This is a genomic window from Vibrio ziniensis, from assembly GCF_011064285.1.
In the GTDB taxonomy this organism is placed as follows: Bacteria; Pseudomonadota; Gammaproteobacteria; order Enterobacterales; family Vibrionaceae; genus Vibrio; species Vibrio ziniensis.
Map to the genome: position 1 here is coordinate 806,738 of NZ_CP049332.1, position 57,671 is coordinate 864,408.

At 41.2% G+C, this 57,671-nt stretch carries 54 protein-coding genes (1 of these 54 cut by a window edge); 35 read left to right on the forward strand and 19 right to left on the reverse strand.

The genetic code is table 11. The features are described 5' to 3' along the window. Positions 1–123: 123 nt before the first annotated feature. The 4 genes from G5S32_RS18610 (at position 124) to G5S32_RS18625 (ending at position 3,443) form a co-directional block, all read left to right on the forward strand. Complete coding sequence (locus G5S32_RS18610) at positions 124–357, forward strand: hypothetical protein (RefSeq protein ID WP_165313652.1); 234 nt, start codon at positions 124–126, stop codon at positions 355–357. A gap of 101 nt (positions 358–458) precedes the next feature. Further along, positions 459–1,463: a response regulator gene (locus tag G5S32_RS18615; protein ID WP_165313653.1), complete on the forward strand. Its 1,005-nt coding sequence runs from the start codon at positions 459–461 to the stop codon at positions 1,461–1,463. Then, a complete protein-coding gene (locus G5S32_RS18620) occupies positions 1,463–1,909 on the forward strand; it encodes a PAS domain-containing protein (RefSeq protein WP_165313654.1) in 447 nt (148 codons plus the stop codon). Before G5S32_RS18615 ends, G5S32_RS18620 begins: the two co-directional genes overlap by 1 nt. A gap of 61 nt (positions 1,910–1,970) precedes the next feature. Then, on the forward strand, positions 1,971–3,443 hold the full coding sequence (locus G5S32_RS18625) for an NAD(P)H-hydrate dehydratase (protein WP_165313655.1): 1,473 nt from the start codon (positions 1,971–1,973) through the stop codon (positions 3,441–3,443). 18 nt (positions 3,444–3,461) lie between these two features. On the opposite strand, the gene G5S32_RS18630 is transcribed toward G5S32_RS18625, so the two are convergent. Next, positions 3,462–4,016: a porin family protein gene (locus G5S32_RS18630; protein ID WP_165313656.1), complete on the reverse strand. Its 555-nt coding sequence runs from the start codon at positions 4,014–4,016 to the stop codon at positions 3,462–3,464. 595 nt (positions 4,017–4,611) lie between these two features. Here G5S32_RS18630 and G5S32_RS18635 point away from each other — a divergent pair. From G5S32_RS18635 to G5S32_RS18660, 6 genes are all read left to right on the forward strand, one after another. Beyond that, positions 4,612–5,655: a GMP reductase gene (locus tag G5S32_RS18635; RefSeq protein WP_165313657.1), complete on the forward strand. Its 1,044-nt coding sequence runs from the start codon at positions 4,612–4,614 to the stop codon at positions 5,653–5,655. Positions 5,656–6,202: 547 nt separating this feature from the next. Continuing rightward, a complete protein-coding gene (locus tag G5S32_RS18640) occupies positions 6,203–7,549 on the forward strand; it encodes a PTS sugar transporter subunit IIC (protein WP_207621635.1) in 1,347 nt (448 codons plus the stop codon). A gap of 5 nt (positions 7,550–7,554) precedes the next feature. Next, positions 7,555–10,212 (forward strand): family 78 glycoside hydrolase catalytic domain, encoded by a 2,658-nt coding sequence (locus tag G5S32_RS18645; RefSeq protein WP_165313658.1) that lies wholly within the window; start codon positions 7,555–7,557, stop codon positions 10,210–10,212. Between the two features lie 13 nt (positions 10,213–10,225). After that, positions 10,226–11,197 carry an AraC family transcriptional regulator gene (locus G5S32_RS18650; protein WP_165313659.1) on the forward strand — a complete coding sequence of 324 codons (972 nt, stop codon included), beginning with the start codon at positions 10,226–10,228 and terminating at the stop codon, positions 11,195–11,197. A 334-nt stretch (positions 11,198–11,531) separates the two neighbouring features. Then, the gene (locus G5S32_RS18655; RefSeq protein WP_165313660.1) at positions 11,532–12,806 is read left to right on the forward strand and encodes a carbohydrate porin; all 1,275 of its coding nucleotides are present in this window, start codon (positions 11,532–11,534) and stop codon (positions 12,804–12,806) included. Between the two features lie 71 nt (positions 12,807–12,877). Continuing rightward, entirely contained in the window at positions 12,878–13,834 is a 957-nt protein-coding gene (locus G5S32_RS18660; RefSeq protein ID WP_165313661.1) for an alpha/beta hydrolase, read from the forward strand. Positions 13,835–13,998: 164 nt separating this feature from the next. On the opposite strand, the gene G5S32_RS18665 is transcribed toward G5S32_RS18660, so the two are convergent. Continuing rightward, positions 13,999–14,292 (reverse strand): hypothetical protein, encoded by a 294-nt coding sequence (locus tag G5S32_RS18665; protein ID WP_165313662.1) that lies wholly within the window; start codon positions 14,290–14,292, stop codon positions 13,999–14,001. Positions 14,293–14,639: 347 nt separating this feature from the next. On the opposite strand from G5S32_RS18665, the gene G5S32_RS18670 reads away from it, so the two are divergent. From G5S32_RS18670 to G5S32_RS18695, 6 genes are all read left to right on the forward strand, one after another. Continuing rightward, positions 14,640–14,945, forward strand: a complete 306-nt coding sequence (locus G5S32_RS18670; protein ID WP_165313663.1) for a PTS sugar transporter subunit IIB — start codon at positions 14,640–14,642, stop codon at positions 14,943–14,945. 91 nt (positions 14,946–15,036) lie between these two features. After that, the gene (locus tag G5S32_RS18675; RefSeq protein ID WP_139046770.1) at positions 15,037–15,345 is read left to right on the forward strand and encodes a PTS lactose/cellobiose transporter subunit IIA; all 309 of its coding nucleotides are present in this window, start codon (positions 15,037–15,039) and stop codon (positions 15,343–15,345) included. A 74-nt stretch (positions 15,346–15,419) separates the two neighbouring features. Next, on the forward strand, positions 15,420–16,853 hold the full coding sequence (locus G5S32_RS18680; RefSeq protein ID WP_165313664.1) for a 6-phospho-beta-glucosidase: 1,434 nt from the start codon (positions 15,420–15,422) through the stop codon (positions 16,851–16,853). A gap of 115 nt (positions 16,854–16,968) precedes the next feature. Beyond that, complete coding sequence (locus G5S32_RS18685; RefSeq protein ID WP_165313665.1) at positions 16,969–17,796, forward strand: helix-turn-helix domain-containing protein; 828 nt, start codon at positions 16,969–16,971, stop codon at positions 17,794–17,796. A gap of 1 nt (position 17,797) precedes the next feature. After that, positions 17,798–19,348: a sialate O-acetylesterase gene (locus G5S32_RS18690; RefSeq protein WP_165313666.1), complete on the forward strand. Its 1,551-nt coding sequence runs from the start codon at positions 17,798–17,800 to the stop codon at positions 19,346–19,348. Between the two features lie 299 nt (positions 19,349–19,647). Further along, the gene (locus G5S32_RS18695) at positions 19,648–19,917 is read left to right on the forward strand and encodes a hypothetical protein (RefSeq protein ID WP_165312825.1); all 270 of its coding nucleotides are present in this window, start codon (positions 19,648–19,650) and stop codon (positions 19,915–19,917) included. Between the two features lie 94 nt (positions 19,918–20,011). On the opposite strand, the gene G5S32_RS18700 is transcribed toward G5S32_RS18695, so the two are convergent. The 4 genes from G5S32_RS18700 to G5S32_RS18710 form a co-directional block, all read right to left on the reverse strand. Next, positions 20,012–20,593 (reverse strand): DapH/DapD/GlmU-related protein, encoded by a 582-nt coding sequence (locus tag G5S32_RS18700; RefSeq protein WP_207621636.1) that lies wholly within the window; start codon positions 20,591–20,593, stop codon positions 20,012–20,014. Between the two features lie 104 nt (positions 20,594–20,697). Beyond that, complete coding sequence (locus G5S32_RS21475; protein WP_207621637.1) at positions 20,698–21,072, reverse strand: LLM class oxidoreductase; 375 nt, start codon at positions 21,070–21,072, stop codon at positions 20,698–20,700. Positions 21,073–21,119: 47 nt separating this feature from the next. Continuing rightward, on the reverse strand, positions 21,120–21,653 hold the full coding sequence (locus G5S32_RS21480) for an LLM class flavin-dependent oxidoreductase (RefSeq protein ID WP_207621638.1): 534 nt from the start codon (positions 21,651–21,653) through the stop codon (positions 21,120–21,122). Positions 21,654–21,682: 29 nt separating this feature from the next. Continuing rightward, positions 21,683–22,135 carry a nuclear transport factor 2 family protein gene (locus tag G5S32_RS18710; RefSeq protein ID WP_165313667.1) on the reverse strand — a complete coding sequence of 151 codons (453 nt, stop codon included), beginning with the start codon at positions 22,133–22,135 and terminating at the stop codon, positions 21,683–21,685. Positions 22,136–22,255: 120 nt separating this feature from the next. Here G5S32_RS18710 and G5S32_RS18715 point away from each other — a divergent pair, with 120 nt between their 5' ends. Next, on the forward strand, positions 22,256–23,179 hold the full coding sequence (locus G5S32_RS18715) for a LysR family transcriptional regulator (protein WP_165313668.1): 924 nt from the start codon (positions 22,256–22,258) through the stop codon (positions 23,177–23,179). A 321-nt stretch (positions 23,180–23,500) separates the two neighbouring features. Here G5S32_RS18715 and G5S32_RS18720 read toward each other — a convergent pair whose 3' ends face one another. After that, positions 23,501–25,921 (reverse strand): flavocytochrome c, encoded by a 2,421-nt coding sequence (locus G5S32_RS18720; RefSeq protein WP_165313669.1) that lies wholly within the window; start codon positions 25,919–25,921, stop codon positions 23,501–23,503. 5 nt (positions 25,922–25,926) lie between these two features. Further along, positions 25,927–26,535, reverse strand: coding sequence for an NADPH-dependent FMN reductase (locus G5S32_RS18725; protein ID WP_165313670.1), 609 nt, complete (start codon positions 26,533–26,535; stop codon positions 25,927–25,929). 161 nt (positions 26,536–26,696) lie between these two features. Here G5S32_RS18725 and G5S32_RS18730 point away from each other — a divergent pair, with 161 nt between their 5' ends. From G5S32_RS18730 to G5S32_RS18745, 4 genes are all read left to right on the forward strand, one after another. Further along, positions 26,697–27,626: a LysR family transcriptional regulator gene (locus tag G5S32_RS18730; protein WP_165313671.1), complete on the forward strand. Its 930-nt coding sequence runs from the start codon at positions 26,697–26,699 to the stop codon at positions 27,624–27,626. 38 nt (positions 27,627–27,664) lie between these two features. Continuing rightward, a complete protein-coding gene (locus G5S32_RS18735) occupies positions 27,665–28,597 on the forward strand; it encodes an FAD:protein FMN transferase (RefSeq protein ID WP_165313672.1) in 933 nt (310 codons plus the stop codon). 363 nt (positions 28,598–28,960) lie between these two features. Continuing rightward, on the forward strand, positions 28,961–29,830 hold the full coding sequence (locus G5S32_RS18740) for an aldo/keto reductase (RefSeq protein ID WP_165313673.1): 870 nt from the start codon (positions 28,961–28,963) through the stop codon (positions 29,828–29,830). Positions 29,831–30,234: 404 nt separating this feature from the next. After that, positions 30,235–31,344, forward strand: coding sequence for an NAD(P)-dependent alcohol dehydrogenase (locus tag G5S32_RS18745; protein ID WP_165313674.1), 1,110 nt, complete (start codon positions 30,235–30,237; stop codon positions 31,342–31,344). 287 nt (positions 31,345–31,631) lie between these two features. Here G5S32_RS18745 and G5S32_RS18750 read toward each other — a convergent pair whose 3' ends face one another. Beyond that, positions 31,632–32,684 (reverse strand): MBL fold metallo-hydrolase, encoded by a 1,053-nt coding sequence (locus G5S32_RS18750; RefSeq protein WP_165313675.1) that lies wholly within the window; start codon positions 32,682–32,684, stop codon positions 31,632–31,634. Positions 32,685–32,791: 107 nt separating this feature from the next. Between G5S32_RS18750 and G5S32_RS18755 the strand changes: the two genes are divergently transcribed. Together G5S32_RS18755 and G5S32_RS18760 are read left to right on the forward strand one after the other, a co-directional pair. Further along, positions 32,792–33,709, forward strand: coding sequence for a LysR family transcriptional regulator (locus G5S32_RS18755; protein WP_165313676.1), 918 nt, complete (start codon positions 32,792–32,794; stop codon positions 33,707–33,709). A gap of 340 nt (positions 33,710–34,049) precedes the next feature. After that, positions 34,050–35,159, forward strand: coding sequence for an alpha/beta hydrolase (locus G5S32_RS18760; protein WP_165313677.1), 1,110 nt, complete (start codon positions 34,050–34,052; stop codon positions 35,157–35,159). Between the two features lie 308 nt (positions 35,160–35,467). Here the strand turns inward: G5S32_RS18760 and G5S32_RS18765 are convergent, their stop codons facing one another. Further along, positions 35,468–36,553, reverse strand: coding sequence for a Gfo/Idh/MocA family protein (locus G5S32_RS18765; RefSeq protein WP_165313678.1), 1,086 nt, complete (start codon positions 36,551–36,553; stop codon positions 35,468–35,470). Positions 36,554–36,724: 171 nt separating this feature from the next. On the opposite strand from G5S32_RS18765, the gene G5S32_RS18770 reads away from it, so the two are divergent. Then, positions 36,725–37,639: an AraC family transcriptional regulator gene (locus G5S32_RS18770; protein WP_165313679.1), complete on the forward strand. Its 915-nt coding sequence runs from the start codon at positions 36,725–36,727 to the stop codon at positions 37,637–37,639. A gap of 216 nt (positions 37,640–37,855) precedes the next feature. Here G5S32_RS18770 and G5S32_RS18775 read toward each other — a convergent pair whose 3' ends face one another. From G5S32_RS18775 to G5S32_RS18795, 5 genes are all read right to left on the reverse strand, one after another. Further along, positions 37,856–38,953, reverse strand: coding sequence for an MBL fold metallo-hydrolase (locus G5S32_RS18775; protein ID WP_165313680.1), 1,098 nt, complete (start codon positions 38,951–38,953; stop codon positions 37,856–37,858). A gap of 244 nt (positions 38,954–39,197) precedes the next feature. Beyond that, positions 39,198–40,850 carry a tannase/feruloyl esterase family alpha/beta hydrolase gene (locus G5S32_RS18780; protein ID WP_165313681.1) on the reverse strand — a complete coding sequence of 551 codons (1,653 nt, stop codon included), beginning with the start codon at positions 40,848–40,850 and terminating at the stop codon, positions 39,198–39,200. Positions 40,851–41,057: 207 nt separating this feature from the next. Then, entirely contained in the window at positions 41,058–42,110 is a 1,053-nt protein-coding gene (locus G5S32_RS18785) for a sugar phosphate isomerase/epimerase family protein (RefSeq protein ID WP_165313682.1), read from the reverse strand. Positions 42,111–42,137: 27 nt separating this feature from the next. Next, positions 42,138–43,382 (reverse strand): MFS transporter, encoded by a 1,245-nt coding sequence (locus tag G5S32_RS18790; protein WP_165313683.1) that lies wholly within the window; start codon positions 43,380–43,382, stop codon positions 42,138–42,140. Between the two features lie 67 nt (positions 43,383–43,449). Then, positions 43,450–44,586 carry a Gfo/Idh/MocA family protein gene (locus G5S32_RS18795; RefSeq protein ID WP_165313684.1) on the reverse strand — a complete coding sequence of 379 codons (1,137 nt, stop codon included), beginning with the start codon at positions 44,584–44,586 and terminating at the stop codon, positions 43,450–43,452. Between the two features lie 259 nt (positions 44,587–44,845). Here G5S32_RS18795 and G5S32_RS18800 point away from each other — a divergent pair, with 259 nt between their 5' ends. Further along, entirely contained in the window at positions 44,846–45,832 is a 987-nt protein-coding gene (locus G5S32_RS18800) for a LacI family DNA-binding transcriptional regulator (RefSeq protein ID WP_165313685.1), read from the forward strand. 76 nt (positions 45,833–45,908) lie between these two features. Here the strand turns inward: G5S32_RS18800 and G5S32_RS18805 are convergent, their stop codons facing one another. After that, positions 45,909–46,661, reverse strand: a complete 753-nt coding sequence (locus G5S32_RS18805) for a DeoR/GlpR family DNA-binding transcription regulator (RefSeq protein WP_165313686.1) — start codon at positions 46,659–46,661, stop codon at positions 45,909–45,911. Between the two features lie 180 nt (positions 46,662–46,841). On the opposite strand from G5S32_RS18805, the gene G5S32_RS18810 reads away from it, so the two are divergent. The 3 genes from G5S32_RS18810 (at position 46,842) to G5S32_RS18820 (ending at position 49,238) form a co-directional block, all read left to right on the forward strand. Next, entirely contained in the window at positions 46,842–47,816 is a 975-nt protein-coding gene (locus tag G5S32_RS18810; protein WP_165313687.1) for a Gfo/Idh/MocA family protein, read from the forward strand. A gap of 163 nt (positions 47,817–47,979) precedes the next feature. Next, entirely contained in the window at positions 47,980–48,432 is a 453-nt protein-coding gene (locus tag G5S32_RS18815) for a MarR family winged helix-turn-helix transcriptional regulator (protein WP_165313688.1), read from the forward strand. 62 nt (positions 48,433–48,494) lie between these two features. After that, on the forward strand, positions 48,495–49,238 hold the full coding sequence (locus tag G5S32_RS18820; protein WP_165313689.1) for an SDR family NAD(P)-dependent oxidoreductase: 744 nt from the start codon (positions 48,495–48,497) through the stop codon (positions 49,236–49,238). A 66-nt stretch (positions 49,239–49,304) separates the two neighbouring features. Here the strand turns inward: G5S32_RS18820 and G5S32_RS18825 are convergent, their stop codons facing one another. Then, on the reverse strand, positions 49,305–50,216 hold the full coding sequence (locus G5S32_RS18825) for an AraC family transcriptional regulator (RefSeq protein WP_165313690.1): 912 nt from the start codon (positions 50,214–50,216) through the stop codon (positions 49,305–49,307). A 427-nt stretch (positions 50,217–50,643) separates the two neighbouring features. Between G5S32_RS18825 and G5S32_RS18830 the strand changes: the two genes are divergently transcribed. The 4 genes from G5S32_RS18830 to G5S32_RS18845 all read left to right on the forward strand — a co-directional run bounded on the left by G5S32_RS18830 (position 50,644) and on the right by G5S32_RS18845 (position 54,038). Continuing rightward, complete coding sequence (locus G5S32_RS18830; protein ID WP_165313691.1) at positions 50,644–51,288, forward strand: carboxymuconolactone decarboxylase family protein; 645 nt, start codon at positions 50,644–50,646, stop codon at positions 51,286–51,288. A 190-nt stretch (positions 51,289–51,478) separates the two neighbouring features. Beyond that, positions 51,479–52,372 carry a DUF3737 family protein gene (locus G5S32_RS18835; protein ID WP_165313692.1) on the forward strand — a complete coding sequence of 298 codons (894 nt, stop codon included), beginning with the start codon at positions 51,479–51,481 and terminating at the stop codon, positions 52,370–52,372. Continuing rightward, the gene (locus tag G5S32_RS18840) at positions 52,372–53,538 is read left to right on the forward strand and encodes a MalY/PatB family protein (RefSeq protein WP_165313693.1); all 1,167 of its coding nucleotides are present in this window, start codon (positions 52,372–52,374) and stop codon (positions 53,536–53,538) included. The genes G5S32_RS18835 and G5S32_RS18840 overlap by 1 nt, the downstream gene beginning before the upstream one ends. A 23-nt stretch (positions 53,539–53,561) precedes the next feature. Beyond that, positions 53,562–54,038 (forward strand): cyclophilin-like fold protein, encoded by a 477-nt coding sequence (locus G5S32_RS18845; RefSeq protein ID WP_246201120.1) that lies wholly within the window; start codon positions 53,562–53,564, stop codon positions 54,036–54,038. Positions 54,039–54,124: 86 nt separating this feature from the next. Here G5S32_RS18845 and G5S32_RS21575 read toward each other — a convergent pair whose 3' ends face one another. Together G5S32_RS21575 and G5S32_RS21580 are read right to left on the reverse strand one after the other, a co-directional pair. Next, positions 54,125–54,610, reverse strand: coding sequence for an MFS transporter (locus G5S32_RS21575; RefSeq protein ID WP_343033178.1), 486 nt, complete (start codon positions 54,608–54,610; stop codon positions 54,125–54,127). 109 nt (positions 54,611–54,719) lie between these two features. After that, positions 54,720–55,301 carry an MFS transporter gene (locus G5S32_RS21580; protein WP_246201121.1) on the reverse strand — a complete coding sequence of 194 codons (582 nt, stop codon included), beginning with the start codon at positions 55,299–55,301 and terminating at the stop codon, positions 54,720–54,722. A 489-nt stretch (positions 55,302–55,790) separates the two neighbouring features. Here G5S32_RS21580 and G5S32_RS18855 point away from each other — a divergent pair, with 489 nt between their 5' ends. The 3 genes from G5S32_RS18855 to G5S32_RS18865 all read left to right on the forward strand — a co-directional run. After that, entirely contained in the window at positions 55,791–56,507 is a 717-nt protein-coding gene (locus G5S32_RS18855; RefSeq protein ID WP_165313694.1) for a carboxymuconolactone decarboxylase family protein, read from the forward strand. Between the two features lie 12 nt (positions 56,508–56,519). Beyond that, positions 56,520–57,017: a (R)-mandelonitrile lyase gene (locus G5S32_RS18860; protein ID WP_165313695.1), complete on the forward strand. Its 498-nt coding sequence runs from the start codon at positions 56,520–56,522 to the stop codon at positions 57,015–57,017. Positions 57,018–57,101: 84 nt separating this feature from the next. After that, positions 57,102–57,671, forward strand: partial view of an NAD(P)H-dependent oxidoreductase gene (locus tag G5S32_RS18865; RefSeq protein ID WP_165313696.1) — the 5' portion only. The gene runs 42 nt beyond the window's last position; 570 of the gene's 612 nt are visible here — the first part of the coding sequence; it begins with the start codon at positions 57,102–57,104; its stop codon lies beyond the right edge, outside the window.

The window sequence follows — 57,671 nt, forward strand, 5'->3', positions numbered from 1 at the left end:
ATAAGACATATAGAAAGGGGCCCTAAGGCCCCTTTTTGCTGCCTGACGTACGACTATAGTCCTAAAGTAGCGGGCATCATTTACTTATATACTTAATTGTAAATGACGTACAAAGGGACTGTTATGGACATTGCATTGTTTTGGATAGAAAAAAGCATCTTAGTGGCTGGAATCATCTTTGTTTTGACCAGTGTTACGCAATATGGTCGCCGTAGCCATGATTGGAAGGGCGTCATCACTATGTTTTATAAGCGTGTTCCTATGTCCATTTCCGAATACAAGTGGTATAGATTGGGCATAGCCCTACTAGTCTGTGCGGTTCTATTACGTATTATAGTGCTTACTCTTTGGCCGTAATCTCTAAAGTAATCAATAACTAGTTATCTACTTTTATCCCAAATTAGATATTTGGGTATACACTTTAGAGAGTCCTAACAAATTAAAGGGAAGGTGATGATATGTCGTTTCCTGTACTCATCTGTGATGACTCAGCGCTTGCACGAAAACAGATGGCGCGTTCCCTCCCTGCGACTCTAAATGCAAACATAACATTTGCAGAGCATGGACTAGAAGCACTGCAAATTTTGCAACAGCAAACATTTAAGCTCATGTTTTTAGATCTAACTATGCCGGAGCTAGATGGTTTCGGAACGTTAGAAGAAATAAAGAGCAGAGGTATCTCAACACCTGTTGTTGTTGTATCTGGTGATATTCAGCCTAAAGCGAAAGAACGTGTAATGGCTTTGGGTGCTAAGGCATTCATTCAAAAACCTATTGATGTCAATGTACTCAAAGAAGTGTTGAGAACGCTTATTGAGCCTGCTTCGTTACCCAAAATCGTCACACCTGTTTCGTTTGAACTACCAGCACTTCGCCGACGCGATATATATATGGAAGTTGCGAACGTGGCTATTGGTCGAGCCGCGGATGCCCTCGCAAGACACTTTGATGTTTTTGTTCATCTTCCATTACCAAATGTGAACATTTTTGAAGTTACCGAGCTTCATATGGCACTTCGTGACCTTGCTGATAACGTACACGTTTCCGGGGTATGTCAAGGATTCAGTGGTGAGGGTATTGCTGGTGAAGCTTTAGTACTGCTTAGTGATACCAGTGTTTCCGATCTAAAAAAACTAATGAAAGTACCTGCGGAAAGTGAGGACCTTGAGGAGTTGGAGCTACTGATGGATGTCTCCAATATTTTGGTGGGTTCATTTCTCAATGGTTTAGGTGCACAAGCTGAAGTTCGCTTTTTCCAAAGTTCTCCAGTACTTCTAGGCCAACATATCACCATCGATTCCGTGATTGACTCAACAGCTGGTTCGTTTAGTAAAACGATGACCTTTGAAGTTAGCTATACAATTGAAGACACTTCGATTCGCTGTGACCTATTATTTATGTTTGTGGACGAGTCATTACCATTACTCGATAGCAAACTAGCATACTTGATGGAGGATTTTTAATGTTGTCTCTTCCTGCAGAATTTGAACAGTTTCATTGGATGGTCGACATGGTACAAAATGTCGATATGGGATTGATCGTGATCGATCGTGATTTCAATGTCCAAGTCTGGAACGGTTTCATGACCCACCACAGCGGAAAAATGGCTCAGGAAGTGATTGGAAAATCTTTGTTTGACGTTTTTCCAGAAATACCACAAGAGTGGTTTCGTCTTAAAACCAAACCAGTGTACGACTTAGGCTGCCGAAGTTTTATTACTTGGCAGCAACGTCCATACTTGTTTAAATGTCGCAACGTTCGTCCTGTGACACAGCAAGCTGATTTTATGTATCAAAACATAACATTAAACCCGATGCGTACGCCAACAGGTGCTGTTAATTCATTGTTTCTTTCTATCCAAGATTCAACTGCAGAAGCCCTAGTGGTTTTGAAAGCAAATAAAGCTTAGAACAAGTTTAAATTGTCTAGATTGAGATATTTCAGATTTGGGTTAGCAAAGAGGAATTACTATGCCTTTACCCAGCGTTTTTTATACAGCACAACAAGTAAAACAAGGTGAGCTTTTAGCTGCAAAATCAACTGGGCTAGAAATGTTCAGTTTGATGGAAAGAGCTGGCCAAGCGGCTTTCACCATAGCCTTCGCTCAGTACCCAGGTACACATCATTGGCTAGTTTGTTGCGGTGGCGGTAATAACGGTGGGGACGGTTATATTGTCGCTTGTTTAGCGAAATCTATGGGGGTTCAGGTTACAGTTTGGCAACATGGTGATCCTGAAAACCTAAAGGGCGATGCACTGTCAGCTTATTATCATTGGTTGGATCATGGAGGTGAGGTTTATCCTTTCGATGATGCTATTCCAGACGATATAGACCTCATAATCGATGGCTTGCTTGGTACAGGGCTAACGGGAACTGTTCGTGAACGTATTCAGGACATGATCCAATTGATTAACACTAGTAATGTACCAGTTGTAGCTATCGATGTCCCTTCTGGGTTATGTGCTAATACAGGTGCAGTGCTTGGTGTAGCCGTTAAAGCAAATCATACAATAAGCTTTATTGGACTAAAGCAAGGACTAGTGACAGGACAAGCTCGAAATTATGTCGGTCAACTGCATTTTGCAGGATTAGGTATTGAAGAAAGTTTCGAGCAGCAAAATGAGCCGACTCTAAGGTCTATCTCTCCTAAAACCATAAAGTCGATGCTCTCCCAGAGAGAAGCCTGTGCTCATAAAGGTATGTACGGTAAAGCACTCTTAGTAGGTGGTAATGAAGGCATGGGGGGGGCCGTAATACTTGCCGCCCAAGCGTGTGCTCGAGTTGGATGTGGTTTAACTGCTTCACTGCTACACCCATCTAATGTTTCATCCATCTTGGTATCGATACCTGAAGTGATGAGTGCCAGTTGGGATGATGAACAGCGAATTAAGCAAAGACTAGATTGGAGCAGCGTAGTCGCTATTGGGCCTGGGCTTGGTAGAGATTCAAAAGCAGAACGGATTTTCTGTCACATTCAAGATCTTCCAGTAAAGAAAGTTGTTGATGCTGATGCCTTATATTTTCTCGCACGAAACCCAAATACAGATGATTATCGAATTATCACACCGCATCCAGCAGAGGCGGCAAGGCTACTCGGTGTGGATGTTAGCGCTATTGAATCAGACCGATTCAAAGCTATAAAAGAGCTTCAGAATAAGTACGGTGGTATTGTGGTATTAAAAGGTGCAGGAACGTTAGTCAGTGATGGCAAAGAAACTTATGTATGCTTGGCTGGTAATCCAGGCATGGCAACTGGTGGAATGGGAGATGTGTTGACAGGTGTCATTACCTCAATTCTTGCGCAAGGTTTAAGCTGCTTTGACGCTGCTAAATTGGGAGTCATCATTCACAGTAAAGCAGCTGATTTGAATGCAAAAGAAAAGGGTGAACGGGGAATGTTAGCCAGCGATTTGCTTTGTCACTTGCGCAGTTTGGTTAATTAGCTTGTTTGGTTACTTAGTTCACAAGCTAAATCGAGCTCCTAAAGTAAAAGAAGTCGCCGAATATTCGTTCTGCAAATCCTGAAATTTGAGCTCAACACTTAATTCTAGTTTTTCAACGTACATAGGTTGCATTGTTGCACCAATACCGATGTATGGATTGATACCTGAGTAATCTTGGCTTAGCTCGGGGCTAAAACTGGTATTGCTTTCCTCTAAATTGGTCTGTCCAAGACCGCCTTTAGCATACACGCTAGTATAACTATTGATTGGCTGTTCAATTCGAGCTCCTGCAAAGAAACTGCGATATTTGACCAGCAGTGGTTCGCCATCATTATCAAAAAATGTAGCGCCGTTAGAAATAGTGTCGGTATAACCGAAGTCAACGCCCACATAAGGAGATAAATAATAACTGTAACCGAGAGTAGTAGTCCATGCGCTCTCAGTCGAGTTGCTATTTTCTATATTGTTATAACCACTATTGGCATAAAATTGATGTCGAGATATTGCTGCTAGAGTAGGTAAAGCTAAAAATAAAAGGAATAAACCAACACTAGTCTGCCCTAAATATTTCATCTTTTTCTCCACTGCACTCAGTAACAAAAGCTCTTGTGTCTCTATGGGGTCAGATACTCTATTATGATTTTGATTGAATATTGTTGTCTGTTTGTTTCCCAAAAGTTCAAATACAAAACTTTATAAAATATTAGCAATTTGTTTTTATCTTTACTCGCAGCAAAAAGCTGTGATCTAAATTTGATCGGGTGAAAAATGAACGAAAGTTAAGATTGAAGTGTCCTGGTTTTAAGTGAACTAATTCACATAGTTTCAATTCAATGTTGTAGTTCAACGATGGCACAAACGTTTGCCAAAAGAAGAAGATTTGTTGATGGTTAAGCTAATTTATTGATATGTAAGATTTTGAAGAGGTTTAACTTGATAAGGAAGGAAATGTCTATCCGAAGGATATGAAATCTTCGCTAGGATAACATAAAAAAAATACAAATATCAGACTTGTAGGAAAGAAATCACAACCTATAATGCTGAAAACCGGAGCGTCTGCCAACGCTCCGGTTTTTTTGTGTCCGAAAAGTGATTACGTCTGCCAACGTGCTCACTACACACTCTGTAAAAAGAGACACAAACTGTGAATTAATCAAGGAATTACACAATGCGTATCGAACAAGAACTTAAGTTAGGTTTCAAAGATGTACTGTTTCGCCCGAAACGTTCAACTCTTAAAAGTCGATCTCAAGTAAATTTAACCCGCGAGTTTACCTTCAAGCACAGTGGTCGTCAATGGTCTGGAGTACCTGTCATCGCTGCAAACATGGACTCTGTAGGCAGCTTTAAAATGGCCGAGGCTTTAGCAAAACACAATGTCATGACTGCTATTCATAAACACTATAGTGTCGAGCAGTGGGCTGAGTTTGTGCAAAGCGCGGCCGCTGATACGTTGAAAAACGTTATGGTATCTACAGGGACCTCTGATAATGACTTTCAAAAGACTAAAGACATTATGGCGATGAGCGAAGAGATAATTTTCATCTGTATAGATATTGCTAACGGTTATTCAGAGCACCTAGTCGATTACGTACAAAAAGTACGAGTTGCTTTCCCAAATAAAGTGATTGTTGCTGGTAATGTTGTAACTGGTGATATGGTGGAAGAGCTGATTCTCGCGGGTGCAGATATCGTGAAAGTCGGTATTGGTCCGGGTTCTGTTTGTACAACACGAGTGAAAACAGGTGTTGGCTACCCACAGCTTTCTGCCATTATTGAGTGTGCAGATGCTGCCCACGGCCTTGGTGGTCGTATTATCGGCGACGGTGGATGTACTTGTCCGGGTGATGTAGCTAAAGCTTTCGGTGGCGGTGCTGATTTCGTTATGCTTGGCGGCATGTTAGCTGGTCACGAAGAAGCTGGTGGTGAGCTAGTCGAGAAGAACGGAGAGACCTTCATGAAATTCTATGGCATGTCATCTAAGAGCGCCATGGACAAGCACTCTGGTGGTGTTGCTGGTTACCGCGCAGCTGAAGGAAAAACCGTATTAATTCCATTCCGTGGTCCTGTTGAAAATACCATTCAAGATGTTCTTGGTGGCGTGCGTTCAACGTGTACATATGTAGGTGCAGCCTCGCTTAAAGAGCTAACGAAGCGCACTACGTTCATCCGCGTACAAGAGCAAGAGAACAACGTTTACGGTAAAGAGTAAAATTCCAACTCTTCGGGAAATGTTGTTGAAACAACCAGATATTTACAACCATATATTGATATTTGGTACAACCATAATTTGATATTGCCTCTTCATAGTCTAGACTTATGTAAGTTTACGACAAAATCGTGAAGAGGCAATATTATGTCTGCTCTGCCTTCCCCTTCTATTTCCACTCTAATTGCACTTGAAAGTGCATTTGTTACTCCTGCTCGAAACTGACTACTACGACAATATGCTGTGGTGATATTTCTAAGTGTATTGAGCGTTTAACTATCGCCTAGAAGCTATAACTGTGCTTTAGGTCACTTACAAATCCAACTGAAAACCTCTTCCATTATTGTGATCAACCTATCTATTACGACCTATGTTCTAGGGCATTTAAACTGTTAGCCCACAGTTTGCAAGGTTGGTCATTTAGAGATGCAACATCCGTTATTACGGTATTTAGTTGATGTTTTTATGATTTGGCAGACGAGATTACTACCGAGTCTTTCGATTCGGTAACAATAAACAGTTATAACAACTTAGTGAAACGGTCGAAATTATGAACATTGATACAACTAAAATGCAGGATAGCTTAATGGCTATTATGCAGAAAATTGGGCAAAACAGATATTTGCAATCCATTATGAGAGGCATGATGATGGTGTTGCCTGCAACCATCATGAGTTCTTTCGCAACCCTGCTAAAAGTACTACCAATACAGGCTTACCAAGATTTTATCTTGAAACATAATCTGGCTCAGTTCTTTGATATCCCGATTAACTTCACCAACAACTTCCTAGCGGTTCTTGTCGCCTTTTCTGTTGCTTACACTCTTGCAAAAAGCTTCGATGTTGATGGATTCACCGCAGGTCTGATATCTATGATATCGTTCTTCATTCTTACACCTTACGAACTGGGTGAGATGGGACCACTGGGGCAAGCGTACTCCATTCCGAACACATGGCTGGGTGCTATGGGCTTGTTTACCGGTATCATGGTGGCGTTTATTTCCGCGCGGACGTTCGTTTGGATCACCAAGAAAGGGTTGATTATTCGTATGCCAGACGGTGTACCTGAATTTATCTCTAAATCGTTCTCAGCTCTTGTTCCTGGTTTAGTTATCTTAACTTCTTTCACAGTACTGTCTGCGACTATCACCATCAATGAGCTGGGGAGTGTACACCAAATTATATACGGTATTATTCAGGCTCCACTAACGGATCTTGGTGCTGGTATCGGCTCGGTAATTATCGTTTCACTTGTTGCACAAACGCTGTGGTTCTTCGGTTTACACGGTCATGCAATCACTCTGGGTATTGTTGCTCCAATTTGGTTTGCAATGGATGCAGCTCAGCTAGCAGCATTTTCAGCGGGTGCACCAACACCAAACATTACTGGTTTTGCGTTCTTTATGACTTATACCGCGGGTGACTTGCTACCTCTTGCATTCATGCTTGCGTTTATGGCTAGAAGCCAGCGTTACAAAACATTGGGTCGCATCTCACTACCGCCAGCAGTGTTTACCATTGGTGAACCAATGGCATACGGTGTGCCACTAGTAATGAACTTTGCGCTTGCTATACCGTACATTCTGCTTAACTCAGTTCTTCTTGCTGCCGCTTACTACTTAACGTTGGCCGGTGTTCTTCCTGCTGTTGCGGGTGTGATGACCCCTGCTGGTATGCCAGTTATTGTATCGGGCTTTATGCAGGGTAGTTGGAAGATTGCAGCATTCCAGTTCGTTGCTCTGTTTATCCGCTTTGCTGGCTGGTACTTCTTCTTCAAGATTGCAGATCGCATTGCTTTTGCTGAAGAGACAGAAGAGGAGCGACAAGCTCTGATTGCAGAACAGAAACGTGCTCGTGAGCAATTAGAATCAGAACCATCATCAGAAGTGAGCGCATAAGCTTTATGATGATGAACAGCCTAACAGTTAACGGGAAGCTTGGAACTGTAACTATCGACACACTGCCAATTCAGTGTCGCTGGTTGGTGGATTTCAAACAGTCACACTTTACCTTCAAGCTTTCCAGTAATGGTCAAACGGCTCACATCACGGAAGAGTATAGCAACGAGAGTTGCTATACCTTGTCTGATATAGAGCTAACCGCAAGTCGCTACTACGATATTGAAGTCACCGTGTATGGTACAAATAGTGAGGTTGAAGTTCTTAACGCTTCTTTAATCAGTGGTAATAAAGGGGAGTTCCAAGGTCGCTGGATTACGAGTCATTCAGAGCCAGTCTCGGATGAACACTACTATCAGGATTGCCCTAACTCTATATTTAGAAAGCAGTTCACAGCAGGTAAACCAACTTATGAAGCGCTTATTCATATCGTGGGCTTGGGGTATTACACTCTTTTTGTTAATGGTCAGAAGGTTTCAAACTATGAGTTGAATAATGACTGGACCAATTACTCGGAGCTTGTGTATTACGATACCTTTGATATTTCAAGCTATCTTCAACAAGGCGAGAATGAGATTGTTGTAGAACTTGCAAATGGTTGGTACAACCCTGCACCTTTAACTCTGTTTGGCAAATATAACTTACGACGTAATCTCACGACGGGTCAGCCGACGTTGCTTGCTGATGTTGTGCTTAAAGATCACGATAATCAACGTGTAATATCAACAGACGTGAGTTGGGAACGTACTGCAGGCCCATATCTTTTCAATAACCTATACCTAGGTGAAGTGATTGATTTTCGATTGCTTGAACAAATTGAAAATCGCTTAGTTAATCCAGAATGGAAACCTGCCCTTGTTAGTGAAGGGCCAACCGGTACACTGAAGCCTAGCTATCTTGACAAGATATGTCGCGGAGAGGAAGTGGCTCCTAAGCATATTCACTCGCTTTCTGCTACTGATCATATAGTTGATTTCGGTACTATGATCAGTGGTTTTATCTATGCAGAGTTCACAGCACAAGAAGGTGATGAAGTCGAGTTTCTGTATAGCGAGCAGCTTGCACAAAACGGTACTCTGGATACGGACTCAACGTTGGCAGGTTTTGTTGGTAAAGACGTGGAACCTGATGTGATCGTGCCAGGAGGTGCGGGAGCACCAAAGCGTGGAGAGCAAAGAGATCGCTGTATCTGTCGCACAGGTAAAATGCACTTTATTAACCGTTACACCTACCACTCATTTCGCTTCGTTCAGGTGACAGGTATAACGCTTGAGCAATTGCATCAAATTAAGGCTGTGTACGCGAATACGCTGTTGTCTCCAACAGGTCGTTTTACCAGTTCAGATGAACATATTAATCGCCTATACCATGCTGCCGAAATCACGAAGCAAAATAACATTCACTCTGTTATTGAAGATTGTGCTCGTGAAAGGCTTGCCTACGGCGGCGATATGGTCGCACTCGCCCATTCGCAAGCAATGATGTTTAACTCAGCACAGCTTTATGAAAAAACCATTAAAGACTTTATTGCTGAACAGAGAGTTAATGGCGGTTTCCCTGAAACGGCTCCTTTTATGGGGATTCAAACAAAAGGGACCGGAGAGGGTGCAGGTCCGCTTGGCTGGCAATTAGCTGTTCCTTATTTGCTTAAAACTCATTATCAATATTATGGTCAGCAAGCTCTGGTGATTGAATTGCTACCAGCTTTAGAGCGCCAAATGAAGCATTTGGATTCGCTTGACCAAGACCAGCTTGAGCAATTCTGCTTAGGCGATTGGGGCAGTAAAGTCGCGGATAAGAACAATATCAAGAACGGTTCGCCAGCACTCTCTTTTACCGCTGCGTGTTTTTACTATTACCACCTCACGCTACTGGTTGAACTTTGTAAGGTTGCGGGTTGGGATGATAAGTATGGCAAATACAATCAACAGGCTTTGGACTATAAGCAAAAGTTGATTAACCGGTATCGTAATAATGATGGTAGCTATGCAGATAGAAGCCAAACCAGCTATGTATTCGCGCTCTATTTTGACTTAGAGGCAGATCCTCGCCATCTGATTTTGGATCTCAAAGGCTTAATTCAAAACGCTGGGTTTGATATCGAATGTGGCATATTTGGTCAAAGTTTCTTGTACCAAATTGCAAACCGTTGCGACCTGAATCAACTTATTTACCCTTGGTTGAGTAACTCAATTGGCATTCCAAGTATGTTGCAGGATGGTAGTGGCTCATTGAATGAATTTTTTGGAGAGAACTACAATGGTTCGTGTAACCATGCCATGTTTAGTTCGTATGTCTCATGGTTATATAGTGGGCTAGGTGGTATCTCAGTAGATAGTAATGCCTGTGCGGCAGACCGAATCACTATTCAGCCATTTTTTGAACCCAATATTGATGGTGTCAATTGTGCTTTCCAATCTGTCCGTGGGGAAATCAGTTGCGCTTGGCAGCGTGAGAAAAGCGGTAATATCACCTTGACCGTTCGTGTTCCGAAAGGGCTTAAATCAGCGCGTTTGATACTCCCTAAAGAGTGGCAAGAAACCATTCACCAATTACCAGTGAAAATAGTGAATGAAAACCTTGTGCAGTTCAACATATCTGAAACGCCAAAGTTGCAACTTACAATGAAGACTGGTTTATTAGCCGTCAACGAAAACTGCTAATAAAAGGCTCATTATGCTTGATGCAAAAGTACATGAACAATTGCTTGTACATACTGACAAAGAGTTAGAGGTCCTTGAGAACAAGCCTGACTTTAGTCCGGTGTTTTTTAAACGTTTAGAGGGTGACTTCTATCGTGACCGGCATATGTTTATTGAGAAGCATACTCGTTTTATAGCAGTTCCCATGCACTCTCATGACTTTATAGAGTTAGTCTATGTTTATAGCGGTAAAATGCGTCAAGTTGTTAACGGCAAGAGTGTTGAATTAAAAGCGGGCGAATTATTGCTGCTTAATCAATACGCTCAGCACGAAATAGAAGTTACAGGTGAAGACGATATAATAATCAACTTCATTATTGAAGCTGATTATATTGCCAGATTAATATCACTTTTTGATGATGAAAACTTGATTACTAAATTTATTTTATCTTCTATTAACGGGAGAAATAAATCTGGTGAGCATGTTCACTTTAAAGTGAGTCATGATAATGATATTCAAAAAGCAGCCTGCAAAATTATCAATGAGATATACAGTGATAAAGTTTTAAAGCAAATGAGGGTACATTTTCTCGTTGGTTTACTTATTACTAATTTATTATCAAATGTCGATAATAGTGACTATTACATTAGCTCTAACTATATTGATTCTTTAGCTTTATCCGTGTTGAAGTATATTGATGAAAATTATCAAGACGCTAGCTTGAAAGTGATAGCAGATAAAATTAATCAGCCGAATTACAAGGTAAGCCGTCTTCTCAAGAGCTATACAGGTAAAACATTCAGTGAGTTAGTGATAGAAAAGCGTATCGAAAGAGCTATCTACCTATTGACGTATACTGATTACTCTATTATTGATGTGATAAATATGACAGGGTATGAAAACGCATCACATTTTTATCGTGTATTTAAAGATAAATATAATGTGAGTGTAAAAGAATATCGTGATTCTATAAAAGCTAAAGACGATGTATCATTTGATTGTTAATTTGTCATGTTAGTTAAAAATAAAAGCCAGCTTAATGCTGGCTTTTATTTTTTTAGATTGAAAACAACCTATTCATGTTAATAAATGTGAGCTTACTCAACACTTATCACTTCTTACTCTATACGATTTGCTTACTAAATCACACTGTGCACCAACCGACAAACACAAGTGCAACATCAGTTATAACAATACTACCTCCTATTAATTCATAATGAATTTATTGATTAATGACTAACTGTAAAGGCTACAGATTAGGTCTGTTCAATAAATATGAGATGAGCAAATAAATAAGTAAAAGTACATCTCAGATTATAAAAATAACGGAGTGAAATTAATGAAAAAGTTGAATTTAGTAGTGGCTATTTCAGCGGCACTTACTGCAACTGCATCCCTACCAACAATTGCTGATGATTCTGTACAGTTCCATGGTTTTGCTATGGCTGCTGGTGATTTTCAAAGCGAACTAGATAGACCAAAAAACCTTGCTTTACATACAGATATTACCGGTCCAAACCAAGATCCACGCGGTAAGATGGGTGACCTTGGCAACACATACTGGCATGACTACTTTACTGCACTCTCACTAAACAAACGCTTTGATGGTGTTGAGGAAGGTGAGTGGGCTGATTTTACTTTTGAATTGCTAGGCTATGGTGATAAATCTGTTGAAGCTTCACAAATGTACGTTCAATACGGTGGTTTGGATTTCCTACCGGAGAATGCTCGTGTTTGGGCGGGTCGTAAGTATGCTGGTGAGCGTATCCGCAATCTGGCTTACAATATTCGTGAAATCAATGTGGATTCCGGTATTGGCTATAACAGTGACAATTTGGATGTAACTATTGGCTACAACCAAATTGACTGGGCAGACCTAAACGATAATCAGATGGGATTGATTCAAGCTGTAGAAGGTTCACGAGTAGTATTTGATTTTGCTTATCGCTTTGGTAACGCCGAAGTGGGTGCAAACTACATGCAAGAGAAAGACGATCCGATTTTCCAACAAGAGCGTGAAGCATACAGTGCGTTTGCTAAATACAAATTCGGTTCATTCTTGGGGCTTGCTGGTAATTCAAGTGCGATGATTCAAGGTGGTAAAGGTCTGATTGCTCAGTATCTAAGTACTGCTCGCATTAGTGGTTTAAGTGAAGAAGACGACAAATCTATGCGTTTTTCTTACTACGGTATGATTCACCAGTTTGAAGGTTTCACTATTGAACCATCATTTGTTTATGAATATACCGATCGTGCAGAACAGCGCCGAGCGACTAGTGTTCCAAATACTCAAGCTGGTGGTACTTATGAGTTTGGCAATGCTGAGGAGCAAGGGTTATTCGCTGCACTGAGTGTACATCAAGCACTAACCAACAATATTTCTATGCAGTACGAAGCTGTTTACGCAAACAAAACTAACCGTGATGGTGTCGAAGGCGTAGATGGCAGCATGTACAAATTGGCAATGGGTCCATCACTTCAGTTGAAGAGTGTTCCATGGGCAGTGCCTGTAACTAATATCAGCGTTGCATACGTTGGTGGTGATGAAGAAATAACGGATCTTCCTGTTGAGTCTGAGTGGCGCTTCGGTTACCGCTTTGAAGTCTTTTTCTAATAATTCGTTGTTAATCTATGTGTAGTAAGTTCGATCCCATTTGGGAGTGAACATATTCAAGGGATAAGTATATGAAAGCGATAAAAAAAGTATTGTTTGTTGCAACATTAGTAGCTACATCAACCATAGTAGGTGCTGCTACTAAAGAGAGCCAAGAACTATCAGTTGAAATGACCGTTCCACCGATTCGTTTGAACTCTGATTTTGTCTATTCAGAAACATTTAACAACATGGGGCGTCCAATCAAATTATCAATGGACGTGATTCAACCATTTTCTCCTGAGCCTTTACCAGCAGTACTATTTGTGACTGGTGGTGGCTTTATGGATGCGCCAAAGACTAAGTTTATTGGTCAACGTGTAGACATGGCTCGAGCGGGTTATGTCGTTGCAAGCATCGACTACCGTGTTGTTCCAATGGTTAAATTTAACGGTATGGTTGAAGATATTAAATCAGCTGTTCGTTACATGCGTGCTAATGCTCAAAAATTTGGTATCGATCCTACTCGTATTGCGGTAATGGGCGAGTCTGCGGGGGGGTACTTGGCAGCAATTACTGCAACAACTAATGGTATGAAGGAGTTTGATAAAGGTGCCAACCTAGATCAAAGTAGTGATGTTCAAGCGGCGATTGATTTGTACGGTTTATCAGATTTAACTCGCGTTGCTATGGATTATGACAAAGAGAGACAAAAGAAACACGAGTCTCCAGCAGTGCCAGAAGCAATGTTGGTTAATGGTGTTCCATTTATGGAAGGCGGCTCAATCCAAAGTGATCTAGAGAAAGCGGCTTATGCTAACCCTATTACTCATATCTCTAAAAAGACACCGCCATTTTTGTTGATGCACGGTGACAAAGACCCAGTTGTTTCTCCAGGTCAAACCAAGATTTTGCATGAAGCTTTAGTAGAAAAAGGTATCGATTCTACTCGCTACGTTGTGAAAGGCGCAGACCATGCTGGTTTCCTTTGGTATCAACCAGAGATCATGGAAACGATCATTGCGTTTTTAGACAAGAATCTAAAGTAATTTAATGAGTTATAAAGCTGTCTTATTTGGGTTCATGTAAAGTCCCAATCAACTTCATTCTTGTATTGCCGATGTGCTGATAACACCCACACATCGGCCTTTTTGTTTTTAACGCCTAGATAAGCAAGCTGATTTTGATTACGCCAATGAAAGTACAAATCGCTTTAGCGTAAGCCTAGTTCATGAGCCATTTCATTATAATTGGCTTCAATAGCATTCCGAGCTAGTTTTTTTCGAGCACCTGCGGGGGCGATATCATTTTGGAACTGGATCATGGGTGTTGAATCAATTTTTGCTAACTCTTTGGCCTTCCATTGTTCAAGAGACAGTTGTATTTGCTCTGGGGTGAGTGTTTCCTTTATAACTTGAGCACTCATATCTTCAATTGCATTACAAGCCAGCACATTCGCTGATAAAAACAATCCCACGAAGGATATCAATTTGGTTGTATTCTTCATGTCGAACTCCTTTCTGTTGATGCCAAGTAAACTTTAGCTTAAAAAATAATCGATCGTTAACTTTCTCTTGGGTTAAATACACGAGTTTCGTTATGAATATTTTGTTCATACTGTGACGACCTCTTCTCTTTGCACCAAACGACATATCCGATTGCAACAGCAGTTATAACAATCTTTAGGCTCGCAACAGATAATGATTTCATCGAAGAGCGAACAGCTTAGTCCGATAGCAAGAGGGTAATCTTTGGGAGATAACCAGAGTAAAAGATATCCAATTCAAAGCGGTGTTGTTTGTTCTGCTGTTAGAAATTTAATTCCGCAATGACGAAAATTTAAGGTAGAAACTTATGGCTAAAATTCTTCTATGTTGTGCTGCTGGCATGTCTACAAGCATGGTTGTAAAGAAAATGCTTCAAGCTGCTGAACAAAAAAATATTGCAGTTGAAATCAACGCAGTTGGGCTGGATGAGTTTGATGCAAACCTAGCGAATTACGACTGCTTCCTGCTTGGTCCACAAATCAAATACAAGCTGAACGACTTTAAAGTTAAGGCTGATGCTGTTAATAAGCCTATTGCTGTTATCAACCAAATGGATTACGGCATGATGAAAGGCGGCAAGATCCTTGATGAAGCTCTAGCGATGATTGGCTAATTTAAATTCAATATATTTATAACGAGGGTTCGTTTCCAAAACCCTCGTCATACCAAATTATAAAACTTAGAAATATTTAGTGGGAGTTGTTATGGATCTCGAAGCTACCGTAATGGAACTGATCATCAACGCTGGTGAGTCAAAAAGTTTAGCAATGCAGGCACTAGCGAGTGCTAAAAAGGGTGAGTGGGAAGACGTTGATGGACTTTTAGAAGAGTCTACGGCGGCTGCTAAACGTGCTCATGGTGTTCAAACTGAACTTATTGGCTTAGATGAAGGCGAAGGTAAAGTACCAGTGAATCTAGTGATGGTGCATGCGCAAGACCATATCATGACTTCAATGCTTGCTCGTGAATTGGTTGAAGAGCTAATCAACATACACCGCAAACTTCAATCTTAATCCTTAGGTCTCACGATCCTAGCTAAGCCGCGCTGATAGTTCGGCTTAGCGTATCAATTTCAAGAGTAAGTAAAATGAAAAAGACATTCCCGGAAAACTTCCTTTGGGGTGGTGCAGTTGCTGCCCATCAGGTTGAAGGTGGCTGGAACCAAGGTGGCCGAGGCCCAAGCATCATGGACGTTTTAAGCGGTGGTGCTGTTGATAAAGAACGTGAAATTACAGATGGTGTATTAGCCGATACTTTTTACCCAAACCATGAAGCGATTGATTTTCACGGTCGATACAAAGATGACATTGCACTTTTTGCCGAGATGGGTTTTAAGTGTTTCCGTACTTCAATTTCGTGGACTCGAATTTTCCCTAAAGGTGATGAAGTTGAACCGAATGAGGAAGGCTTACAGTTCTATGATGACTTATTTGATGAGTTATTAAAGCACGGTATTGAGCCTGTTATTACCCTCTCTCACTTCGAAATGCCACACCATTTAGTGAAAGAGTACGGCAGTTGGCGTAACCGTAAAGTTATTGATTTCTTTGTTCACTACTCTGAAACAGTGATGAAGCGTTACGCTAAAAAAGTAAAATACTGGATGACTTTCAACGAAATCAACAACCAGAAAAATCATACCTATCCACTATTTGGTTATGCGAACTCTGGCGTTGTTTTCAACGATGACGAGAAGCCAGAGCAAACCATGTATCAGGTTGTACACAACCAGTTGGTGGCGAGTGCGAAGGTGGTCAAACTGGGTCGTCAAATTAATCCAGATATCCAAATCGGTTGTATGATTGCGTTTATCCCAATCTATCCTTACACCTGTGATCCTAAAGACGTTCTATTTGCTAATCAGTCAATGCGTGATCGTTTCTTATTCAGCGATGTTCATATTCGTGGTGAATATCCGTCTCACATTGAAAGTGAATGGGAATCTAAGGGCTACAAGATTGAAATGGACTCGCAGGATAAAGGCATCCTGAAAGAGGGTTGCTGCGATTACATCGGCTTCAGCTACTACATGTCGGTTGCGGTATCTGCAACAGATAAGAGCGAAGCCAAAGGTTTAACAGGCTTCCCTGGCAGCCTGCCAAATCCACATGTTGGTGTTTCAGACTGGGGCTGGCAGATTGACCCTGTTGGTCTTCGTTACTCATTGAATATGCTGAGTGAGCGTTACAAAAAACCATTGTTCATTGTTGAAAACGGCTTTGGCGCGGTGGATAAGGTTGAGGAAGACGGCAGCATTAATGACGACTACCGCATTGCTTACCTTGAAGCTCACATTAGTGAAATGAAAAAAGCCGTTGTTGAAGATGGTGTAGACCTTATCGGTTACACGCCTTGGGGTTGTATTGACTGTGTTTCATTTACCACTGGTGAATATAAGAAACGTTATGGTTTCATCTATGTTGACAAGCACGATGATGGTAGCGGTGATATGTCTCGCTCAAAGAAAAAGAGCTTCCATTGGTATCAGGGTGTTATTGCCAGCAATGGTGCAGATCTTTAATTAGAGTCACTTAATTAAAATGAATTAATTAAGAACTCACTGCTAAAGCTGCATCCAATTACGGTTGCAGCTTATTTTATTTTGAGCTATTTCATCTTTGTTTTTAAGGCTGCTTATGATTTATTTAAAATCGAATGAATTCTTTGTTAGCTCTGAGATTCCGTTCGCAACCGAGTTAAGAGCGCCCCAAGAACCCTATCCAGAACACTCGCATGCTTTTGAAGAGCTGATGCTTGTGTCTGGAGGCTCAGGTACCCACGTAATTAACGATATCCCGATGAACCTGAGTAAAAATTACGTCTGTTTTATCAAAAGGGAAGACCGCCATCTGTTCGAGAACGTGGAGGGGCTGCATTTAAGTAATGTGTTGTTCGACCAAAGTAAAATGGCAGTAGATTCGTCCATCGCAAAGTATATCCCAGACACCGCCGATCATAGTCGAGGTTGGTTCATTAATGAGCAAAGTAGCGAAATGGCCAATAGCCTTATTATGCGTTTGGACAGTGAAATTGGCGTCGATACGCTTGAATCCAAGATTGTTTGCCAGTCGCTGTTTAACTTATTGTTGGTTGAGTTATCGCGCGGTCGTATTCACTCCCTCGACGCTGAATCTGAGGAAGAGAAAGTGTTGTCTGTGATGCAATATCTACATCAAAGCTATGCAGAGCCAGTAACCTTGCAAGACTTTACCGAAAAGGTGAGCATTTCGTCTAAGCAGTTATCTAAGATTTTATTTCGCATGACAGGAATGAATTTCAATAAATACCTGAATCACATTCGTATGAGTAAGGCACTTGAAGCTTTGAAATACAGTGACCGCTCCATCACTGATATTGCTTTTGAAGTTGGTTACCAAGATTCAAATTATTTCTCAAGCAAGTTTAAGAGGGTGTTTAATGTTACGCCAAGAGAGGTGCGCTTGGGGGCAAATATAAGGAATTAAGATGTTTAGTGTAAATCAGATATTTGGCGACCATATGATCCTCCAGCGTCATAAACCTATCGTCATTTGGGGGATGGGCACTTCGGGTGACACAGTAACGATTACGTTAGAAAAAGTCGCTTCTTTGGAATATGACATGCTTGTTACGCTGGATGTGATTGTCGAGGAAAGTGGAGAATGGATAGCAGAGCTGCCTGCGCAAGAAGCAGCTGTTGAGCTTGTTTTGTCAATCTCTGATAGCACCAATAAACTCAGCTTTAATGATATTGGTATTGGAGAGGTGTGGGTCGCAGGCGGGCAGTCTAATATGGAATACCACGTTCACTTTGATGCCAATAAAGCAGACATAATACAAAATCAAAAAAGTCGTGATATTCGATTTTTCAATGTTGCACAAATTTCAATTCCTGAAATGGAAACTCAGTTCGACTATAAGGAGTTTTATGTTTGGCGTTGCTGTACACCAGAAGACTTACCCCATTTTTCTTCCGTTGCTTACTACTTTGCCCATGATTTAAACCTAGCACTGGATATTCCCGTAGGCATTGTCGGGTGTAACTGGGGAGGAACACCAGCTTGTGCTTGGGTAGAAGAGTCATATCTAAGAGATACAAAAGCTGAGATTTGGCTCGATGAGTATGAGGCTAAGCTAGAAGGGATCGACTTAGCACAAGATAAAGAGCTTTACTTAAATCAGCCAAGCAGTGATACCAGTCAACCTTTGAAATCGATTGAAGGTTTAGCTGGCAAAATTATGTATCCCGGTTTAAGTGAAGCAGAACAAGCTCAAATGGTAGATGAAGCCGCTAGTATCCCGAATCAACAAGCAGCAATAAGTGGAGGTCCCCACCATCAATACCGACCGGGCGGACTATACGAGAATATGCTGACTCGAATTACCGCCTTCACAGTGCGTGGAGTAATTTGGTATCAAGGTGAGAGTGATTCGCCGCATGCGGATGTGTATTTCTCAACATTTAGTCAATTAATTCGTTGCTGGCGTGATGCGTGGGGAGAGTGTTTACCTTTTCTTTTTGTTCAGTTAGCCCCGTTTTCTCGTTGGCTTTCTCTTGATGGCGGTGCATTTCCTGAATTGCGCAGGCAACAACAAAAAGTGGCCGATAAAATCGAAAATACTTGGATGGTGAGTTCGGGTGACGCCGGAATGGAAATCGATATTCATCCAAAGATTAAAAAGCCTATTGGTCAACGTTTAGCTTTGCTTGCGCAAAATCATATCTACAAGCAAGAGGTTATGTCGCAAGCGCCAAGATTTAAAAGTGCTACCAGAACGAATGAATCTATTTGTATTGAGTTTGAATATGCTGATGGTTTGCACCTAGTAGGAACCAGCGTTAATGCTCTTTCTTTAGAAGATAAAAGTGGTAACAGTATTTGTTATGAGAGCTTTAAGATTGAAGGTCGTTGTTTAGTGTTATTTGGTCACTTTGAAGATGCGGTTTTGATTAAATTTGCTTCAACACCGTACTATCAAGTCAATCTATACAACAAATCTAAGATCCCCGCGCTGCCATTTGAAGTGGGCTGTTAGTGTTTATCAGAGTTCGTTTGCCTATACGTTGTAGCAAAATTATTAAAGTGTGAGCTATGCATTTCTACCCTAGACAAAAATGCTCGATGAAAAATCTCGGGGTAGAAAATTAAAGTTATTTGCCACGTTACTTCGCTTTAATACTTCTACTGATTATGAGGGGCCTGTGAAATTAGGTGTATCAGTTGCTGTAGACGAGTAATGCGTTTAGCAACCCTCACTGATGTATTTCCCCCAAATACAAACCTCCTGAAACCAGAGGTTACTTAGTAGCCTCTACTTCACCAAAGGTGATCTTTATGTATTTAAAAAAAACATCTGTCTATCAAAATGAAGTTTTGTTGCTGCTGCATGAACTGATGTATACATCAAAAGGCTGTTTGAGTTTTAAACAATTGCAAGCCAAGCTAGGTTCGAAGGTTGAGAGTGATATGCGTCATTTGTGCTTACACGGAATGCTTTCTAACTACATCGAATTTAAGAGTTCTTGTATACAGCTTACGGAGCGCGGTATGCAGCATTACCTTGAGAAGCAAACGCCACCGCCAATATTCGATTTGTGTTCTTAACACCGACCGAAAAGGCAGATAGGGTCGTAGAATTCATATCGTAATCGTAATTTCTCTATTAATTCAATTCACATTGACGAATTGTAGAAAAGAGCTATTCATCATTCGCTGAGTCTATGTGTTTTATAAGCTTTGCTGGTACTCCTCCTACAACAGTATTGGGAATCACATCTCTGTTTACTACCGAACCGGCAGCAACTACAGCTCCATCACCAATGATGACTCCTTGTAATATGGTTGCATTAGAACCTATCCATACGTTATTACCAATAACAATCGGTTTAGGAATTGTAGTGCCTCGTTTATGAGGAGCCATTTCATGATTGAGGGTTGCTAACACCACATTGTGGCCGATGAGGACGCCATCACCAACAGTAATCCCTCCCTGATCCTGAAAACAGCAACCGGAATTGATGAAGACGTTCTTACCAAAGCTAATGTTTTTACCGCAATCGGTATTGAATGGTGGAAACACCATAAAAGAGTCGTCGATAGGTTTTCCGATTAGTTGAGACATAATCTCTCGGATTTCCTCTGGTGGATGGTAGCTCCCATTAAGTTTCGCGGTTATTTTTAGAGCTTCCATTGCGAGTTCATAGCATTGCTGGTGTATTTCTGAATTTCCTTCTATCACACCACCTTCACGCATGTATTGTAAACATTCTTCCAGAGTCACTATGTTTCCTTAACTTTGTGAATAGAGTGATTCCAAATCATGGAGGTGTAGAGCGTTTAGGTCAAGTTTTAGCTTTATGGACTGTTTCTTTTGTTTATCAATACTTAATCTTCACCTAGAACGGGAAGTACGTATTGTCCCATTTCGTCGATAATTTCATCTGCGGGTCTGCGAGAAGGTTTTAGATTAAGAGCAATATGATTAACCCCTAACTTTTTATGTTTGATTAGGCGATCTATAAGCGCGTTGCGTCCGATCCTGACGACGTTATAAAAACGTTGATAAGGGGAATCGGGGTTTGCATCGAGGTCGAAAAACGTTGCATAGCCGTACTTAGGTGCTGGATTATCTCCAGCAGCAGTTTTTAGTTGTGAAATAAGCTGTTTAATTGCATGTTCATCATCAACAGACCATATCCAGGCGTCTACATTGTTTGCTAACCATTCAATTGGTTGGCGAGAGCGACCGACAGCTATCATGGGGATCCGCCCATTTACGGGTTTGGGATGGAGATCGAGATTGCCTTTTACGTGCCATAATGTTGGGTCGCCATTTGTGGGAAATGATCACTGTGTAAACGGTTAATGACATCAATAGACTCACGATACAGTTCTGCACGTTTATCAAAATCAATTCCGAAAGCCGGATACTCGACAGGACGGTCACCCGTTGATAGACCTAGTACAAAACGTCCGCCAGTGAGCAAATCTATTGACGCGGATTGTTTAGCTACTGAAATCGGGTCACGTAATGGTAATACGATACCTGCTGTCCCAAGGGTTATCTCATTTGTTACCGCTGAGAGGTATCCAGCATAGACAAATGGGTCTATGATTTGGGCCGCGTCACCAAAGTTAGGGTCGTAAAATGGGACATCACGTGCCCAAATACTGGCAAAGCCGGCTCTTTCTGCTTGTTGAGCAATTCTTAGATGGTCCTTTAGAGTCGGGAATGGTTTACTTGGGTAAGCTTCCAGCGGAGTTAGTAATCCAACAGATACCTTATTGTCGGAAAACACGCGCTGAAAACTGGTTGGAAATGATAGTTTGCTTTTATTCATCGCTTTTGAACTCTTATTTTTCTGGGATATTAATGAGACTCTTCTGGCCATAAAACATCTAATTCACTGCGTGAAATTCTCCATTCTCCGTTTACACGAACATATTGATCTACGTAATGTCCTAAGAGCAAAAATGGATGTTGAGATTGTTCACGGTCAGTAACGAAATCTAGTAGGTAGCAGCTACCTGATGCATTGTTTTCGTCGATTAAAGTAATATCGTGATTAGTAACCGCGTGTACGAAAGGAAAATGTGCACGGTTTTTTGTATCAAATGTGTGGTACGCCTCTTTTAGGCTTTGTTTGATTTCAGTTAAACCTTTCATTGAGCCAACGGTAACTTTAACTTCGGCATCTTCAGTAAAGACTTCTCCCATTTTTTCAGCTTCGCCACCATCAAGTAGCTGGCTGTAGCGTAGTCTTAATGCTCGAATTTCTTCACGATCAAGAAGGGCGTTAATACGTGTGTTGTTGTTGGACATGGTGTTTCTCCGGTTAATGATTTAGGTCAGGTTGTTTCATCTAACAGGAGATATTGTATTGACTTGTTTTAAAATGATAATACAGTTTAAATTCCATTAATTGCATCTCATGGTTCCATAATGAAGGTTGTCCAGACTCAATTCTCAGGTGTGATTGAATACGTTGAAACGCTACGAACTGGTTCATTTACTGCTGCTGGCGAACGCTTAGGGCTTACTGGTTCAGCGGTTGGTAAAAGTGTCACTCGGTTAGAAAAAAAATTAGGTACGAAGTTACTGCATCGAACGACACGCAGTTTAACTCCAACCCCAGAGGGCCAGCGCTATTTTGAAGGTTGGATTGGTATACTGGATGAAATCGACAGTTTGGAGCAAGGTGTTGTCGCTGGAAGTGTTCAGGTTTCCGGAAGCATGAATGTCCATCTCCCAGCAGCATTTGGAAGAAGGCACGTGATGCCAGTTTTGCTGGAATTAACTAAGAAATACCCGAATCTCGATTTGTCGGTTGCATTTAGTGAAAGGCGTATCAATTTGATTGATGAAGGTGTTGACCTCGTTGTGCGCATAGGGACATTGGCTGATGATGCGGATTTAATTGCAAGACGATTAGGGCGCCAACGATTAGTTTTGTGTGCCAGTCCCAAATATCTTGAAAAGAAGGGGACTCCTAAGCTAGTGACTGAATTGACAGAACATGACTGTATTGTCGGCGGTCAAAGAAGTTCTCAACCCGCATGGTTGTTTAGGCGTGAAAACGGTGAAAGTTTCGCACAGATAGTTCATGGTCGGTATTGTTTTAGCGATGGTGACGCAATGCTCTCTGCGGTCTTAGAAGGTGTGGGGATATCTCAGTTACCAACTTGGTTGATCAATGAACATCTTGCGACAGGTGCGTTAGTGACTATTTTAGATGAATATGCCGGTGCCGAAATGCCAATACATGCGGTATGGCCGCGTTCACGATATTTAAAGCCGAGACAACGAGTAGTGATTGATGCATTGGTAGAAGACGCTGAAAAAACAGGTTCGATTTATCAATTATGACTTAGTATTCTCCCCTAAATGTATTGCTTTAGCTGTAACTCATTGTGTTTCATTTTAAGATACTGGCAAAGTTATTGTGAGTAAGTTTGCCAGACTCAAACTAATCCGGATTCTGCTAATTTAGAAAAGTCGCAGACAAGGTTTTGTCCAAAAACCTGTTACAAACTTGCAATGACATTTGGTATGTGATGGGGAAATAGTGTGAGTAACTATTTTCATCGTATTTTTCTTGATTGATTCAGCACCCTAAACACAAGCATATTTATGGTGTAGAAAGAGGGCAGGTGTTAGTTGCCCTCTATTACTTAGTTAGATAGAGATTTAGTTCATTTCTTCAATCGCAGTTTGTCCTGCAATTCGACCAAACGTAAAGATGTCAGCAAGTGCGTTACCGCCAAGTCGGTTACCCGCGTGGATACCACCAGCAACTTCACCAGCAGCGTACAGATGCTTGATAGGTTGATTATTCTCATCAAGAACGCGAGTCGCTGTATCTATCTTCAAACCACCCATTGTATGGTGTACTGCTGGTTGGCGTGGTGTTGCATAGAAAGGCGCTTTTTCCACTTTCAGGCTAAATGTATCCTTATGGAACTCAGGATCATTTTCCGCTTCAACGTAGCTGTTGTACTTGTTAACGGTATCAATGAGTACTGATGGTTCCATACACACTTTGGCTGCCAGCTCTTCTAGCGTGTCAGCTCTGTATAACGTACCTGCTTCAACTTGACGGTCTATTTTCTCCTGACTAGTGTTCGCGGCAGTTTTCTTGATTTCATCATCAGCAATCAGATAGAACAGCCCACCTTCCGCTAAGGCAGCTTTAGTCAGTACGTCACGTCCCGCGAACTCGTTGACAAAACGTTTACCGTTTTTGTTCACAATGACAAAGTTTTCTGGAGGAACCTGCAGTCCGCTAAACAGTTCACCGGTATTCGGATCAGCTACAGGCATCATTTGAGTGAAGCCCATGCCTGTTAATCCAGCACCTACTGATTGACCAAGAAGAATACCATCCCCTGTCATAGCATATGAGTTGGTTGTCTTGATATCGTCAGCAATGTTGCTCCAATAAGTGTTGTATTGTTTGAGCATCTTTGTATTAGCACCAAAACCGCCACTAGCCAGAACAACAGCTTTTGCATGAACGGTAATCTTCTGACCGTTTACACCGGTAGCGATAATCCCTTTTATTTCGCCATCTTCAATAAGGAACTCTTTAGCAGGGCTATCGGTAATAATGGTGCCTTTCATTTTCTCTATGTACTGGCTCAATGCGAGAATGAATGCTGTGCCGTATTTTTTCACTGGCTTATGACCACGACGCCACAAAGCACCAACCGGAGCAAATACGATATTTTTATCGTATTCGACACCGATCTCTTCGATCCATTGAACGCTCTCTAAAGCACGGTCGGTCAAAATCTTAACCAGATCATATTGTCCATAGATGCTGTTGCCCAGCAGGTCAGTACGCTTACCACCGAAATAAGTCTGCATTCTGTGAAGCAATGGTGAATCAAACAAGTGACCTTTAGCATCACCAAATTTTTCTTGGTATACGGCAAACTCTTGTTTCAGATCGCAGAAGTCTTCACGATATTCTTCATGAATATCACTTTCAGCAGTACTCAGCAGAGCTTCAATTGTTTGTCTTTCACCTGGGTTTTCGTCGAAAGTACGTTGCCATTCAGGATCCGCCGCATTTATTGGACCACCAGTACGTATCGTGTTACCCCCTACAGCAGGGTATTTTTCCAGTACAATAGCGCTCTTACCTTGTTGTAAAACTGTTGCTGCGGCACTTAATCCAGCGCCGCCTCCGCCAATGACAACCACATCGCAAGTGTACTCTTCGTCACCTTTATTTAAGCTACTGGCTGGTTTAGGACGACGTTTCAAGATGTCAGGGTTAACACCTGCAAGCTTCACAGCTTTTGCAACGCCATCAAGAACTGCGTTACTGGTTTCAGAAGCACCAGACAAGGCGTCCACATTCAGTGTCTGGCCTTCGATGATTTTATCTGGGATACGTACGAATACGACGTCCGCTAAACCTTCTGTCTCACTACCTGTGTCAATATCAATGCTTTCGATTCTCTTGTCGCTAAACGACACTTTCATTGGCAGTGCGCCACCATGCCCCAGAGCGTGGACATCATATGTACCAGGAGTAAATGAAAACTCTTCTTCTTCGTTCAACTGATTTGAAATTTTGGCAAATCGCATAAATCTTAAGAAACAAATTTCTAAAAAGTCGATTGTGCCATCACTAATTAGTTGACCATTTTCATCAAACGCTTTGTGTGCATTTCCGAGTAAGAATTCGTACCCAGGCATAACGTTCGCGTTAACGCCAGGTGCATCTAGGATCTGACGTAGGTGCAGCTGAGCACGAGAAGAACCTTGAGAATCGATAGATGCACCAAGGATCATAACTGGCTTACCATCAAGTGGATGAAGCTCGTAACTCAACCATTCAAGCACGCTCTTGAGACTAGATGGGATTGAGTGGTTATACTCAGGCGTCGCAATGATTACGCCGTCACTAGCAATAATTTTTTCATTGATTGCCAATAACTGCGGGTTGTTAGACGGATTGTCCTGATTAAACATTGGAACTTCGTTAATTTCCAACAACTCGATTTCTGCTTTATCTTTAAAATGCGCCTGCATAAATTCAAGCAGAGTTCGGTTATGAGACTTTGGAGAAGTAGTTCCGATGATTGCTGTAAATTTCATTTCTCTTATGCCTCTTGAGTTTGCCAAACGTATTTTTTGTCTTTTTTGATTGCTGCTTTCTCTGATAATAATTTTGTTATCAATTGTGTAAACAGCACAAACTCTCTAAAAATCTCATCAAGTTCAGCTAACTTTTCTTCCACGATTAAAGTACCACTTGAGTTAAATGCGGCTTGTGATTTTCCTAGTAGAAACTCGCTGCTTGGCATAAGGCGTGCCGCTAATTCTGGAGAGTCCAGAATTTGACGAAGATGAGCTTGAGCTCTTGAAGAACCCAATGAACCATGGGATGCACCTACGATCAGTACTGGCTTATCGGTAAGTGCCTGACTGGTATAACTGATCCATTCTAATGCACTTTTCAGTACTGCAGGGATCGCGTGGTCGTACTCCGGCGTCGCAATAATTACCCCATCAGCTTGAAGAATCTTTGAAGATAGAGCCTGTACCTCTTCAGGTACTTGGTCATCTTTAGCTTCATAAAAAGCAGGCAAGTTTTTTACTTCATAGAGTTCAAGCCCAGCTTCCTGCTTGAAATGCTCTTTCATGAATTGCAGTAACATTCGGTTTGTTGACACATTAGAATTGGTGCCAACAATTGCTAAGTAGTTCATATTAAAAGTTTTCCTGTATTTCTTAAATAACCATAATTAAATTCTGGTTACTGTTTTAACACAGTATGAAAATGCTATCTAATAGCAATACATTCGCCTTTAATAAGTAATTTGTTATAGTTTGGTTTTCGTGAGAAGTTGGACACTGGAAGGGAAAGAAAATGTCGAAGTATCACAATCAAAACACCTTGTATTACATTGATGCTTTGCTGCGTTTTAGCAATTACAGCAAAGCAGCTGATTCCCTCTATATTTCTCAACCGTATTTGACTCAGGTAATAAAACGCATTGAAGGAGAGCTTAACTGCCAGATCATCAATCGTAGTGAGCTACCATATCGATTAACTGAACAGGGCAAAATTTATTACGATTATCTCAGCTCTCTTGAAACGGTTTATTCCAACATGCGAAGACAGATCACTGCTTTGACAGATGTGGACAAGACAACCATTAAAATCGGTATTTTAGGCAGTATTGGTAGCTACCTTATTCCATTGTTTTTACCAAAGTTTTTATTGCTATACCCTAACTGCCACATAGAGTTGGTAGAAGATATACCGGAAAATAATGAGAAACGACTTTTGAAGGGAGAAGTCGACTTTTTTATAGGGCAAAACTCGAACAATATTGCGCCAAACTTATTTGCAGTGACATGGGGAAAACATGGCTATTTCGCGGTCATACCGAAATCATGTGAACTTTATCAAGATAACGTTTCAACCTTAGCCCCCAATAGTATTGCTATCGAAGATCTATTGCGTCAGAAGCTGGTTTTGACTGCAAGAGGGTCTGCTATTAGAGCGCAAATCGACCATTTATTAAGTATTTATAAAGTTAAGCCCGATATCATTTTGGAAAGTACAGAAATAAGAACAGTGAAACACCTAGCAATGTCTGGCTTAGGCGTCACGGTTGTACCCGAAAGTTTGGCAATTTCACCTCGTCCTTCTGAGTACAACATCTATGATTTGCCTGTAGAACAGTTGAACCTCGATTATTTCATTGCCTATCACAGCGAGAGAAAACTGTCAGAGATAGACAAAGGTCTTCTTGATTCATTTATATATAACAAAGATGCAGTTGCACGTTAACTGGGGCGCGAGCAAGCAAATAGATGGAAAGGAAAAATATGAGTGAGGTCAGCCAATTGATTGAGTTAATGGGGACGAAAATCCGCCTTTATTTTAAAGGAGAACAGGCTGAGAAATGGATAGATGAAGCTTGTGTAATGTTAAGACATTACGAGCAGGTTTTTAGTGCCAACAATAAAGACTCACAACTTTTTTCTTTAAAAACTAAAGCGGTCAATCAGCCTATAGTTGTTGACCGAGAATTATATGAGCTCATAAAGATTGGAAAAGAACACAGTCTTACTACTGACAGTTTCTTGAACATAGCAATTGGTCCCCTGATTAAGCTATGGCGCATCGGATTTAAAGAAGCAAAGGTGCCTAACCAAGAGGAAATCAACAACGTCTTGGGTTGTTTAGATCCTGCCAATATCATATTGGATGATGAACGTAACTCAGTCTTCTTTGCTAAGAAAGGTTTAGAGATAGATCTGGGGGCAATCGCTAAAGGGTATTTTAGTGACAAGGTCATGGATTTCTTCAAAGAAAAGCAGCCTGTTTCAGCCATGATTGATATTGGCGGCAATCTTCTTGTTTACGGCGAATCTCCTAGAAATAGTCTTGACTGGGATGTTGGTATTCAAAACCCCTTTCTACCGAGAGGACACAGTGTTGCTAAGGTAAAGATAAGAAATCAGTCGGTAGTAACTTCTGGTATCTATGAAAGAACTTTTGAGTACAACGGCAATAAATATCACCATATTTTTGATAGTCATACTGGTTATCCTGTGAGTAATGATATCGTCTCACTAACTATCATTGCCGACAAATCTTTAGATTGCGACATCTACACCACCAAGCTTTTCGGGTTAGCCCCTAAAAATATCTTAGAAACAGTGAACAAAATCGACGGTTTGGAAGCCATTGTAATAACGGTTGATGGGCAGTTTGCGGTAACTGGCAACCTCAGGGGTAGGGTAACCATGGCGTAGGTTGTTTTTTTGGTTCATAAGTAGTTTAAGTTCATTGGCTCACGCCCTTTGCTGTACTCACTCAACTCAGTGTCCAAACTGCTGTGACGTCTAAATACAACCTAGGCGTCAAGCGCACCCATACAATGACAATACCTATTGGGAAAGTTGACGGAACTCATTGGTGTAAAAAAATAGTTTTATATTTGGAAAAATAGGCAACCAATAGAAATAAATAGGCTAATGATTTTTAATCAGTATGGTTAGACTAAACCTATTGAATGACTCAAGCTCTAAGCTGAATAAATTGGCAAGATTGCTGAGCTAGATGACGTCGATATCCATTTAAACAATGATTTTTAACTCTGACAAATAGGTATGGAAATGGAATATACAGTATTAAGTAATAACATTAAGATGCCGATGGAAGGCTTTGGTGTCTTTCAAGTAACAGATAAAAAAGAATGTAAACAGTCGGTACTTAGTGCTATCCGTACGGGCTACCGCCTTATTGATACAGCAGCCGTTTATGGCAACGAAGATGCTGTTGGTGAAGCAGTCCGTGAAGCCATCGCTGAAGGCTTGTGTACTCGTGAAGAGTTATTCATCACTTCAAAGTTGTGGGTTCAGGATATGGCTAACTATGAGATGGCTCAAACTGCGATTGATGCTTCACTCGAAAAGTCGGGCTTGGAATATTTTGATCTTTATCTGCTACATCAAGCAATGAGAGATTACTTTAGCGCTTGGCGTGCGTTGGAGGATGCGTATGAAGCTGGAAAACTTAAAGCCATTGGTGTTTCTAACTTCTATGCTCATGTTCTAGCAAACTTCTGTGAAACAGTAAGAATCAAACCTATGGTGAACCAGGTTGAGTTGCATCCATATTTTGCTCAGCCAGAAGCATTGGAAACAATGAAACACTATAATGTTCAGCCAGAAGCATGGGCTCCACTTGGTGGTGGTCGCTATAAGCCTTTTGAAGACGAAATGCTGCAAGGTATTGCTAATACTCACGGTAAATCGGTAGCACAAGTTATTCTACGTTGGAACGTGCAACGCGGTGTTACTGTAATTCCAAAATCAACGCGTTTAAATCGTATCGAGGAAAACTTCGCTATCTGGGACTTCGCTCTGACTGACGAAGAAATGCAAAAAATTAATAGTCTAGATATGGGTTATGTAGCCGAGGCTGTTAAGCACTTTAACCCTCAATTTGTTCGTGGCTGCCTTGGTGTGAAAATCCACGAATAAAATATTTTGCTAATTCATACCTAACACAATGTTCAGCCTGTAACACGAGTGTGTAGATGTTAGGTATATAAAAAGACCTCTTTTAGACAAGAGGTCTTTTTTTATCTTCGATAAGTATATTAAGTGCATTATTTGATTCAACACATCTCATTTGCTTGCTCAAAACCTTGGACGAGTGAGCAAGAATTCGAAATAAATAGGCAACAGTAATTGATTCAAGCTCCCATAAGATAGCTAAGTGAACTTTGTTCGTCGCCTTGTCATGTAAACAATGGCAAGGCTGGTAGTAATGTAAATAGGGTTAATAAAGGCTTTACAAAAGGAGTTTTGCAAATGGAAGAAAACAAAACTAACGGTCGTCGTGACTTCCTGAAAAAACTGTTTTAGCAACGGCTGGTGTTGCGTTGGCGGGCAGAGCTGCGTTGCAGTCTTCGAGCGTGAGTGCTGAAGAGCTAAGCAAAAGTATTAAAAGCAGAGGTCTTGCTGCTTTTGATGAATCAGGTGAGCTACGTCAGTGGGAGTTTGAACGACGTGCTCTCGGCGACAACGATGTTCTTATCGAAGTGAAGTACAGTGGTATTTGCCACTCTGACATTCACCAAGAGATGGGACACTGGGGACCTCAGAAATACCCGCAAGTCCCGGGCCATGAAATCGCTGGAATCGTCACTGCTGTAGGCAAAAACGTTACCAAGTTTAAGGTTGGTGATAAAGCTGGCGTTGGTTGTATGGTCGACAGTTGTATGGAGTGTGATAGCTGCACTAGCGGAGAGGAACACTTATGCGATCGCGGTCAGACTGTGTGGACCTACGGTTATCCAGACGCAACGTCACCATCTGGTATTACCCAAGGTGGCTATACCAACAATCTAGTTGTTCGCGATCACTTCGCAATTCATATTCCCGATAGCATTGATTTACAACATGCAGCGCCACTGCTATGTGCCGGTGTTACGACATATTCACCTCTTATCAAGGCGGACTTCAAAGCTGGTGATAAAGTAGCTGTCGCTGGTATTGGTGGGCTAGGGCACATTGCGGTGAAACTTGCTGCTTCAAAAGGTGCGGAAGTTTACGCATTTACCACTTCGCCTTCGAAAGTCGATGACATCAAGGCATTTGGTGCCAAAGAAGTCATTGTCGTTGATAATCTAAGTAAATTAACGCCATATAAAGGAATGATGGATTACGTGATTTCTACTATTCCATATGATTTCGAAGTGGCATCTTACACTAGCCTTGCGAAGCCATACCATCAGTTCACTCAGGTTGGGATGCCAATAGGTGGCAAGTTAACCGTCAATAACTTTGTTATCATACGAAATCGAGTCAATATCAATGGCTCATTGATTGGTAGTATTGCTGAAACTCAAGATGTGATGAACTACTGTGCAGAAAACAAAATTTATCCACAGATTCAACTGATTGATGCTTCAAAAGTGAATGATGCTTGGAAGAGCGTAGTGAATAAAGAAGCGCGTTATCGCTATGTCATAGACTCATCAACAATGTAGTTAAAGCCATAAGCCTCAACCGTTGTGTCTGTTGGGGCTTTGTTGGAGTTGAGAGTGGATGATATTAAGCACCACTGTAACACTAGGTATTTGGTGGATTAGAGGAGCAAAGGTATAAGCGATAGTTCTACCAAAAGCTCCACATCTACAAACCAATATGAATGGTATGCTTGCAAGTAGGTTTAAACCGTATGCCTTGTCGGTTCTGAGCATTAATAAACCACACGTATCAATAAAAAAACAAGGCTATGACACGCGTTCAATAGCCTTGCTGCAGTGGAAACTGATTATCTGTAGCTGTAAAGGTACTCAGCTACCATTTCAGCGTTTGCAGGGACGGCAGTTTCAAAACCATAATACTTGCCGTATTTAGGACGTAATTCGTCGGTAGCTCTTTTTGCAATTTCACCGTACCACGCTGGTAGCATCACTGTGTGTGCGTTGATTTTGTCAACTTCAACGCCGAAGCCGAATGGAACTTCACCCATTGCTTTGCCTACTGCTGATTTTAATTCTTCAATGAATTTTAAGTGGAATGCAAAGTCCGCGTGGGAGCCGATATTGCCATGACCACCGTTGAAGTAATCCCAGTTTAGTGCGTTCGCTGTTTCAAGGTTTTGTTCTAGAAAAGTGAAACGCTCAGAACCAGCGAAGTTCCAAAATGGTGGTTGGTCTGAGTTAAGCAAATCTGGTGCGTGTAACACTTTTTCCTGTACCAACAACCATGCAGAATGGTCATCCGTGTGGGCTGCATGTTGGAAACCATGCAGCTCTACATCCAGATTTTCAAACTTGAATGAGTCATTTGGCCATGAGATAACTTTGGTTGGTTTTACCAAGCCACTCTTTAACAATTCCATTTTGGTCGCAGTTGCTTGAGAAGCAATGATCTCAGGGTCCTCGCTTTGTGTTGCTTTTAACATATCCAACAGTTGACCTGTCGCTGCAATATGGTCCGCGTGGTCATGAGAATAAACAATCGTTGTAACTGGTTTGTCCGTCACTGTGCGAATAGATTTAAGGATTGGTTCAGCTCGCATTTCTAGCGGATCAAACAGCATTACGCCTTTGTCACCAACATAAAAAATGGTGGCGTAAAATCCAGACTCATACCAATAAGTATGTTCAGTGATTTTTTGTAGCACGTAGGGTGTATTCATGTTCAATTGAAAAAGATCAGCGACTTTTTCACCCGGCGCAAGTGCTTTGGTATGCGATTGAGTGACATACGTTGCATTCACTGTCGATGGTGCGTCTTCTACAGCGTTTGATGTTGTTGAACATGCGGATAGTAAGCCAACTAATAATGCTGAATACGCAAAGCGATGAGTTTTTGCCATTAATTTTTACCTTTAAATCTATGGAGTTAGTTTGGCGTCACTGTATAAGCGCTTTGTAGTTTGATAAATTCCAAATTAGTTAACTAATTATTGCGTGGATTGAAATAATGGATCGATTAACCGCCGCGAGGGTCTTTATTGAAATTGCGGAGCAAGGCAGCATGACTAAAGCAGCAGAGCATTTAAATATGTCTACCGCTATGGTAAGCCGTTACCTGCAAGAAATAGAAAGTTGGTTTGGTGCGAGGTTGTTGCACAGAACGACACGTAAAGTCAGTCTAACGGATGTGGGTATTGCAACATTGCCAGCATGCAAGAAGATGCTTCTTGAAGTCGATAATGCAAGGAATATTGCACTAGAGCGAAGCAGTAAACCGAAAGGCGTTATTCGGGTTGCATCCTCAGGTTCATTTGCAGACTCTCAGCTCACTCCAGCACTAGTTGAGTTTCAAAAATTACATCCCGAAGTGGAAATCATCCTTTCTGTAGGGCATACCGCAGCTAATTTGGTTGAAGAGAGGGTCGACCTTGCGATTCGAATTACCAATACGTTGGATCCCATGATGATTGCTAGACCACTCGCTGTTTGTCACTCTGTTTTGTGCGCCTCTCCAGAATATTTAAATAAACATGGGGAGCCTCAATGTCTCGAAGATTTAGATAAACATTACTGTATTACTCATGTTTCCGGAACTCACAGACACTACAGGTTTATTAAACAACGCGGCGTTATAGAAGTTCCGGTGAAAGGATACTTTCAAAGCAATGAGACGGATGCGGTATGTCGTGCTGTATTGTGTGGTGCAGGTGTAGGGATGTTACCGACGTTTTATATTGGTGAGCACATCAAGCAAGGTAGACTTGTTCCGATTTTAACCGCTGAGAAACCAGAAGCATTAGGAATTCACGCCATCTATTTATCGAGGAAGCATCAACCGTTGACGTTGAGACTGTTGGTCGACTTCTTAGTTGAAAGGTTCGGTGGAGAGACTGCACCATGGGATCTAATGTTTGAGCGTCAATAGTGAATTGTCGGGTAGCCATTTGCTAAGATGGATTATTTAACATTTTAAAAAGCCAAGGCAAATACGCAGAAATGTTAATAACTAATTGAAAAATATGCTAATTGTATGAGTTGGCCAGATTCATTCTCCGATTGAAAAATTTAAATAAATGTCGATTTAAGATTATTAGGCAATAATTACGTAGAATCTGGCTAACGTATAGATTCAGTTTATTGCAAGAATAGCATCCATAGAGGAGGGCAATTGAAGCGTCAATTGCTACTCACGTTGGTTTGTTAGCAAGCTTTGTATGTCGTGCTAATGAATTGAACATAGTAAAACTCAATCAGGAGAAGCTACGATGAACAAGCTCAATGATATTAATCCAAACAACTCTAATTTAGACATTCCAGATGTTGGTCGCCGTAATATGATGAAAATGACTGGTGCAACCGTTGTTGCAGTAGGTGTTGGTGCTCTAACTTCCGGTTCTGCTTCAGCACATTCACAAGTCGCGTTAAGCAATGAATGGGACAAAACCTTTGCTAAGAGTGACAACGTTGATCACAAAAAGGTGACGTTTAAAAACCGCTACGGCATTACTTTAGCCGCTGATTTATATCAGCCAAAAAATGCAAATGGCAAGTTATCCGGTTTGGTATTGAGTGGTCCATTTGGCGCGGTAAAAGAGCAGTCTTCTGGTCTATATGCACAGACTATGGCGGAACGTGGATTTGTTACTCTGGCATTTGACCCTTCCTTTACGGGTGAAAGTAGTGGTGAACCTCGTAACGTGGCTTCTCCAGATATTAATACTGAAGATTTCAGTGCAGCGGTTGATTTTCTAGGTTTACAAGCGAATGTGGATCGTGAACGTATCGGTGCAATCGGTATTTGTGGTTGGGGTGGTATGGTGCTTAACGCAACAGCTATCGATAAGCGCATTAAAGCTGTAGCAGCAAGCACTATGTACGATATGACTCGTTTATATTCTAAAGGTTATAACGATAGCGTGACGCTAGAGCAGCGTACTCAAGGTCTAGAGCAATTAGGGCAACAACGTTGGAAAGATGCGGAAAATGGCGCGCCAGCATATGGTCCGGTTTCTCTAGAGCTACAAGGTGGCGAACCTCAGTTTGTCGTTGAATACGCGGCTTACTATAAATCACCAGAACGTGGTTTCCACCCACGTGCTATTAACTCAAATGCATCGTGGACACTGACTACACCGCTGTCATTCATGAACATGCCAATTTTGACATACATAGCAGAAATTTCGCCACGCCCAATGCTTCTAGTACATGGTGAAAAAGCGCACTCTCGTTATTTCAGCGAAACCGCTTATGCGGCGGCGGCAGAACCAAAAGAGCTGATGATTATTCCAGGTGCAACCCATACTGACCTATATGATCAAGTAGACATCATTCCATTTGATAAGCTTGAAGAATTCTTCAAAGCGAATCTAGCGTAAGCGTTATTGAAATTTCGAAGCCGTTGCTCAATGAGTAGCGGCTTTTTGTATTTGACGAATTTATTCGTCGTTCAATTACTAATCACTCGATAACCGCGTGCAAAAAAGGTCAATTAAAACTGCAACAGACGATATTACCCATGTTGGGGGGATCTCTTAACATGACAAATATTGGGGTTCTCGTGAATTTGCTTAAAACGCGGTTGGCCCTTTGAAATGCAGGAACATAATAGCTGTTTAATCTAGCGTTATATGAATGTGGCATGGAGGTACACGAGTACCTCCATGACTATAGATGGATTATACGATTATTTGTTTGCCGCCGATTTTTCAATTGCATCTATGATTTCATGCAGTCTTACGGCATCCGCGAATGTAGGTGCTGTAGCCGTTCCATTTTGAATATCGTTGTACAAGCGGTCATAAATAACAGCGATATTGCGAGCTGCGGCGAATTTAGGTAATCCTTCATACAGGGATTGTTCAGGTATTAAAGGTTCTAGTTGTTTAGCATCTCCGTTTGCACCTTTAACGGTTAGTTGAACCATTTGAGCATGACCCAAATCCGCAGTGACCTGAATATCACCTTCGGTACCGTTGATTTCCCAAAGCAGGTTAGTACCTCGTGACACGCCGCCACGGTAGTGAATAGAGATTGCAGCACCGCTCTCAAGTTGACCTTGCACCATAATTTGGTCTGGTACGGATTTTTCACGAGTTTCGTTAGCATCTGAAACTTTTACTGTCGAAAAGTTGCTGACGAATTGAGCATTAAGCTGTGCAAAACCACCCAATACATCTTTAACTGCCGCTAATGTATGAGCAAGAGGAATCGTCTGCATGTTTGCACCGTTTTTCTCTTCAAACAGATAGTAGTATTCTTCGATGGTTTCACCAGACCAGTTACCGCCAGAGCCGATAAGCGTAGATGAAAGCACTTTGCCTACGTAACCATCAGCAATCAGTTTGCTCAAGTGCTCAATTTCTAATGCCGTTCTTGCCTGAGTACCAGACACAGCAACAACGCCTTTTGATTCAGCAAGAGCTGTCAAAAGACGAGCTTCTTGTAAGCCGTTACCTAAAGGCCATTCGCAGTAAACGTGCTTGCCAGCATTAAGCGCTGCAGAAACAAGTTCAAAGTGGTAAGGAACTTTAACTGTCACAACAACTAAATCAACTTCGTCACTTTTTACTAATTCTTCTGCAGAGGCAAACGCATAAGGTAGGTTTAACGCTTTTGCTGTTCGTTCAGAACTTTCGAGGCTGCTGTTAGCAACCGCAACCACTGAATATTTATTACCTAGAGATTGTAGAGCAGGTAGGTGAGCGGTTGCAGCCCAATGGCTGTCTGGATTGAGACCAATAAAGCCTACGCGAATAGTTTGATTTGCCATAGTTGAGTCCTTCTAAAGTATGCTGAAGTAATACGTGATGCCACGTTAGCTTATTTGTTAAGACTCAATTTACTTTATCTGTTCATCCACTTTCTCTCCTGATACTCTCAAATACTTGCCTAATCCTATCAATGTGTGAGTAGGTAATTTGAACAATGGAATAGGTTAACAATGATGAACGAAATAATCAGCCGATTGATAGATAAGGTTCAACAACACGCTTATTTAGGTAAAAGTGTCGAGTTTTATCCTGGTTATAGTGTGTTTACTGCCTCAACTACAAATTGCCCAGTTACCGTGCTGTATCAACCGATGTTGTGCTTGGTTTTACAAGGCTCTAAGGAAGTGATTGTTGGCGAACACCAGTTTCAATATAAGCCGGGAGACTATTTCATTAATTCTGTGGAGCTGCCTATTGCCACAAGAATAATCGAATCGGACGCTAATCACCCCTATATGTCTATTAGTATCCAGCTCGATCCTGACAAATTAGCTCAGATCATGACAGAGACGGTTATTAGTCATCGGAAGGTGATGAACGATGAATGTTTCTTATTGAGTAGAGCCGATGAAAACTTGTTAGAGCCTCTTTCACGCATGCTTGATTTATTCAAAAGTGAGCAAGATGTAGCCTTCCTCGCTCCCATGGTGGATAGAGAGATTTTGTATCGTTTACTCAAAGGAGAGCAAAGCTCAGTTCTGCGCCAAATTTCCGGAAATGATTTTAGAGTCAATAAAGTAAGAGAAGTGATTAACTGGGTAAAAGATAACTTTAGCAAAGCGATTTCGATTCAAGATCTCATTGAACAAGCAGGCATGAGTCAGGCTTCGTTACATCGTCATTTTCGTACAGCAACGGGAATGACTCCGTTGCAATACCAAAAAACCTTAAGGTTGCAAGAAGCACGCAAACTACTGTTGGAAGGTAAGGAAGTGAGTGAAACTGCGTATGATGTTGGGTATGAGAGCCCATCACAGTTTAGTCGTGAGTATGCTCGAATGTATGGTCGTTCACCTTCGCAAGATGCCAAACGTCTAAATGACTTAGGTGCCAGTATTCAGGATATCAGTAATGCTCCATGGTAGGTTTTTAAAGGGTATTTAGAACAATTGAGCAAGGATTAGCGACGATTGTGCAATGTATAAATCGCAGATTGTCAGCAAAATATAAGAACTTTAAACAACATGCAGATTTTGGGTTTACTGACAAAAACAGAAACGCATTTGTATATTGAACCCCCAAAAAAGCCCGACCATAAAGTTATCTTTAGGTTGGGCTTTTCCTTATAAAGGAAGGAATTATTACTCCCACCAATGTGAGTTAGGTTTAACCTCGTCATCTAACATCAACGGTTGCCCAATGATGGGTGTATAGAGTTGATAGGGCATGCCTTGAGTCTGAGCAACGATCTGATTGAATGGTTCTCTCCAATCGTGCTGAGCCAGAGTAAAACGCCCAACGTGAGCGGGTAACAATGCTTTCGTGTTGAGGTCTAGTGCAGCTTGTGATGCTTCTTGCGGAGTCATATGAATATATGGCCAACGTGGATCGTATTGACCCATGTCTAATGCCACTAAATCAAACGGACCAAATTTCTGACCGAGTTCTTTGAAGTGAGGACCATAACCAGAGTCTCCACCAAAATAGAGTTTCTTGTTTTGAGATATCAAAACAAAGCTTCCCCAAAGCGTTTTGTTCTTACTTAAACCACGGCCAGAGTAGTGACGTGAAGGCGCGAGATAAACGGTTAAATTAGTATCAACGAACTGTTCACTATACCAGTCAGATTCATTAATTTGTTTGTCGCTAAATCCCCATTTTTCAAAGTGTGCACCAATGCCAAGAGGCACAAACACTCTGTCTGTTTTAGGCTGCAACTTAGTGACGGTGTCGTAGTCTAGGTGATCCCAATGGTCATGAGAAATAAGCAGTAAGTCGATGTGTGGAACTTCATCAACAGAATATAGAGATGTGCCACTGAACGCTTTAATTGCAAAAGAAACGGGGGATGCATAGTCACTCAAAATAGGGTCAAGCAACATCCGTTTTCCGCTAAGTTGAATATAGAAAGAAGAGTGGCCTAACCACACGATGATATCTTTTTCAATTGGTAGGCTTTTTAGATCAACTTTTTCGGTCGGCAATGGATGATCAGGCTGTAAATTTTTGGCAGAGCTAAACATATTGCTGACAATTATCGACAATGTATTTTCACCCTCTTTTAATACGGGCGTTGGTATCTGGTTTTGAAATTGACCTTCAACATAGTTTGAAGATAACTCAACCTTTTCTAGGCGTTCTCCCGTTGGCTCTGCACCAAAACGCTCCTGTTGCATAAAGGTACAGCCGCCAAGTAGCAGTATTAAAATCGTTATTACAATAACACTTACATAAATCATTATTTTTATCTTCATAACTATCGGTAGAAATATCCCAGTAGATTGCTTTACAACGTAATTCCGGCAACAGGTAGCTTTGTTGCACATTACTTACTCTAATGATTTTGTTTGGGCAACGGTATCTAGATTCTACAAATTCTTTGCCTAATACTCCTTGACATAGCTCTGCGGGGACAAATAGATGTTACAAAATATTAAGCCCCGACAATCTGTCGAGGCTTAAAGTGTGAGTGATGTTTGACTATTACATGCACTGATAAGAATCTAGCGCGTTCACATCACCATTGCCTTTATATTTGGCAACAAGTGGGTAAGAGCAAATAGGCATGTTTTTATCTGGAAATGCCTCACCTTTAGCCGGTAAATAATCAGGTGCCTTTTGGTTTTCTACCCAATTCTGCATCGCTGTGAGTGGATCAATGTTATCCAATGCAGGACCGCCACCACAGTGTGTCATACCAGGAACCATAAATAGGCGGTTCCATTCTTTCATAGCGGTAAGATCACCTTTTGATGTGGTTTGTTGTGTTTTCAAATACCAGTTTTCAATGTCATCTGCCGAAAATACTGGGTCAGATACACCTTGAATAATCATTAGCTTACTGCCGTTTTGTGCAAAGGTATTAAGCATGGTTGAAGTTGCGTCGTTTAATGCGCCCGTTTCGCCGACTAAGAATTCTGCTTGGTCAAAATCAAATGCCGCTAAATCAGCTTGAGGGTTTGGTGGCGTCATGAAGTAGAACATTAAAGAGCCTGCACCCAATACTGCATTTAAAGCATCAGCCTTTTCTGCATCTTGAGAAAAACCAAGTTTCCAAGCACGCCAGCCCGGTGCACTGATCCCTGCATCATAAGGCCAAGTGCTATATAGCGGTTTACCATTACTGTCTTTGGCACCATCGAACACAGTCTTCACTGCTGCGACTTTATCTCCACTCAGACAAGCTGCATCTGAGGTATTTTTGCAAATAAGACTATCGGGATTAAAGTTGCAGCTTTTGTAGTCGTTGATGATGCCGTCTTTTATACCGTCGTTTGCATCGCACTTCTTGAGTACTGCATCAGAAAGTGTTTGTAACTCTTTGCTGGTTAGAGCGTTCGCTAAGACTTTTTTCCCTTTATCATTTTTGGGAGCAATAGACATCAATGTCCGGGTATCCCAAACTTCGCTAATTGCTGCTCGGCTCAAATGAAACCCTGGGTTTGCTGCAATGACGCCGTTGTACTCATTTGGATAACGTTGCGCAGCAATCATTGCTTCGCGACCACCATTCGAACAGCCCATGAAGTACGAGTAAAAAGGTTCTTTATTGTAGTAGTGATTTACTAGGGTTTTGGCTGCTTGGGTCACTTTACCTAATGCTGCGTAAGCGTAATCCAGTCTCGCTTGTTGATCCAAACCAAAAGTTGGGTCAACACCGTCGTGTCCACCATTCATAGAGGTAACTGCATAGCCTCGGTTTAGAGCCGGAATTGCAGTTGAACCTGAAATCGGGGTTGTGCCGATAGCATTGGCAAGAAAACCGTCAGTGCCGCCACCACCTTGAAATATAAACCGGTTTTGCCAATCTGTTGGTAATCGAACTTCAAACCTCAACACGTTAGGTTTACCTGTAGCGTTAGTTCGAGATTCAATCTCTCCTCGTACTAAGCAATGTTCTGGTAAATCGAATTCAAGGTCTGGAGCGCCAGTGAACATACGGAATGGATCTTTTTCTGACTTTCCTGCTGTGATGTATTTCGTTTCAGTGACTTTACCGTTGTAAATAGGTACTGATTTAAGATTCTCACAATCTTGTGCGGGGGTAGCATGAGCCATGCTGATACTTGCGAAAACACATACTAGCGATGCTAGTGTTTTGCATACACTCTTCGTTATACGATTAAAGTCTTCCATCTACATTTCCTAGTGGTTTTATCTCTTTTATTTATAGCTGAATTTCAAATTAATTCGGCACCAGTAAACCTTGATAATTTACTGAAAGAGTGGGGAATACTAGAAGGTAGATTCGTGTTCATTTCTTGCCTATTCGTGCGAAATAAGCGAATAAAAAAGCCGCCGAACTGTTTAAACAGTGCGACGGCGAACCCTTGGGTTTATAGATCAAAGACCTAGCAGGTGTTTATTGAGATCTGCTTGCTGACTACCTGAAGCAAAGTCATCAAAAGCTTTAGCTGTTCTATTGATGAGATGCTTGCCGATAAATGGCGCTCCTTCAGTCGCTCCCTGTTCGGAATCTTTTAAGCAACATTCCCATTCAAGAACTGCCCAGCCATCGAAACCGTATTGCGTCAATTTGCTAAATATTTGCACGAAGTCGATTTGACCATCGCCAAGAGAACGGAAGCGGCCTGCTCGTTCTGTCCAACCGGAGTAGCCACCATAAACGCCTTGAGAGGCACTTGGTCTAAACTCAGCATCTTTAACGTGGAATGCTTTGATTCGGTCGTGATAACGATCAATGAAGCCTAGATAGTCCATACCTTGTAAAAGCATATGACTTGGGTCGTATAAAACATTTGCTCTAGGGTGGTGGTTCACACTATCTAAGAAATGTTCAAAGCTGGTTCCGTCAAAAAGATCTTCACCTGGGTGTAGCTCGAAACAGACATCGACGCCGAACTTATCGAACTCATCCAATATCGGTAACCAACGTTTAGCTAGCTCTTCAAATCCTTGTTCTACCAACCCTTGAGGGCGTTGTGGCCAAGGATAAACATATGGCCACATTAGTGAACCTGAAAATGTTGCATGCGCGTCTAATCCAAGATTTGCAGAAGCGCGAGCAGCCAGCTTCAACTGTTCAGTTGCCCATAGAGTTCTTGCTTTTGAATCGCCTTTTACCTCATCAGGTGCAAACTGATCCATTAGCTGATCGTAAGCGGGATGAACCGCGACTAATTGTCCTTGAATGTGGGTTGATAGCTCACTAATTTCCAAATCGAATTGGTTTAAGGTTGCTTTAATTTTCTCGCAGTATTCTGAACTTTCTGCTGCTAATTCTAGATTGAAAATCTCAGGATTTAGCGTAGGCATTTGTAGCGCTTTATAACCTTTATGAGAGGCCCATTTTGCTAGACCTTCCAGAGTATTAAAAGGCGCTACATCAGAAATAAACTGAGCCAAAAATATAGCGGGACCTTTAATTTGTTTCATAATCAATAACCTAATAATTACAGAGTGTTAAGCGCGAGCTTGTTGAGCAATAGCTTGTGGTTTTTCTTTAAAGAACAAGACAAACAGTAGAGCAACACCAGCAGCAAACATTGCAGGTAGCCACCAGAAACTTGCCCAGTTTTCAGGTGTTAGTTGAGTTGCACCTTGTAGGAACTCGTTGTAAACCATACCTGCGATTTGAGCGCCAACAAGCATACCGATACCGTAAGTCACAAGAACAAGTAGACCTTGAGCCTGACCTCGGTTGGTATCGTTACATTGTTTGTCGATGTAGATTTGACCGGTAACGAAGAAGAAGTCGTAACAAACACCGTGTAAAGCAATACCAGCCATGATCATCCACACGACTGAATCAGGAGCACTCATTGCAAATAATGCGTAACGTAGAACCCAAGCTCCCATACCAACAACAAGCATCCATTTAACGCCCAAGCGACGGAAAAATAGTGGCATCAGCAACATAAAACCAAGCTCTGAAACTTGCCCAAGAGTTTGAATACCAGCAATGTTCGCCATGTCCATTGAACTTAGGAAAAGCTGAGTAAAGTTGTAGTAAGCAGCTAGAGGAATACAGATTAGGAAAGACGCCAACATGAATACGAAGAATGCCGGGCTAGCCAGTTCTTTAAATACGTTGATGCCAGCAATTTCGCTAAATGATGTTTTTGTACCAGCGGCTGCAGGCTTAGTATCTGGAAGCATGAAGCTGAACACACCTAAGATCGCACTTGCCGTAGCAGCAGTATAAAGTGGCATTGCAGTTTGCTCCGCAGCGACACCGAACATACCGCTTAAACCAAAGCTGATAAACAGACCGGCTACAATCCAACCAATAGTTCCGAATACACGAATGGTAGGGAACTGTTTCTCTTGGTCTTCAATGTTACGAAACGCAAGTGAGTTAGAAAGCCCAAGGGTTGGCATGTAAGCAAGGTTGTATGCCAACAAAATAACGATAAACAACGTTGGATTTTCAACAGTCTGTGGGGCCGCGAATAGGAATGCAGCTCCGAGTAAGTGAAGAGTTCCCAATACTTTTTGTGTTGCAAAGTATTTATCTGCAATTAAACCAATGAAAAAAGGTGCAATAACCGCAGCGAGAGGGTTAACAGTGTATGGCCAGTGAGTAAGGTCACTCATGCCTACATGGGACATATATACGGCAATAGACGTATACCATGCGCCCCAGACAAAGAACTGTAAGAACATCATTACGCGTAAGCGTGGCAGAATAAAGTTATTAGTTTTCATAATCATATCCATATTAGTGTGTAGGGATTCATCACGAAGTTGAGTCGTCGATTAATTAAGTTATTGATTAATCAATAGAGACCCACTGTTTTTGTTTTGAAGAATTCAGAGCAGCATCAATGATTTTAGCTGCACGAGCACCGTCATCGAAGGTAGGCAGACCTTCAGGCGTAGCGCCCAAAATGGTGTCGTAGAAATCAATAATAAAAGCATCAAAGCAATGGCTGTAGCCTTGAGCATGACCCGCAGGTGTAAGTGACAAGCGCTTTTGTTCATCACTGCCTTGGGTTGGATCGCGAACGATTAAAGATTTCGCTTCACGGGTGTTAACCCATAGTTGTTCCGGTTTTTCTTGGTCAAATTCTAAGCTGCTGTTGCTACCATCAATTTCAAACCAAAGGCGGTTTTTTCGACCGGCAGAAACTTGGCTAATTGTTAAGGTTGCAGGAGTGTTGTTCTCCGTGACAAGCAGTAGGTTGGCAATATCCTCTGTTGTAACAGATGCTTTTTGACTGTTATCAATGGCTTGGTTATTACGATCACTGAAGGTTTCAGTTGCCGCCGTTGAACGTTCTTTTTGTGCGGTATGGAAGTGACTGGTGAGCTGTGTGAATCGTTCACCTGTTACCCATTCCATCAAATCACACCAGTGACTGCCGATATCGGCGAAAGCACGTGACGCACCACCTTTCGTTGGGTCTACTCGCCAGTTGTTGTCACTTTGCTCTAATAGCCAATCTTGAAGATAACTACCGTGGATTAAATGTAGCGAACCAAGCTCACCACTTGCGATTCGAGCTCTAGCTTCACGAACCATAGGGTGGTAGCGATAAACGAAAGGAACGCCAGTAACCACATTTTTTTCTGCAGCAAGCTGTTGTAGTTCGATAGCATCAGAAAGGTTGGTTGCTAATGGTTTTTCACAAATGACATGCTTACCCGCAAGTAATGCTTGTTTTGCCATTTCATAATGGAAGATATTTGGAGTACAAATATGAACAACATCGACAGCATCGTGCTTTAAAGCTTGCTCAAGCTCTTCAAATACTTCCACGCCCCATGCCTTCGCCACTTTTTTTGCTTGCTCTGGATTTGCATCGACTAAGCCAAGTACGTTAACACCAGCAGTTTTTAGCGATCGGAAATGAACGTGTGCAATCATCCCTGTGCCAATTATTACTGCATTGATACTTGATTTGTTCATCTTAGGCTCCGTTATTTACATTTCATGTAACATTACATTTGTTACATAAAATATAATTGCATTCGTTACATTGATAGAAGTAAAACGAGATTTGGAGCTTGAGATTTATGTAGTTAATCACAGTCTGACTACTGTTTGAGATTAAGATCACAGCAGTTTTGAAAATGAAATCATTGCTATGAATATGAAAACATAGTGAGGTAATACATTTCGTGTTACATTCGTTTCATAAGTTAAAGAGATGAGGTTGTAAGGGTTTATGCGTCCATCTGTTGCAGATGTTGCTAAGTATGCTGGTGTGTCAACAGCGACAGTGTCACGAGTTCTAAATGAGAACCCGTCCATTCGTCCTCAGACGAGAGATAAAGTTAAAAAAGCTGTTGAAGCCCTGGGATATCAGCTCCCAGAAAATAATCCGGTACCCAAGATGAACAGCTCTAAGCTGATAATGGTTTTAGTACCTAACATAGAGAACCCATTTTATAGCGGTATTGTGAAAGGTATTGAGGCAGCGGCACGTGAACACAACTATTCGGTTTTATTGACTAACACGCAAGGAGATAGTTGGGTTGAGCTAAAGTACTTAGATATGCTTGAGCAAAAACAAGTGGCGGGTGTTATTAGTCTTGACCCGATGACTGCACAGCTAAATCTTCCAAGTCGAATTGTTGAACTGCCATGGGTTGCATGTTCTGAATATGTTCCCAACTCCGAAGTCGCTTATGTGAGTATTGATCACAAGCAGGCAGCGAAAGATGCCGTCTTATACCTAGTTTCCAAAGGACATAAGCGAATTGCATTGGTCAATTCAGATGAACGATACATCTATGCTCAACAAAGATTAGAAGGTTATATCAGTGCGATGGAAAGTGCAGGTTTAAGCATTGAAGATGGCTATGTTCAGTCGATGGGCGGAATTGATTATCCTTTAGGTGAACTTGCTGCAAGGCGTTTAATGACGCTACCGACTCCGCCAACTGCTATTTTTTCTGTGTCAGATACTTTAGCAATTGGGGTGATGAAAGCCGCGTTCAGGATGGGCAAGAAAATTCCTGAAGATGTCGCAGTAATAGGCTTTGATGACATTCCATTATCAGACATGTTTGAACCATCGTTAACAACCATACAGCAACCCACTTTTGAAATGGGGCAAGCAGCGATGAAGATGTTGAGCCAACGTATTGATGGCAATGCGGTTTCGTCCAAACTTATTCATCATTCCTTGATTGTTCGCCAATCTGCCTAAATGAACACCTGATTTGAAAACGGTTGCCTCAATGTAACAAATTGAAATGTTACATTGAGGGCGGTTGTTTTTCACTTTAGGAATCTAAAACGACGAATTCCACGTCAAATTTCTGCAGTTGTTCGAGGATGTTCTGCGGCGGTTGTTGGTCTGTAATCAGAAAATCAATCTCTTCCCAACTGCACGATTGATATAAAAGTTGAGTGTTAAATTTGTCGCTGGTTGCGACGCAGATTACTTGTTTTGATTGATGGCTCATTGCTAGCTTGAGTTCCGCGTCCAGCTCGGTATCCGTAGTAATTCCACATGAGGATAGGGCACTAACACCAATGAAAGCTCTATCTGCTTGGTACTTTTTTATGTGCTCAATCGTCATGCTACCCAAGACAGCGTGAGAAAACTGATCAAACATACCACCTAATACACACTTCTTAATTTGTGCCTTGTGAGATAAAAAATTCAAACTTTCTAATGAGTTGGTGATAACACTAGATTCAGTTTCCAAGCATTTTGCGATTAAAGCATTGGTCGTACCGGCATCCAAAAACACAATGTCATTACTTTTGACTAAAGTAGCGGCATAAGAAGCAAGCTTTCCTTTAGTCGGGTCTGTGTTATCTCTTTGAATATATGAAAGACTTGCTTTGTTTTCGTTAGCGATTGCGCCGCCACGTATCCTCAAAATTCCCGGGACTTCTCCTAATTTCACTAAGTCTCGTCGCGCAGAATCATACGAAATAGCAAATCGCTCACATATAAACTCCAGAGTCACTTTACCGTGTGTTTTTATATGGCGTTCGAGTTCTATTAGTCGTTCGTCTTGTGTCATACCGTGCTGATTCAGGTTATTTTGGGGTTGATATTGTAAGTGTTTTTAAGTGTTTGTGCATCAGATTATTTATTTTTAATGCACAAATAGAATTGAATCCACGTGATTATCTTGACTCAAGCTTTCATGGTGATAGTCTTTGTGCAGGTATGTAATTGATGTTAAGTGAAGGTGCTTGAAATGCAAGTTGGTATTGTTGGGGCTGGCAATATAGTAAGAATGTGTCTGGATGCGATTAATCAGATAGAAGATATTCATCCGGTAGCTATTTGTGTTCGGGAAGGGAGCCGTGAAAAAGGTCAAAGCCTTTGTGATGAATTCAATGTGGCAAAGCTTTATACCGACTATAACGATATGTTGGCGGATGAAGAGATAGAGTTTATCTACATTGGTATTCCAAATAACCTGCATTTTGATTATGCGCGATTGGCTCTAGAAGCAGGCAAACATGTTATTTGTGAAAAACCTTTCACCACGACCGCACAGCAGTTAGTGGAACTAAGTGAACTGGCACATGCACGTCAACTTTTCTTGTTTGAAGCGATTACCAATATTCACTCTCCAAACGTACAAAAAATGAAGCAGGCAATGGCTGATCTTGGGGCGATTAAATTGGTTCAAGGAAACTATTCCCAGTTATCGAGCCGCTATGCCAAATACCTCGAAGGCGAAGTTCATCCTGCTTTCGATCCAAGTGCATCTGGTGGCGCCTTGTATGATATTAATATTTACAACATCCATTTGTGTTGTTACTTGTTTGGGGCGCCTTCAGATATCCGTTACGCGTATAATGCGGGGCACAATGGTATCGATACTTCTGGTGTAATGACACTGCAGTATCCTGATTTTGTATCAATTTGTACTGGAGCTAAAGATTCGCAAAGTCCGGGACATTTTACAGTGCAGGGTGTTAATGGTTATGTTTCCATCGTTGGAACGCCAAATGTTGTTCCATCTGTAGAAGTCAACATCGCTGGAAAGCGAGAAATTTTTAACGCTCACGATGTTGATAATCACATGGTCTATGAGTTTAAAGACTTCAATCGTTTATTTATGCAGAACAATTTAAGTGAGTGTTATCAGTTATTGCAACATTCTATAACAGTCATGAAGGTACTAGAGGCTGGTAGACAACAAATGCAAGTGTTTAAGTAATTAACTCTCTGAAATTTTTAATAAAATACTCACTAGCTAGCGGTGGGTATTTTATTGCTGGAAGTCTGATAAAAATTAATTTGTAAAGAATATAGTTGACTTATGACAATATAGTTGTGTATACAACTATATTGTCAGTTTATGTTATTTGTTGGAATGTTGAATGCCTCTTTACACTCATCATCAATCTCTGGGACACCTTACTGGTCTCGCAAGTCGTTTGTTCAACCGTTTACTCACTACTCGCTTTAAAGAAGCAGGCATTGATTTGACGGCGGAGCAATGGGGCGTGATTCTGCTTTTACAAAACAGCGGAGCACTGTCTCAAAGCCATATTTGTGATCTCCTGTATTTGGAAAAATCGAGTGTCAGTAGGTCAATTGATGGTCTTGAAAAGCGAGGCTGGATAGAAAGAAAACGTTCGCCAACAGATAGCCGTAGTAAGTTGGTTGTGTTAACCGATAAATCTTTAGATGTTGTCGAGAGCTGTTCGAAAATAGCCTCATTAGTGCTTAATGATGCGCAGCAAAATCTTGCAGAGGAAGATTTGGAAAACAGCAGGCTACACCTTTCAAGTGTTATCACCAACCTACGTAAGCTTAACGGACAAAATTAATTAAACAGGGTCTTCTTGACCATAGCGGATTTTAAAGTCTGGCTCATATTTGGAGAAATACTATGACAAAACGTAATGCTTTAATTACTGGCGGCGCGCGCGGTATTGGCGCAGCTACTGCGAAGGCACTTGCTGCTGATGGTTACCGTGTTTTTATTAACTATGTAAATAGTACGGCAGTCGCTGAAGAGTTAGCGCAGGAAATTCAAAAAGCGGGTGGTGAGGCTTATACGCTTAAAGCGGATGTTCGTGATGATGCTCAAATCCAAGCTATGTTTGACACTATCACTAATGAACATGGTGGTGTCGATGTGCTTGTTTCAAACGCAAACATGAACTTTACTGCAAAACCTTTTATGGATCAGTTATGGGAAGAGTTTGCACAAAAACTTAACGATGAACTGCACGCAGCATATCAAACAGCTAAGTTAGCGGCTGAAAGCATGAAAGAGAAACAGTTTGGACGTTTGGTCTTTATTTCAAGTACCTTGTCAGAAGCTCCTGCACCAAGCTTTATTGCACACGGCAGTGCTAAAGGCGCACTAGACAGCTTCAGTAAGTACCTAGCACAAGAGCTTGGTCCATTCGGCATTACTTCTAACATCGTTGCACCAGGTCTTGTTGAAACTGACGCAACGAAAGGTGCTCCAGAAGAGTTTAAAGAAACAATTCGAATGTTCACGCCAACGCAAAAAATTGCAACACCGGAAGACGTAGCAAATACGGTAAGCTATTTGGCAAGCGAAAAAAGTGGTCATATTACTGGTACGTACAATCCAGTCTGTGGTGGTGCTTACTTACCATAAGCTTGAAATGAAGAGATTCGAAAAGGCATGTTATACATGCCTTTTCTTGTCTTTAACATATTGGATTTAAGCCATATTCGCTTCGCGTAGGGCTTTGATGTCTTTCGACGGTGGAGCTCCGAAGAGTCTGCTGTATTCACGGCTAAACTGAGAAGGGCTTTCATAACCGACTTTGAACGTAGTCGCCATGGCGTCCAAATTCTCAGTAAGCATGAGTCGTCTAGCTTCGCTTAATCTTAGTTTCTTTTGAAACTGCAAAGGTGTCATCGAGGTCATCGATCGGAAGTGTGTGTAAAACGCTGACTTACTCATACCGCTGTAAGATGCGAGATCACCAACGCTCAAAGGCTTAACGAAATTGTTCTTTAACCAATCAATGGCTTTAGATATTTGATGGCTATGGCTGCCGTTGGTCACTGTTTGGTTTAAACGCTGACCTTGTTCACTCATGAGTAAGCGGTAAAAGATCTCTCGTTTAATCACAGGGGCAAGAATCTTTATGGATTCAGGCTCGTCCAATAGCTGCATCAAACGATAGAATGCATCGAGTAATGATTCGGATAACGTTCCAACAGCAATACCTTTTTGCGCTTCTTTTACCGGATGGAACGAAAATTCACTTTCAACAATCAGTTGAGAAATTTCTTGTAGATCCAACTCCATAATCAAACCCAAGTAAGGGTGTTCATCGCTTGCTTCCATGATATTGGCGGTAATTGGCAAGTTTACTGATGAAATCAAGAAGTGGTTTGAATCGTAGATATAGCTATCTTCCCCCAACAAAACTTGCTTTTTACCTTGAGCAATCAAACAAATACTTGGTTTATGAGTATAACTGGTCGGTGGGGTGGGATGTGTCCAACGGCTGATTTTGACCCCTGGAATTGCCGTTTCATACTCAAGCGCACCGTTAACCCATTTTTCTAATACGTTAACCAGTTTATTGGAGAAATTAGCGTCATTTTCTGTATCGTTCATAGCAACTCCAAGAAAAATGTGAAGAGTGTTTAAGGCATTTAATACTTTTATTTATAACAGCAATTTTCATTATGTAAAGAGTATTAGGCAAATTGCTATTGACAGGATTGTCACCTTTATTTGAAGCGGATCAACCAATGTTTTAATGCGAAATGTAGATACTAATTCTATATATAACAGGTGGTTATATTATGTTTTTGAGATGTTTTTTCAGTTGCTGTTTTTACATGCATGTGAGGTTAGATATATTAGGTTTGGAAAAATAGGCAAGTAATAGAAATGAATAGGCTAACGCTTTTTATCAGTGATCGTTAAATTATCAGTATATAAATACTTCAACGCTATGCTTAACAAAACGATCCGTCCAATCAAACACAAATCGGGTCGAACAATGGCGTGATTTTACTATCTGAATGCGGAGGCGCTTATGCAAGACCAATTAGTCACTACCGAGAAAGCTATCATTCCTATTGCGGCGTTTGCTGCAAATGGTGACATGAAAAATCTACAGGTCAGTTTGGTTAAGGGATTGGATGCAGGGCTTACTATTAATGAAATAAAAGAAATTCTCGTTCAGATGTATGCCTATGCAGGTTTTCCTCGCAGCCTAAATGCGTTGGGTGTTTTTATGGGTGTTGTAAAAGAACGTCAAGAGAAAGGTATCTTAGATGCAGAGGGAAAAGTATCAACTCCTGTATCCCAAGATACAGACAGTCTGACATATGGTGCAGAGAACCAAACAAAACTCGTAGGGCAAGTTGTTTCTGGTCCTCTGTTTGAGTTTGCTCCAGAGATAGACCGCTACTTAAAAGCTCACTTATTCGGTGACATTTTTGAACGTGATGTTTTGACATGGAAACAGCGTGAGTTAGCCACAATTGCTGGATTGGTAAATATAAGTGGTGTAAATAGCCAGCTTCAATCGCACTATTTCATCAGTTTAAACAATGGCTTAACGCCAGCGATGTTGAATGAGTTCGTAAGCATATTAAGCCAGCATTGTGGCGAAGAAATCTCGTCAAATGCCCAACAAGTGCTTAGTAACGTATTTGCGATAATCAAAGAATTATAAGTTTTGTGTAAGGTCTATTTTTTATCCACTGCCAATGAATATCAGTATTCCTTACCTTTTTATTACAGATGAGTGGCAATAGAACCACAAGTCAATGAAGCAATATTGAGATGTCAAATAAGGTGTTATGCGTAGCACCTAGGCTTTGTAATTCCCCAATATTTATATTTGCGTAAACCTAGGTGTAATTATGTCTGCATTAACAATCAATCTAGATAAATTTAGTAATTATCAAAAAATCTCTGACCGATTTTATGAAGGTGAAAGACCTTTGTATGCTGAAGAAAACAAATATCTTCACCGTGTACGCTTTTATCCGGGCGAATCTGCGCTAAAACACACCGACAATATTATGGTTAAGCATTGTGAATTTATGGGCAAGTATCCATTTTGGCACAGTAACCAAATCGTCATTGAGCAAAGTATTTTTACTGTTTATGCACGAGCGGCAATTTGGTACACCAATAATTTAATAATGAATAACTGCGTTATAGAAGCGCCTAAGATGTTCCGTCGTGTGAACAACTTACAAATTGAGAACACTCGATTTCCTAATGCTGGTGAAACTTTGTGGAACTGTGACAATGTCACTATGAAAAACGTTGAGATGCGAGGCGCAGATTACGTATTCATGAATTGTGAAAATGTAGAGATCGATGGTTTCAAACTACAAGGAAATTACTCATTCCAAGATGCCAAAAATGTCACGATTAGAAATGCATATCTAGATTCTAAAGATGCATTTTGGGGTACAGAAAATGTGACTGTTTATGATAGTGTTTTGGATGGTGAATATTTAGGCTGGCACTCTAAAAACTTACGTTTGGTTAACTGTACCATCCGTGGTGAACAGCCGTTGTGTTACGCAACAGACCTAATTATGGAAAATTGTGTGATGGAAGAAACCGATCTTTGCTTTGAGTATTCTTCGTTAGAAGCTGAGATAGTTTCTGACATCATTAGCGTTAAAAATCCATTGTCTGGTTCAATTAAGGCGTATTCAATTGGTGAAATTATCCTTGATAAAAACAACAAAAATCCGGGTGGCTGCACCATTCAAACAGGAGTTGAGGCTGGCGTTTAATGAAACAATTTGATTTTGATGAAGTTGTAGATAGGCAAGGTACTGGCAGCGTTAAATGGGATAGTGTAGAGAATGCTTCTATTCTACCTATGTGGGTGGCGGATATGGATTTTCGCACCGCACCAGCCATTGTCAACGCTTTGCAAAAGCGTGTTGAACACGGCATCTTTGGTTATGCAAAGGTGCCAGATGCGTATTACGAAGCCACTATTAACTGGTTTTCAAGAAAGCACAGCTTTCATATTGAGAGAGACTGGATACTCTATACATCAGGTGTTGTCCCTGCTATTTCTGCCATTCTTAAAGCTCTTACCAATCCCGGCGATGGAGTCATCGTTCAAACGCCAGTCTACAACTGTTTCTTCAGTTCCATTCGAAATATGGGATGCCAGTTGGTTGAGAACCCTTTGGTGAACTGTGATGGGCACTATCAAGTAGATTTTGAAGATTTAGAGAACAAGGCTTCAAGATCGGATGTGACAGTAATGATACTGTGTAATCCACATAACCCAGTTGGTCGAGCTTGGACAAAGCAAGAATTGTTTAGAATAGGCGAAATTTGCTTTAAACACGGGGTCAAAGTTATCAGTGATGAAATCCATTGTGACCTAATGTTTCCGGGCAATCATCATCAACCCTTTGCCGCTTTAGGTGATGAGTTTTTGATGAATACAGTATCGACACATTCACCAAGTAAGTCTTTTAATATTGCCGGACTGCAGATTGCTAATATTGTTACCGCAAACAAAGGGTTAAAGCAAAAAGTTGATCGTGCTCTTAACATCCACGAAGTCTGTGACGTCAACCCGTTTGGTGTAGCTGCATTAGTCGCAGCTTATAACCAAGGAGAAGAGTGGCTAAACGAATTAAACCACTATTTATATGAAAACTATCTCGCCGTGGTTGAGTTTGTTCAACATCAATTACCAAAACTTAGCGTAGTCCAGCAAGAAGCGACGTACTTAGCTTGGATTGATTGCAGAAAACTGGATATTCCATCAGACAAAATTGGTGAAATGCTGCTGAAAGAAGGCGCGTTGATGATTAACCAAGGTACCGTTTACGGTGAATCGGGTGATGGATACATTCGACTCAATATGGCTTGCCCGAGATCGCTCCTTATTGAAGGGCTGAAACGCATGGCAAGTGTATTAGGTGACAAATAATACTAAATGGAGTGTGTGACATCATGAAGAGAACAATCTGGGCAAAGCCTATAACTGCTTTATCAATGGTGTTGTCAGTCATGTCGAGTTCACATAGCTTTGCCAATACCATACCCGCTAATGGCGGAGAAAATATCGGAGAAAGAACGATGAAGATTCGTTTTGTGTTTGACGATCGAACTGTTACGGCGACACTGAATGACAGCCCAAGTACAAGAGATTTTATTGCGCAATTGCCTTTAACTTTTGACCTTGAAGACTACGCAAGTACTGAAAAGATTGCTTACTTACCAAGCAAGCTTACTCGTGAAGGTGCGCCTACTGGTGTGAGTTCTAAAGCGGGTGATATTTCCTATTACGCGCCTTGGGGCAACTTGGTCATTTTCTACAAGAATTTTGGCTATGCTTCGGGTCTTATTAACTTAGGTAAGTTAGATGGTGGCTTGGATAGGTTTACATCTAACGGTTCTATGAAAGTGACCATTGAATCTGCCGAGTAAAGCAAACGAATAAAAAACCACCATTGGCACGGTGGTTTTTTTATGGGAGTTATTCAATCGTGCAATAGCATAAAAAGATGCGACTCTTATTCGACAGCACGTTTCGGGGTTGAGCGTAAGTACTTAACTAAAACTACAACAGAACCACATAAAGCCAACGCACCGTACCCATAGGCAATTTGTAGAAGGTCTAAATGATTGGATAATCTTCCCGCGATTAGTGTTGGAATTGCTGCGCCAACGTATGATGACGCATAGATAACGGAAAAGACATTAGCTCTTTCCTCAGCCTTCAAACCAGTAACCATAGTTCCAATACTTCCTGTTAAAACAAGCCCCTGAGCAATTCCTGCAAAAACACTTGCCAAAAGAAATGCACTTAAAAGACCTAACTGCAATGAAAGCAATATACAGCCAACAAACAGCGTGAATGACAGCATCCCAGTACGTTGAGCTTGTGTGCTTGACATTCGCCCAGCAATTGAAGCACCGATCGAGCTTGGTGCCATTATGGATGCAAATACAAATGCGGCCGCTACCGCGCTTTGAGAATGAAGTTGTTCACGCGCCATGGCTGGGCCAAAAGCTTGGAAGAATCCGCCGAGTGCCCAAGTACAAACAAAGGTACATGCTGCAACAGGAAATGCCTTTCGAGCGGAAAGCGGTATCTCGAAATTAGGCTTAATAGAAGCAATAGCACATCGTTTCTTTACTTCTAAAAATGAGAAATAGACAGATTAGATTTAGCAGCAACGCAATCACGAATCCGATTTGACGTGGGTAAGGGGCGTGCTCGAATAGAATTCCCGAACCGACACCACCAAAAGTTAACCCGGTCATAGGTCCACAGCTAATAATCGCGGGAGCAATCCAAGAACGAACGGAATGCGAATGATCAACTAACCAAGAAGTCAACGCGGTAGAGGCTAGTCCACAAGCTAGTCCCTGTGATAATCGCCCCAAAAGCAATGGCGCTGCGCTATGAAGATTGAGAAAGAACAGCGTGGAAAGTCCTGCTAGCAACAATGACAAAACTGCAACTGGTTTTCGCCCCATGTAGTTGGATAGGCGACCAAATAAAACTAGCGCAGCTACCGCGCCAATAAAATAAACAACTGAGCTGAGTGAAAGTTGGAAATAGGTAATGGCATCTTGTGCCTGGTAAACACCATACAATGGAATAGGAACTGCTGATGTTACGTATGTCACCATCAAAGACAGCGCGGTGCTTACGAATGAAAATCGATGAGATGTATATTGCAACGAGGTACCCCCACAAATTCGAATTAAAGAAGACTCGTGAATGGGACTGAAGACTCTAACTGCAAGCGTTAAAGTATAGCGATTGGTGTCGAGTACAAAGCTTATGACGAGTATGAATATTTTAAATCTCTCGATGACAGCCAGTAATGCCTAATCTTCCTTAATCGTTGTCCAATCTTGTCTTTGTTTTAAGGGGTGGTGTACCTTAAAATCTAAGGAAATAATAATTTAAATATAAAAGACAATCTAAATATCTGGATTGTTAAAATAAAAAATTTTTATTTAGTCAATGATTATTGGTTGTGTTATTTGTATCATTTTGTAAATTACTGTTTTTATATAATTCTGAAATATATTTGTCATTTAAGATGGGAAGATTAGGCAATAATTAGATTTTTCTAGGCAATAGAGTATCTGCTTTTCATTGTAGATTAATTAAATCACGCAAGTATGTCGTGATTTGATAGTTATTGGTATAGGGAGAATCATATGCTCAGTTTGAACATTGTTATTAAGAAATTATCTGTATTTGTTTTGGGAACATCACTACTACTTGCAAGCCATCTAACTGTCGCAGCCGACAGTTTCACACAGAAAGAAAAAGCTATTATTCCAATCGCTGCCTTTGCCGCTAGTGGCGAGATAGACAAGCTAAAAGTGAGTTTAGCCGATGGTCTGGAAGCTGGTCTAACTATCAATGAAACGAAAGAGATTTTAGGTCAGTTATATGCCTATGCAGGCTTTCCTCGTAGTTTGAATGCGTTATCAGCATTTATGCAAGTGGTTCAAGAACGTGAAAGTAAAGGCATAAAAGATGTTGTAGGCGCAGAACCATCACCCCTACCAACAGACAGAACCAGTTTAGAATTTGGTAAAGATAATCAAACAAAATTGATTGGTGTTGAAGTTAAAGGTGCTTTATTTGATTTCTCTCCTCAAATTGATGAATACCTAAAGTCACACTTGTTTGGCGATATTTTTCAACGTGATGTTCTTTCGTGGAAACAACGTGAAATTGCAACAATAGCAACGTTGGCAAATATAAAAGGTGTCAACAGCCAATTAGCTTCTCATTACAATATCAGCATGAATAATAATGTCTCTGTAAGTGAGCTAAATGAATTTATTTCGATTCTCTCAACGCAAGTTGGTCAGGAAGTGGCTGATAATGCTCAGCAAGTATTAAATACCGTATTAAATAAATAATAAGGAGATATTATGAAAAATAACTTGGCTTTAATAATGCTATCTGGCGTTATTTCTTTATCTTCATTTGTTTCTAGCGCAGTTGCTTCTGACAGCAAGTCAAATGAGCAACAGGTCTACCGAGCAAAAGATCTTAATTCATTTGTTGGTCCGGAAAATCTGTTTACTGGGCATGTCAAAGTGGACATGTTGTTTCCAGAAAATGATGTGGCTAACTACAGCGCTGCCTACGTCACATTTGATAAAGGCGCGAGAACAGCTTGGCACACGCATCCGGCGGGTCAGCATATGATCGTAACATCTGGCGTAGCTTTAACGGGAACAAGAGATGGCAAAGTTATCCGTTTTGCAGAGAATGAAAGCGTTTGGTGCCCACCAGGTATCGACCATTGGCATGGTGCTACACCTGAAGCTCCAATGACACATCTTGTTGTTACTGCGTCAAAAGATGGCAAAAACGTAATTTGGAAAGAGAAAGTTACTGACGAGCAATATACATCAGGTCAATAACTTATCATTTAATTAAACAACAACTCATCACTGACTAGAGCGGTGATGAGTTGTTTTAACTTGCTAAATAATAGGTGTATCCATATGGGTATAAAATTAAGTTTTGCAAAATTATCTACTCTACTTTTCACAATACAGATACTGTTTATTGCTTTGACAAATATGGCTAATGCCACCGAAGCACCCAAGACTAACATTAAAACTCTAGTGATAGTTTCTCACCCATATCCAGAACGCTCAGTAATGACAAAAGGTTTGCAACAAGCTGCCGAAAGTGTTGAAGGGGTAACCGTAAGAAACTTGGAAACGCTTTATGGCTTTGATACAAGAGCGATTGATGCACAGAAAGAAAAGGAACTCACTAGAGCGCATGACCGTATTGTTTTTATGTTTCCTACACACTGGTTCAATATTACGCCGATGATGAAAGCTTATATGAATGATGTCTGGGGTAGCGTGGGACCTGGATTGTGGCAAGGCAAAGAAATGCTCCTTGTTACTACTGCTGCTGGCGGCAGTTCAACATATGGTGAATCAGGAAGAATCGGTGTGGCTCTAGAAGATGTCTTTACACCAATGAAGGCAAGTGCATTGCACGCAGGGATGACTTTTTTGAAACCATTAGCTTTTCAATCGGTTTCTAGTTCTAAACTT

Excerpts from the sequence above, each read along its gene's own strand:
- G5S32_RS18610 (WP_165313652.1), top strand. The coding sequence starts at position 124 with ATGGACATTGCATTGTTTTGGATAGAAAAAAGCATCTTAGTGGCTGGA.
- G5S32_RS18615 (WP_165313653.1), top strand. The coding sequence starts at position 459 with ATGTCGTTTCCTGTACTCATCTGTGATGACTCAGCGCTTGCACGAAAA.
- G5S32_RS18620 (WP_165313654.1), top strand. The coding sequence starts at position 1,463 with ATGTTGTCTCTTCCTGCAGAATTTGAACAGTTTCATTGGATGGTCGAC.
- G5S32_RS18625 (WP_165313655.1), top strand. The coding sequence starts at position 1,971 with ATGCCTTTACCCAGCGTTTTTTATACAGCACAACAAGTAAAACAAGGT.
- G5S32_RS18630 (WP_165313656.1), bottom strand. The coding sequence starts at position 4,016 with ATGAAATATTTAGGGCAGACTAGTGTTGGTTTATTCCTTTTATTTTTA.
- G5S32_RS18635 (WP_165313657.1), top strand. The coding sequence starts at position 4,612 with ATGCGTATCGAACAAGAACTTAAGTTAGGTTTCAAAGATGTACTGTTT.
- G5S32_RS18640 (WP_207621635.1), top strand. The coding sequence starts at position 6,203 with ATGAACATTGATACAACTAAAATGCAGGATAGCTTAATGGCTATTATG.
- G5S32_RS18645 (WP_165313658.1), top strand. The coding sequence starts at position 7,555 with ATGATGATGAACAGCCTAACAGTTAACGGGAAGCTTGGAACTGTAACT.
- G5S32_RS18650 (WP_165313659.1), top strand. The coding sequence starts at position 10,226 with ATGCTTGATGCAAAAGTACATGAACAATTGCTTGTACATACTGACAAA.
- G5S32_RS18655 (WP_165313660.1), top strand. The coding sequence starts at position 11,532 with ATGAAAAAGTTGAATTTAGTAGTGGCTATTTCAGCGGCACTTACTGCA.
- G5S32_RS18660 (WP_165313661.1), top strand. The coding sequence starts at position 12,878 with ATGAAAGCGATAAAAAAAGTATTGTTTGTTGCAACATTAGTAGCTACA.
- G5S32_RS18665 (WP_165313662.1), bottom strand. The coding sequence starts at position 14,292 with ATGAAGAATACAACCAAATTGATATCCTTCGTGGGATTGTTTTTATCA.
- G5S32_RS18670 (WP_165313663.1), top strand. The coding sequence starts at position 14,640 with ATGGCTAAAATTCTTCTATGTTGTGCTGCTGGCATGTCTACAAGCATG.
- G5S32_RS18675 (WP_139046770.1), top strand. The coding sequence starts at position 15,037 with ATGGATCTCGAAGCTACCGTAATGGAACTGATCATCAACGCTGGTGAG.
- G5S32_RS18680 (WP_165313664.1), top strand. The coding sequence starts at position 15,420 with ATGAAAAAGACATTCCCGGAAAACTTCCTTTGGGGTGGTGCAGTTGCT.
- G5S32_RS18685 (WP_165313665.1), top strand. The coding sequence starts at position 16,969 with ATGATTTATTTAAAATCGAATGAATTCTTTGTTAGCTCTGAGATTCCG.
- G5S32_RS18690 (WP_165313666.1), top strand. The coding sequence starts at position 17,798 with ATGTTTAGTGTAAATCAGATATTTGGCGACCATATGATCCTCCAGCGT.
- G5S32_RS18695 (WP_165312825.1), top strand. The coding sequence starts at position 19,648 with ATGTATTTAAAAAAAACATCTGTCTATCAAAATGAAGTTTTGTTGCTG.
- G5S32_RS21475 (WP_207621637.1), bottom strand. The coding sequence starts at position 21,072 with ATGATAGCTGTCGGTCGCTCTCGCCAACCAATTGAATGGTTAGCAAAC.
- G5S32_RS21480 (WP_207621638.1), bottom strand. The coding sequence starts at position 21,653 with ATGAATAAAAGCAAACTATCATTTCCAACCAGTTTTCAGCGCGTGTTT.
- G5S32_RS18710 (WP_165313667.1), bottom strand. The coding sequence starts at position 22,135 with ATGTCCAACAACAACACACGTATTAACGCCCTTCTTGATCGTGAAGAA.
- G5S32_RS18715 (WP_165313668.1), top strand. The coding sequence starts at position 22,256 with ATGAAGGTTGTCCAGACTCAATTCTCAGGTGTGATTGAATACGTTGAA.
- G5S32_RS18720 (WP_165313669.1), bottom strand. The coding sequence starts at position 25,921 with ATGAAATTTACAGCAATCATCGGAACTACTTCTCCAAAGTCTCATAAC.
- G5S32_RS18725 (WP_165313670.1), bottom strand. The coding sequence starts at position 26,535 with ATGAACTACTTAGCAATTGTTGGCACCAATTCTAATGTGTCAACAAAC.
- G5S32_RS18730 (WP_165313671.1), top strand. The coding sequence starts at position 26,697 with ATGTCGAAGTATCACAATCAAAACACCTTGTATTACATTGATGCTTTG.
- G5S32_RS18735 (WP_165313672.1), top strand. The coding sequence starts at position 27,665 with ATGAGTGAGGTCAGCCAATTGATTGAGTTAATGGGGACGAAAATCCGC.
- G5S32_RS18740 (WP_165313673.1), top strand. The coding sequence starts at position 28,961 with ATGGAATATACAGTATTAAGTAATAACATTAAGATGCCGATGGAAGGC.
- G5S32_RS18750 (WP_165313675.1), bottom strand. The coding sequence starts at position 32,684 with ATGGCAAAAACTCATCGCTTTGCGTATTCAGCATTATTAGTTGGCTTA.
- G5S32_RS18755 (WP_165313676.1), top strand. The coding sequence starts at position 32,792 with ATGGATCGATTAACCGCCGCGAGGGTCTTTATTGAAATTGCGGAGCAA.
- G5S32_RS18760 (WP_165313677.1), top strand. The coding sequence starts at position 34,050 with ATGAACAAGCTCAATGATATTAATCCAAACAACTCTAATTTAGACATT.
- G5S32_RS18765 (WP_165313678.1), bottom strand. The coding sequence starts at position 36,553 with ATGGCAAATCAAACTATTCGCGTAGGCTTTATTGGTCTCAATCCAGAC.
- G5S32_RS18770 (WP_165313679.1), top strand. The coding sequence starts at position 36,725 with ATGATGAACGAAATAATCAGCCGATTGATAGATAAGGTTCAACAACAC.
- G5S32_RS18775 (WP_165313680.1), bottom strand. The coding sequence starts at position 38,953 with ATGATTTATGTAAGTGTTATTGTAATAACGATTTTAATACTGCTACTT.
- G5S32_RS18780 (WP_165313681.1), bottom strand. The coding sequence starts at position 40,850 with ATGGAAGACTTTAATCGTATAACGAAGAGTGTATGCAAAACACTAGCA.
- G5S32_RS18785 (WP_165313682.1), bottom strand. The coding sequence starts at position 42,110 with ATGAAACAAATTAAAGGTCCCGCTATATTTTTGGCTCAGTTTATTTCT.
- G5S32_RS18790 (WP_165313683.1), bottom strand. The coding sequence starts at position 43,382 with ATGAAAACTAATAACTTTATTCTGCCACGCTTACGCGTAATGATGTTC.
- G5S32_RS18795 (WP_165313684.1), bottom strand. The coding sequence starts at position 44,586 with ATGAACAAATCAAGTATCAATGCAGTAATAATTGGCACAGGGATGATT.
- G5S32_RS18800 (WP_165313685.1), top strand. The coding sequence starts at position 44,846 with ATGCGTCCATCTGTTGCAGATGTTGCTAAGTATGCTGGTGTGTCAACA.
- G5S32_RS18805 (WP_165313686.1), bottom strand. The coding sequence starts at position 46,661 with ATGACACAAGACGAACGACTAATAGAACTCGAACGCCATATAAAAACA.
- G5S32_RS18810 (WP_165313687.1), top strand. The coding sequence starts at position 46,842 with ATGCAAGTTGGTATTGTTGGGGCTGGCAATATAGTAAGAATGTGTCTG.
- G5S32_RS18815 (WP_165313688.1), top strand. The coding sequence starts at position 47,980 with ATGCCTCTTTACACTCATCATCAATCTCTGGGACACCTTACTGGTCTC.
- G5S32_RS18820 (WP_165313689.1), top strand. The coding sequence starts at position 48,495 with ATGACAAAACGTAATGCTTTAATTACTGGCGGCGCGCGCGGTATTGGC.
- G5S32_RS18825 (WP_165313690.1), bottom strand. The coding sequence starts at position 50,216 with ATGAACGATACAGAAAATGACGCTAATTTCTCCAATAAACTGGTTAAC.
- G5S32_RS18830 (WP_165313691.1), top strand. The coding sequence starts at position 50,644 with ATGCAAGACCAATTAGTCACTACCGAGAAAGCTATCATTCCTATTGCG.
- G5S32_RS18835 (WP_165313692.1), top strand. The coding sequence starts at position 51,479 with ATGTCTGCATTAACAATCAATCTAGATAAATTTAGTAATTATCAAAAA.
- G5S32_RS18840 (WP_165313693.1), top strand. The coding sequence starts at position 52,372 with ATGAAACAATTTGATTTTGATGAAGTTGTAGATAGGCAAGGTACTGGC.
- G5S32_RS18845 (WP_246201120.1), top strand. The coding sequence starts at position 53,562 with ATGAAGAGAACAATCTGGGCAAAGCCTATAACTGCTTTATCAATGGTG.
- G5S32_RS21575 (WP_343033178.1), bottom strand. The coding sequence starts at position 54,610 with ATGGCGCGTGAACAACTTCATTCTCAAAGCGCGGTAGCGGCCGCATTT.
- G5S32_RS18855 (WP_165313694.1), top strand. The coding sequence starts at position 55,791 with ATGCTCAGTTTGAACATTGTTATTAAGAAATTATCTGTATTTGTTTTG.
- G5S32_RS18860 (WP_165313695.1), top strand. The coding sequence starts at position 56,520 with ATGAAAAATAACTTGGCTTTAATAATGCTATCTGGCGTTATTTCTTTA.